The 57,671-nt window shown below is 48.6% G+C and carries 44 protein-coding genes, 3 pseudogenes and 1 riboswitch (2 of these 48 running past the window's edge); of the genes and pseudogenes, 35 read left to right on the top strand and 12 right to left on the bottom strand.

Annotated elements, in window-relative coordinates; all coding sequences use genetic code 11:
* The 4 genes in view from DXA55_RS07200 to DXA55_RS07215 are tightly spaced (at most 45 nt apart) and all read left to right on the top strand, a layout consistent with a single transcriptional unit that may run on beyond the window.
* Positions 1-271 carry the final stretch of an MATE family efflux transporter gene (locus DXA55_RS07200; RefSeq protein ID WP_117813571.1) on the top strand. 1,091 nt of this gene lie to the left of the window's left edge, so 271 of the gene's 1,362 nt are visible here — the last part of the coding sequence; its start codon lies beyond the left edge, outside the window; its stop codon occupies positions 269-271.
* Positions 268-1,050, top strand: coding sequence for a threonine/serine exporter family protein (locus DXA55_RS07205; RefSeq protein WP_055226708.1), 783 nt, complete (start codon positions 268-270; stop codon positions 1,048-1,050). Before DXA55_RS07200 ends, DXA55_RS07205 begins: the two co-directional genes overlap by 4 nt.
* Positions 1,047-1,502: a threonine/serine exporter family protein gene (locus tag DXA55_RS07210; RefSeq protein ID WP_022461450.1), complete on the top strand. Its 456-nt coding sequence runs from the start codon at positions 1,047-1,049 to the stop codon at positions 1,500-1,502. Before DXA55_RS07205 ends, DXA55_RS07210 begins: the two co-directional genes overlap by 4 nt.
* Before the next feature lie 45 nt (positions 1,503-1,547).
* Positions 1,548-2,327, top strand: a complete 780-nt coding sequence (locus tag DXA55_RS07215; RefSeq protein ID WP_055226710.1) for a tRNA threonylcarbamoyladenosine dehydratase — start codon at positions 1,548-1,550, stop codon at positions 2,325-2,327.
* Between the two features lie 89 nt (positions 2,328-2,416).
* Here the strand turns inward: DXA55_RS07215 and DXA55_RS07220 are convergent, their stop codons facing one another.
* The 5 genes and pseudogenes from DXA55_RS07220 to murC all read right to left on the bottom strand — a co-directional run bounded on the left by DXA55_RS07220 (position 2,417) and on the right by murC (position 10,369).
* Positions 2,417-4,849 carry a GH36-type glycosyl hydrolase domain-containing protein gene (locus DXA55_RS07220; protein WP_117813526.1) on the bottom strand — a complete coding sequence of 811 codons (2,433 nt, stop codon included), beginning with the start codon at positions 4,847-4,849 and terminating at the stop codon, positions 2,417-2,419.
* A 223-nt stretch (positions 4,850-5,072) separates the two neighbouring features.
* Complete coding sequence (locus DXA55_RS07225) at positions 5,073-6,263, bottom strand: ribose-phosphate pyrophosphokinase (RefSeq protein ID WP_022463223.1); 1,191 nt, start codon at positions 6,261-6,263, stop codon at positions 5,073-5,075.
* Positions 6,260-7,258, bottom strand: coding sequence for an ATP-binding protein (locus tag DXA55_RS07230; RefSeq protein WP_117813528.1), 999 nt, complete (start codon positions 7,256-7,258; stop codon positions 6,260-6,262). The genes DXA55_RS07225 and DXA55_RS07230 overlap by 4 nt, the downstream gene beginning before the upstream one ends.
* A gap of 21 nt (positions 7,259-7,279) precedes the next feature.
* Positions 7,280-8,443 (bottom strand): DnaD domain protein, encoded by a 1,164-nt coding sequence (locus tag DXA55_RS07235; RefSeq protein ID WP_117813530.1) that lies wholly within the window; start codon positions 8,441-8,443, stop codon positions 7,280-7,282.
* Positions 8,444-8,978: 535 nt separating this feature from the next.
* Positions 8,979-10,369, bottom strand: a pseudogene (murC, locus tag DXA55_RS07240) (UDP-N-acetylmuramate--L-alanine ligase).
* Between the two features lie 697 nt (positions 10,370-11,066).
* On the opposite strand from murC, the gene DXA55_RS07245 reads away from it, so the two are divergent.
* The 4 genes and pseudogenes from DXA55_RS07245 (at position 11,067) to DXA55_RS07260 (ending at position 15,221) form a co-directional block, all read left to right on the top strand.
* Positions 11,067-12,338, top strand: coding sequence for a glucose-1-phosphate adenylyltransferase (locus tag DXA55_RS07245; protein ID WP_117802608.1), 1,272 nt, complete (start codon positions 11,067-11,069; stop codon positions 12,336-12,338).
* Position 12,339: 1 nt separating this feature from the next.
* Entirely contained in the window at positions 12,340-13,455 is a 1,116-nt protein-coding gene (gene glgD / locus DXA55_RS07250; RefSeq protein ID WP_022463228.1) for a glucose-1-phosphate adenylyltransferase subunit GlgD, read from the top strand.
* A 28-nt stretch (positions 13,456-13,483) separates the two neighbouring features.
* Complete coding sequence (spoVG, locus tag DXA55_RS07255) at positions 13,484-13,774, top strand: septation regulator SpoVG (RefSeq protein WP_022463229.1); 291 nt, start codon at positions 13,484-13,486, stop codon at positions 13,772-13,774.
* A gap of 380 nt (positions 13,775-14,154) precedes the next feature.
* Positions 14,155-15,221 (top strand): annotated as a pseudogene (locus DXA55_RS07260) (P1 family peptidase).
* Position 15,222: 1 nt separating this feature from the next.
* On the opposite strand, the gene DXA55_RS07265 reads toward DXA55_RS07260, so the two are convergent.
* Positions 15,223-17,193, bottom strand: coding sequence for a sigma 54-interacting transcriptional regulator (locus DXA55_RS07265; protein ID WP_158565055.1), 1,971 nt, complete (start codon positions 17,191-17,193; stop codon positions 15,223-15,225).
* Positions 17,194-17,480: 287 nt separating this feature from the next.
* On the opposite strand from DXA55_RS07265, the gene DXA55_RS07270 reads away from it, so the two are divergent.
* From DXA55_RS07270 to DXA55_RS07350, 17 genes and pseudogenes are all read left to right on the top strand, one after another.
* A complete protein-coding gene (locus DXA55_RS07270) occupies positions 17,481-19,181 on the top strand; it encodes a glutathione ABC transporter substrate-binding protein (RefSeq protein WP_022463232.1) in 1,701 nt (566 codons plus the stop codon).
* 140 nt (positions 19,182-19,321) lie between these two features.
* Positions 19,322-20,242, top strand: a complete 921-nt coding sequence (locus DXA55_RS07275) for an ABC transporter permease (protein ID WP_022463233.1) — start codon at positions 19,322-19,324, stop codon at positions 20,240-20,242.
* Positions 20,243-20,254: 12 nt separating this feature from the next.
* Entirely contained in the window at positions 20,255-21,139 is an 885-nt protein-coding gene (locus DXA55_RS07280) for an ABC transporter permease subunit (protein WP_055265632.1), read from the top strand.
* 15 nt (positions 21,140-21,154) lie between these two features.
* A pseudogene (locus DXA55_RS19220) lies at positions 21,155-22,167 on the top strand (ABC transporter ATP-binding protein).
* 1 nt (position 22,168) lies between these two features.
* A complete protein-coding gene (locus DXA55_RS07290; protein WP_055219243.1) occupies positions 22,169-23,161 on the top strand; it encodes an ABC transporter ATP-binding protein in 993 nt (330 codons plus the stop codon).
* Positions 23,158-23,958, top strand: coding sequence for a M55 family metallopeptidase (locus DXA55_RS07295; protein ID WP_117802603.1), 801 nt, complete (start codon positions 23,158-23,160; stop codon positions 23,956-23,958). The genes DXA55_RS07290 and DXA55_RS07295 overlap by 4 nt, the downstream gene beginning before the upstream one ends.
* A gap of 43 nt (positions 23,959-24,001) precedes the next feature.
* A complete protein-coding gene (locus DXA55_RS07300) occupies positions 24,002-25,093 on the top strand; it encodes a M42 family metallopeptidase (RefSeq protein ID WP_117802602.1) in 1,092 nt (363 codons plus the stop codon).
* Positions 25,094-25,189: 96 nt separating this feature from the next.
* Entirely contained in the window at positions 25,190-25,930 is a 741-nt protein-coding gene (locus DXA55_RS07305) for a gamma-glutamyl-gamma-aminobutyrate hydrolase family protein (protein ID WP_055219249.1), read from the top strand.
* 129 nt (positions 25,931-26,059) lie between these two features.
* Positions 26,060-27,370 carry a CapA family protein gene (locus DXA55_RS07310; RefSeq protein WP_119188878.1) on the top strand — a complete coding sequence of 437 codons (1,311 nt, stop codon included), beginning with the start codon at positions 26,060-26,062 and terminating at the stop codon, positions 27,368-27,370.
* Positions 27,363-29,060 (top strand): M20/M25/M40 family metallo-hydrolase, encoded by a 1,698-nt coding sequence (locus DXA55_RS07315; RefSeq protein WP_158565056.1) that lies wholly within the window; start codon positions 27,363-27,365, stop codon positions 29,058-29,060. Before DXA55_RS07310 ends, DXA55_RS07315 begins: the two co-directional genes overlap by 8 nt.
* 72 nt (positions 29,061-29,132) lie before the next feature.
* Complete coding sequence (locus tag DXA55_RS07320; RefSeq protein ID WP_117813536.1) at positions 29,133-30,617, top strand: C69 family dipeptidase; 1,485 nt, start codon at positions 29,133-29,135, stop codon at positions 30,615-30,617.
* A 343-nt stretch (positions 30,618-30,960) separates the two neighbouring features.
* Positions 30,961-31,110 (top strand): 50S ribosomal protein L33, encoded by a 150-nt coding sequence (gene rpmG / locus DXA55_RS07325; protein ID WP_055219257.1) that lies wholly within the window; start codon positions 30,961-30,963, stop codon positions 31,108-31,110.
* A 21-nt stretch (positions 31,111-31,131) separates the two neighbouring features.
* On the top strand, positions 31,132-31,332 hold the full coding sequence (secE, locus tag DXA55_RS07330; protein ID WP_022463243.1) for a preprotein translocase subunit SecE: 201 nt from the start codon (positions 31,132-31,134) through the stop codon (positions 31,330-31,332).
* Positions 31,333-31,348: 16 nt separating this feature from the next.
* Positions 31,349-31,870, top strand: coding sequence for a transcription termination/antitermination protein NusG (nusG, locus tag DXA55_RS07335; RefSeq protein ID WP_022463244.1), 522 nt, complete (start codon positions 31,349-31,351; stop codon positions 31,868-31,870).
* A 72-nt stretch (positions 31,871-31,942) separates the two neighbouring features.
* Positions 31,943-32,368 (top strand): 50S ribosomal protein L11, encoded by a 426-nt coding sequence (gene rplK / locus DXA55_RS07340; protein ID WP_022463245.1) that lies wholly within the window; start codon positions 31,943-31,945, stop codon positions 32,366-32,368.
* A gap of 79 nt (positions 32,369-32,447) precedes the next feature.
* Positions 32,448-33,140: a 50S ribosomal protein L1 gene (gene rplA / locus DXA55_RS07345; RefSeq protein WP_022463246.1), complete on the top strand. Its 693-nt coding sequence runs from the start codon at positions 32,448-32,450 to the stop codon at positions 33,138-33,140.
* A 274-nt stretch (positions 33,141-33,414) separates the two neighbouring features.
* Positions 33,415-35,454: a glycoside hydrolase family 31 protein gene (locus DXA55_RS07350; RefSeq protein ID WP_330415154.1), complete on the top strand. Its 2,040-nt coding sequence runs from the start codon at positions 33,415-33,417 to the stop codon at positions 35,452-35,454.
* Positions 35,455-35,620: 166 nt separating this feature from the next.
* Here the strand turns inward: DXA55_RS07350 and DXA55_RS07355 are convergent, their stop codons facing one another.
* Entirely contained in the window at positions 35,621-36,541 is a 921-nt protein-coding gene (locus DXA55_RS07355) for an aldo/keto reductase (protein WP_117813538.1), read from the bottom strand.
* Positions 36,542-36,825: 284 nt separating this feature from the next.
* Between DXA55_RS07355 and DXA55_RS07360 the strand changes: the two genes are divergently transcribed.
* The gene (locus DXA55_RS07360) at positions 36,826-37,602 is read left to right on the top strand and encodes an SGNH/GDSL hydrolase family protein (protein ID WP_022463249.1); all 777 of its coding nucleotides are present in this window, start codon (positions 36,826-36,828) and stop codon (positions 37,600-37,602) included.
* Between the two features lie 60 nt (positions 37,603-37,662).
* Here DXA55_RS07360 and DXA55_RS07365 read toward each other — a convergent pair whose 3' ends face one another.
* A complete protein-coding gene (locus tag DXA55_RS07365) occupies positions 37,663-38,355 on the bottom strand; it encodes a TetR/AcrR family transcriptional regulator (RefSeq protein ID WP_022463250.1) in 693 nt (230 codons plus the stop codon).
* Positions 38,356-38,706: 351 nt separating this feature from the next.
* Between DXA55_RS07365 and DXA55_RS07370 the strand changes: the two genes are divergently transcribed.
* Complete coding sequence (locus DXA55_RS07370; RefSeq protein WP_117813540.1) at positions 38,707-41,805, top strand: hypothetical protein; 3,099 nt, start codon at positions 38,707-38,709, stop codon at positions 41,803-41,805.
* A gap of 362 nt (positions 41,806-42,167) precedes the next feature.
* Here DXA55_RS07370 and DXA55_RS07375 read toward each other — a convergent pair whose 3' ends face one another.
* Positions 42,168-43,100 carry an AraC family transcriptional regulator gene (locus DXA55_RS07375; protein ID WP_117813542.1) on the bottom strand — a complete coding sequence of 311 codons (933 nt, stop codon included), beginning with the start codon at positions 43,098-43,100 and terminating at the stop codon, positions 42,168-42,170.
* A 189-nt stretch (positions 43,101-43,289) separates the two neighbouring features.
* On the opposite strand from DXA55_RS07375, the gene DXA55_RS07380 reads away from it, so the two are divergent.
* Positions 43,290-45,299 (top strand): glycoside hydrolase family 127 protein, encoded by a 2,010-nt coding sequence (locus tag DXA55_RS07380; protein ID WP_055265696.1) that lies wholly within the window; start codon positions 43,290-43,292, stop codon positions 45,297-45,299.
* Between the two features lie 152 nt (positions 45,300-45,451).
* On the opposite strand, the gene DXA55_RS07385 is transcribed toward DXA55_RS07380, so the two are convergent.
* Entirely contained in the window at positions 45,452-46,063 is a 612-nt protein-coding gene (locus DXA55_RS07385) for an ECF transporter S component (protein ID WP_022463255.1), read from the bottom strand.
* Positions 46,060-47,106 (bottom strand): nucleoside hydrolase, encoded by a 1,047-nt coding sequence (locus DXA55_RS07390; RefSeq protein WP_055265648.1) that lies wholly within the window; start codon positions 47,104-47,106, stop codon positions 46,060-46,062. Before DXA55_RS07390 ends, DXA55_RS07385 begins: the two co-directional genes overlap by 4 nt.
* Before the next feature lie 28 nt (positions 47,107-47,134).
* A riboswitch (PreQ1 riboswitch) is annotated at positions 47,135-47,179 on the bottom strand.
* Positions 47,180-47,340: 161 nt separating this feature from the next.
* On the opposite strand from DXA55_RS07390, the gene DXA55_RS07395 reads away from it, so the two are divergent.
* The 7 genes from DXA55_RS07395 to DXA55_RS07425 all read left to right on the top strand — a co-directional run bounded on the left by DXA55_RS07395 (position 47,341) and on the right by DXA55_RS07425 (position 56,886).
* Positions 47,341-47,808: a hypothetical protein gene (locus tag DXA55_RS07395; RefSeq protein ID WP_147342001.1), complete on the top strand. Its 468-nt coding sequence runs from the start codon at positions 47,341-47,343 to the stop codon at positions 47,806-47,808.
* A gap of 286 nt (positions 47,809-48,094) precedes the next feature.
* Positions 48,095-48,511, top strand: coding sequence for a 30S ribosomal protein S12 (gene rpsL / locus DXA55_RS07400; RefSeq protein WP_022463258.1), 417 nt, complete (start codon positions 48,095-48,097; stop codon positions 48,509-48,511).
* Between the two features lie 174 nt (positions 48,512-48,685).
* A complete protein-coding gene (gene rpsG / locus DXA55_RS07405) occupies positions 48,686-49,156 on the top strand; it encodes a 30S ribosomal protein S7 (protein ID WP_022463259.1) in 471 nt (156 codons plus the stop codon).
* A gap of 15 nt (positions 49,157-49,171) precedes the next feature.
* Complete coding sequence (gene fusA / locus DXA55_RS07410; protein WP_117509903.1) at positions 49,172-51,289, top strand: elongation factor G; 2,118 nt, start codon at positions 49,172-49,174, stop codon at positions 51,287-51,289.
* A 197-nt stretch (positions 51,290-51,486) separates the two neighbouring features.
* Positions 51,487-52,680 carry an elongation factor Tu gene (tuf, locus tag DXA55_RS07415; protein ID WP_022463261.1) on the top strand — a complete coding sequence of 398 codons (1,194 nt, stop codon included), beginning with the start codon at positions 51,487-51,489 and terminating at the stop codon, positions 52,678-52,680.
* Positions 52,681-53,013: 333 nt separating this feature from the next.
* Positions 53,014-53,469 (top strand): DUF2399 domain-containing protein, encoded by a 456-nt coding sequence (locus DXA55_RS07420; protein ID WP_117813546.1) that lies wholly within the window; start codon positions 53,014-53,016, stop codon positions 53,467-53,469.
* 21 nt (positions 53,470-53,490) lie between these two features.
* Positions 53,491-56,886, top strand: a complete 3,396-nt coding sequence (locus DXA55_RS07425; protein ID WP_117813548.1) for a DEAD/DEAH box helicase — start codon at positions 53,491-53,493, stop codon at positions 56,884-56,886.
* A 150-nt stretch (positions 56,887-57,036) separates the two neighbouring features.
* On the opposite strand, the gene asnA is transcribed toward DXA55_RS07425, so the two are convergent.
* Positions 57,037-57,671: the 3' portion of an aspartate--ammonia ligase gene (gene asnA, locus DXA55_RS07430; protein WP_022463264.1), read on the bottom strand. Its footprint extends 379 nt past the window's final position; 635 of the gene's 1,014 nt are visible here — the last part of the coding sequence; its start codon lies off the right edge, out of view; it ends in the stop codon at positions 57,037-57,039.

The raw sequence follows: 57,671 nt of genomic DNA on the forward strand, positions 1-57,671 counted from the left end.
ACTGTTTTATTTTCTGCTGGCGTTTTCTCATTGCATCGCGGCTGTGCTCCGCGGTTCCGGGCACGCCGCGGTTCCCATGGTTGTCATGCTCTGCGTCTGGTGCCTGTTCCGCGTCAGCTACATTACCGTGACGGTCCGGCTGATCCCGGATATCCGCGTGATTTTCTGGGCTTACCCGCTGACCTGGAGTATCAGTTCTGTCATTTTCCTGTATCTGTTTTTGAAAGGAAAATGGGTATACGGTTTTGAAAAAGGAGGAAAACAAAGATGAACGCAGAATCGACGAGAGAAGCGCTTGATGTGGCATCGCTGGCGGGAGACATCCTGCTGGCGAGCGGCGCGGAAATCTTCCGTGTGGAGGAGACGATCGACCGCATTGCGCGGGCGTATGGCGTTGACTCCAGCGATGCGTTTGTGTTGAGCAGTGGTATTTTCCTGACAGCTGAGAGCGGAAAAAAGCAGGAATTTGCCCGCGTGCGTCACATTCCGCTGTCGGCGGCGCGGCTCGACAAGGTAACGGCAGTCAACCAGCTCTCCCGTGAAATCGAGGAGGGTCTGCACATGCCGAAGGAGGCGAAGGCCTGGCTGCTCGATATTCAGCGGATGCCGGACAAACCAAGATGGCACCAGGTGCTTGCATCCGGTGTCGGAAGCGCCTGCTTCTGTTTTCTGTTCGGCGGCGATGTGGTGGACAGCATGGTAGCGTTTCTGTCGGGCTTTGTTCTGTATTTCTATCTGCTGTACCTGCTGCGTGGCAGAATGTCAAAGATTGCGACGAATATTTCCGGCGGCGCGCTTGTCACGCTGATTGCCGTTTTTCTGTATCAGGCGGGGATCGGCCATCATCTGGACAAGGTTATCATCGGTTCGATTATTCCGCTGGTGCCCGGTGTCAATTTCACGAACGCCATCCGTGATATTGCGGATCAGGACTACATCGCTGGTTCCGTGCGGATGCTCGATGCGCTGCTTGTGACATTCTGTATTGCGCTTGGCGTCGGACTGATTATCACAGGATATCATCAACTGGCGGGAGGGCTGCAGCTATGAGTGATACCATTCGTTTAATTGCGGAATTTTTTGCAGCCTGCGTCGGAACGATTGCGTTTGCGCTGCTGTTCCAGGTGCCGCGGAAATACTACCTGTACTGCGGACTGGCAGGTGCCTGCGGCTGGATCTGCTATAAACTGATCCTCCCGCATACGACAGAGCCGGTGTCCATCTTTTTTGCAACGGTGCTCGTCATCCTTCTGTCGCGCAGCTTTGCGGTGTACAAGCGCTGCCCGGTAACGGTATTTCTGATTGCGGGTATTTTCCCGCTGGTGCCGGGAAGCGGCATCTACTGGACTGCTTTTTACGTGGTAACCAATGATCTGGAGCGCGCCGGTGCAAGAGGATTTCTGACACTGAAGGATGCAGTTGCGATTGTGCTTGGCATTCTCTTTGTTTTTGAGTTTCCGCAGAGCTGGTTCCGTAAGGTGTTGACAGACAAAAACAAATAACCTATTATTGTAGTAGAGATTATAAACAAGGAGGAAGGAAAACAAATGGCATTAAATCAGTTTTCCAGAACACAGCTTCTGCTCGGACAGGAGAGCATGGATCTTCTGGCGAATGCAACCGTTGCCGTTTTCGGTATCGGCGGCGTGGGCGGCTATACCGTGGAGGCACTGGCAAGAAGCGGTGTCGGCCATTTTGTGCTGGTAGACGATGATAAGGTCTGCCTCACCAACATCAACCGTCAGATTATTGCGACGAGAAGCAGTGTCGGAAAATATAAAGTAGACGTAATGAAAGAACGCATTCTGGATATCAATCCGAAAGCGGAGGTAGAGGTATACAAATGCTTTTATCTGCCGGAAAATGCGGACGATTTTGATTTTTCGAAGTATTCATACGTGGTGGATGCTGTTGATACCGTGACAGCGAAGATTGAGATTATCATGCGCGCCAAAGCGTGCAATGTGCCGGTCATCAGCTGCATGGGAGCTGGAAACAAGCTGGACCCGACGAAGTTCCGCGTGGCGGATATCTATAAAACGAACATGTGTCCGCTGGCAAAGGTCATGCGGCGTGAGATGAAAAAACGCGGCGTGAAGAAACTGAAAGTGGTCTATTCAGAGGAAAAATCCCTCCGTCCGCTTGAGGATATGAGCATCAGCTGCCGGACAAATTGTATTTGTCCTCCGGGAGCTGCAAGAAAATGCACGGAGCGGCGTGATATTCCGGGCAGCGTAGCGTTTGTGCCGTCCGTAGCAGGACTGATTCTGGCGGGAGAGGTCATCAAAGATCTTTCCGGTGTCAGAGAGAGACGGCAGCTGCAGTAAAAAATAAGAATAAAAGGGACGAGCCCCGGAAAAGCAGTTGTGCTTTCCGGGGCTCGCCTTGTGTTTATGGAGATTTGAAATTTGAAAAATTACATTACGGCAACAACATCATATTCGGTGCAGCCTTCGGTGAGCGGAATCAGATTTCCTTCTACTGCGGTTCCGTTTACCGTGAGGGAAGAAATACCTTTCTCCCTGTGCTCCGGATTCTGGAAGGTGATGTTATACCATGCACCGCGGAAGTATCTGCGGATCTTGAACTCTTCCATATCGGACGGAATACACGGATTTAAGGAAAGTCCGTCGTAATCCGGCTGAATGCCGAGTATGTATTGGGAAACATTGACAAAAGTCCATGCGGCAGTACCGGTCAGCCAGGAGTTCTTTGCCTCACCGAAGTGAGCAGCGTCTTTTCCGGCGATCATCTGGGAGTATACGTACGGCTCAGTACGATGGATTTCACTGATGTCCTCGATATAAGCCGGGCAGATCTTACGGTACAGGTCAAAGGCGCGGTTGCCGTGACCTACCACCGTTTCGGCGATGGAAATCCATGGGTTGTTGTGACAGAAGATACCGGCATTTTCTTTGTATCCCGGCGGATAGGAGGAAACTTCACCAAGATTCAGGTAATATTTGGTGTAAGCCGGCTGCAGAAGAACGACACCGTACTTGGTTTCCAGAATATTTTTTACGGAAGTCAGAGCCTTTTCGGCCAGACCCTCTTTTACGCCGATTTCGGCAAGAACGCAGAAGCCCTGTGGCTCGATGAAAATCTTGCCTTCCTCACACTCTTTTGATCCGACTTTTTCGCCGGCAGCGTCATACGCACGCAGGAACCATTCGCCGTCCCAGCCTGCATCAAGGACTGCCTGGTAAACTTTTTCGACTTCTTTTTCTGCGTAAACAGCTTCTTCCTCATTGCCTCTGCGGCGGCAGATGGCTGCGTACTCTTTGCCGTATTTTACGAACATAGCGGCGATGAAAATGGACTCAGCAACCGGTCCCTCGGAAGGTCCTGTCGTCTGGAACGGTTCGCCCGGCTCTGCAGAGAAGCAGTTCAGGTTCAGACAGTCATTCCAGTCAGCACGGCCGATGAGCGGCAGTTTGTGCGGTCCGAGATGGGTTACGGTAAAGTCGAAGGAACGTTTCAGGTGCTCCATCAGAGGCTGAGCCTTGGTGGAATCGTTGTCGAAATCAACCTGCTCATCGAGAATGGAGAAATCTCCGGTCTCTTTGAGGTAGGCGGCGCATCCGGCGATCAGCCAGAGCGGGTCATCGTTGAAGCCGCTTCCGATATCCATGTTTCCTTTCTTCGTCAGTGGCTGGTACTGATGGTATGCGCTTCCGTCTTCAAACTGGGTAGCGGCGATATCGAGCAGACGCTCTCTTGCGCGATCCGGGATCAGATGAACGAAGCCGAGCAGATCCTGGCAGGAGTCACGGAAGCCCATGCCGCGGCCGGTGCCGGACTCAAAGTAGGATGCGGAACGGGACATGTTGAAGGTAACCATACACTGATACTGGTTCCAGATGTTGACCATGCGTCCCAGTTTTTCATCTGCACAGGAGAGCGCATATTTTGCCAGCAGGCCTTCCCAGTAGGAAGCAAGCTCTGCAAGTGCTGCGTCAACCTGCTCGTCGGTCTGATAGTGGGAGAGCATCTCTTTTGCCGGCTTTTTGTTGATCACGCCAGGAGCTTCCCATTTGTCATCCGCTGCATTCTCACAGTAGCCGAGAACGAAGATAAAGGAGCGGGACTCGCCTGGTTTTAAGGTAACGTCGATGTGGTGGGAACCGATCACACCCCATCCGCTGGCAACGGTGTTGCCTGCAGTGCCGCGCAGAACGGTCTCCGGGCGGTCATTTCCGCGGTAAGCGCCAAGGAAAGCGTCGCGGTCGGTATCGTATCCGTCGATCGGGCAGTTGACTGCATAAACAGTGTAATGTCTGCGGCGCTCGCGGTACTCAGTTTTGTGGTAAATCTCAGAACCCTGGATCTCAACTTCGCCGATGCTGAAGTTTCTCTGGAAGTTGGTCATATCGTCCACGGCGTTCCAGAAGCAGAACTCTACAAAAGAAGTCAGAGTCAGTGTTTTTTCTTCGGTGCCGTTGTTGGTCAGCATGAGACGGTTTACTTCGCAGGAATCTGCCAGCGGAACAAAAGCGGTCAGTTCAGCGGCAACTAAGTTTTTGGAAGAAACAAAGCGGCTGTAGCCAAGGCCATGATGGCACTCGTAGGAATCGAGCGGCGTCTGGGTCGGCTGCCAGCCCGGGTTCCAGACGGTATCGCCGTCCTTGATGTAGTAGTAGCGTCCGTTCTGATCGAGCGGCGTATCGTTATAACGGTAACGGGTCAGACGCAGAAGTTTTGCGTCCTTGTAGAAGCTGTATCCGCCGCAGGTATTGGAAATCAGAGAAAAGAAGTTCTCAGATCCCAGATAGTTGATCCACGGAAGCGGAGTCTTCGGGCTTGTGATGACATACTCTTTTTTCACATCATCAAAATGTCCAAATTGCATGTGTGATACCTCCTTCGTCGTACAATGTAATTTCATTATACAGCCGAAAAAAGAAAAAACTAGCAAGAATTTGCTAAAAATATAAAAAAACGCCGAAACCGTTTTCGTGACAGTTTCGGCGTTTGTGGATATTCACGAATTGTTCCGCGATTCTGCAAATATTCGGAATCCGCTGGCGCTACTTCCTCATGTTTGGCGGGTTCCAAATTCGAACCCTGGAATATCAGATCTTCTCGTGATTCTTAAATTTCTTAATAACTTTCTGAATACGATCCGCCGGATCCAGCAGTCCGCTGATGGAGGCGTCGTGATTCAGCTTGTCGATGATGAGAGCGATATATTTGCTCAGGTCGCAGCTGATGTAGTACTCGCGGGAGAGAAGCTCCGGTGTCTGGTATACGACGTTGGTGGTCAGAACTTTTGTGAAGAGTCCTTCCTCATAAGCCTTGTCGAATTTCTCCAGTCCACTGGTGAACAGTCCGAAGGTCGAGCACATGTAGATGTTGCGTGCCTCACGATCCTTTAAGAGTTTGGCAACTTCCAGCATACTCTCGCCGGAGGAGATCATATCGTCGATGATGATCATATCCTTACCTTTGACATCAGCACCGAGAAACTCATGGGCAACGATCGGGTTGCGTCCGTCAATGATGGTAGAGTAGTCGCGGCGTTTGTAGAACATACCCATGTCAACACCGAGGTTGTTTGCCATGTAGATAGCACGGCCCATACCGCCCTCATCCGGGCTGATGACCATCAGATGATCCTTGTCGAGCTTCATATCCGGTGCATTGCGCAGGATGTTTTTGATGAACTGGTAAGCCGGCTGGATGGTTTCAAATCCATGCAGCGGAATCGCGTTCTGGACACGCGGGTCGTGAGCGTCGAAGGTGATGATGTTTTCTACGCCCATAGCAGTCAGCTCCTGCAGACCAAGTGCGCAGTCGAGAGACTCTCTTCCAGATCTCTTGTGCTGGCGGCTCTCATACAGGAATGGCATAATGACATTGATTCTGCGGGCTTTTCCACCGATGGCTGCGATGACACGCTTCAGATCCTGGAAGTGGTCGTCCGGAGACATGTGGTTGGTGTAGCCGCACAGAGAATAGGTCAGGCTGTAGTTGCAGACATCGAGCAGAATGTAGATATCGTCACCGCGGACAGATTCGTTGATGATACCCTTTGCCTCGCCTGAACCGAAACGCGGAACCTGAGACTGGATAATGTAGCTGTCACGCTCATATCCTTCATAGGCAGCGACATATTTTTCCGCAAATTCATTGCCGCGTCCCTTTCTCCAGCTGACCAGATAATCGTCGACCTTTTTTCCAAGTGCGGCGCTGCTGTTCAGCGGGATCAGTCCCAGTCTTCCGATTGGCAGTGTGTCAAAATGTCCTTCAGTTCCCTTACTCATGCTTTGGTTCCTCCCAAAAGTTTTTTCTGGATCCGAATATCGTTTCCAAAAAGTTTAATGATGGTGTAGTTACTTGAAATTCGTGAAAAGGTACGTTCCGAGTACGTCTCCATGAAGCGGTCAAGGGGCAGGTTCGTGGAGATGATCGTCGATTTCTTCCGCAGGATGCGTTCGTTGATGCAGAGAAAGAGCTGGGAAGAGACGAAGCTGTTGGTCAGTTCCGTACCTAAATCATCGATGATCAGAAGATCGCAGTCAAAGATATTGGCGTGAGCGTCTTTTGCTTCTTCTGAACTGGAAAAGGTGTAGCGTGCAAACAGGTCAAACAGATCAAATGCAGTAAAATAAATCACACAGAACGACTGCTCGATCAGCTCGCGGGCAATACAGTGCGAAAGAAACGTTTTTCCGACACCGGTGTCGCCGTAAAAGAAGAGATTTTCAAACGACGAGCCGAAATTGCGGACGAACGCCTGGCTTTTTTCGAGCGCGGCAGCAGCGGCCTCGCGGGAAGTGAGCGGTGTTCCGGTACTGGTCAGGCTGTCCGAGTAGTAATCCAGGGAGAACTGGCTGAAATTTTCGGTTTTCAGAAGCTCCTCCACGTTGGACTGCCGGTACAGAAGATCGACGGCAGCTTTTTTGAAGCAGGCGCATTTCTGCGTGCCGTCGATGTAGCCGGTGTCGCGGCAGAGCGGGCAGTCATACGTCAGCTCGAGATAGTCTGCCGGGTAGCCGTGCATGGAAAGAAGCGCCGCGCGTTCCTGGGAACGGTCACGGATGGCAGCATTCAGGTCGAGATCCATGGAAGCGTCTCCGTTCAGCATCGCTTTTGCTTTCCGAACCGAGAGGGATGCAATCTCGGCGTCGATTTCCGCAAGGCGCGGAATCTTTTCATAAGCAATGCGGATGTGCTCCTGCTGTTCTCTCTGGTGGCGGAGCTGCCGTTCGTTGTACATGCGCATAATCGCATCGTATTGCGGGTTTGTCAGTGCCATAGTTGTTTCGTCCTCCGGGCGTTATTTCAGAAGCTGTTCTTCTAACTTCTGGTAGTCGTATTCTCTCTGATGGAAATTGTTGAAGCGGTTACTTGAAGCAGCAGGAGCGGTTTTTCGTGCCGCATTCTGATCAGAAGCGGTTTTCTTCCTTTTCTGGTGCTCCGCATCGCGCTGTTCGACGTCTGCCATGGAGCGGACGCCCTGTTCCTTCCATTTGGAGAGAATGCCTTCCGCGTACTGGAAGCTCGGCTGGCCGATCTTGGAAACGGTGCGCTGACAGGCTTCGGTGATAAGATCAATCGTAAAACCGTAGGTATTCAGCCAGCGGTCCATCATCTCGGCTTCTTTTTCCACCGGTGCGCGGTTGCGGATGCCGAATGCTTTCAAAATTGTGTAGTAATGTTTGTTGAATGTCGTGGTCTCCTGTTTGGCAGAGGCAACATCGCGGATTCCGCTTTCCTGCCAGGCGAGTCCTACCTTTTTCAGGTAGTGGATGCTGGTGCTTCCCTTCGAAACACAGTATTCCACCAGGTATTCCAGAAGATCCGCGGAAAAGTGGAGATCATCATAGAAAAACATGATGCATTCGATTTCCGTTGGCGACAGAAGATGACCGAAATACGTCTGCGCAACGTAAAGAACGTGCTGCAGTTCTTCGCGGCTGCCGGGAGCGTGTTTTTTTTCTACTGACTGTCCGGAAATACCGGAACTGGAAAGATCATCTGCCGGAGAAGAGGCAGATGGGGCAGAAACGGCCGGCTGTGGTGATGGAGCCGGGGTCTGTTCCGTCTGCGGGATTTCAACGGATACAGCAGAAACAGCCGGTGCAGCCGCAATCGGGCCGGAAATCGAGGATTCCGGTGTTGGAAGGATTCCGCTTTCTTCCTTCCGGACAAGCGGCAGAAAGGCGATTCCGGTCGGAACGCTTTCCCCAGCGGTGTAGGAGAGCGAGAGGAGTCCCTGCTTCTCCCAGTATTTCAGCGCCCGGACGATATCGTTTTCCGTGCAGGAAAAAAAATCTGCCATCGATGACAGAGTGGAATCCTGCTGATGGTCTTTGACCAGCTTCAGCAGATAAAGGTACACTTTTACAAATTCTCCGTTGGCTGCGGGCATATATTGTTCCAGAAAAAGATCCGGCACAGCAGTCACACTGGCCAGGCAGTCATTGTTTAATGTCAGCATACTCAAAATTACACCATCCTGTTCTTATCGTGCGGCAGATTTTTACTTTTAGCGATCTGTTTTTTATTATACGTCTTGCCTTCTCATACACAACCAAGTATAACACAGTATTTTCGACAAGTGAATAGGTGTTTTGCGGAAAAAACATTCCGGGAAAAAGGCACGGTGGATGAAAAAGGACTGTGGACAATGTGGATAATGTGGAGAAATCCGTTTTGTGAAATATTATCATCTACCAAAAATGTTGAAAAATGGAGGAAAACAGGGAAGTATAGGGCTTTCTGGTGATATCGTTATGTAAACAAAGTTATACACAGGGAATCCACATTGTGTGGATCGTAAAAATGTGTATAAAATTGTGGACAATGTGGATAACTCTGAAAACAGGCGAAAATACAGGAAAATAGCTGTGAATAAAAATGTGCGTAACTATTTGGCGAAAAGACAGATTGTGTGGATTCGGAGCAAAAAAAGACCCTGTGGAAAAAAGGAAAACTCCATTTCCACAGGGAGCAGGTAAAGCGAAAGAATGATTTTATTTTTCGGAAGCAAGAAGTTCCTCACCGATTTTTACAACGTCTCCGGCACCCATGGTGATCAGCATGTCGCCCTCGGCAAGATTTTCGTTCAGATAGTTTTCGATTTCCGCAAAGGATGGGAAATATTCGCAGGCAGTGCCGAGTTTTACAATGCGCTCCTGGATATCTTTGGAGGAGATGCCGAGCGTATCGGTTTCTCTGGCTGCGTAAATATCGGCGAGAACCACATGGTCTGCCAGGGAAAGAGCGGCGGCGAAATCATCGAGCAGCGCTTTCGTTCTGGTGTAGGTATGCGGCTGGAAGACGCACCACAGTGTTCTGTGCGCACAGTTTTCAGCGGCTTCCATCGTTGCACGGATTTCGGTTGGATGATGCGCATAATCGTCGATCACCTTTGCTCCGTGGTATGTACCTTTATACTGGAAACGGCGGTCGGTTCCGCGGAAGGTGGCAAAGCCTTCGTGGATGGCGTTTTCCGGCAGCTGCAGTTCATCGGCCAGTGCAATGGCAGCCAGGGCGTTGGAAACGTTGTGAAGTCCCGGAACCATCAGCGTGTAGCGACCGCGCAGCTCGCCACGGCAGATGCAGTCGAAGGACGGGTGATCGAACTCATCGTAGGTGATGTTGGCAGCGGTATAATCAGCGACAGACTGATTCTCCAGCGCGTAGGTGACAATTTTGCAGCCAAGGCCTTCGGTTACGTAATCGTATTTCGGCGTATCGGCGTTGATAATCAGCATGCCGTCGGTTGGGAGCAGACGGGCAAACGCACGGAAGGAGTGGCGGATGTCATCGATATCCTTGAAGAAATCGAGATGGTCTGCATCCATGTTGAGGATAATGCCGATTTTCGGGAAGAAGCTTAAGAAACTGTTGGTATACTCGCATGCCTCGGTCAGGAAGGTTTCGGAATGGCCGACACGGATATTTCCGCCGATGGACGGAAGAATACCGCCGACAGAAATAGTCGGATCGCAGTCAGCGGCCATCAGAATGTGGGAGAGCATAGAAGTTGTTGTCGTCTTTCCGTGTGTACCGGAAACGGCGATCGGTGTATCGTAGTTGCGCATGATCTGTCCGAGCAGCTCGGCACGGGTCAGCATCGGAACACCGGCAGCTTTTGCAGCGGCAAATTCCGGATTGTCCGGATGGATGGCTGCGGTATAAACAACAAGGTCGGTTCCCGGAAGAATGTTTTCTGCCTTCTGACCGTAGAAAACCTGTGCGCCAAGAGAAGTCAGGTGGCGGGTCAGGTCACTTTCTTTTGCATCGGAACCGGAAATTGTAAAGCTTTCTTTTAAAAGAATCTCGCAAGGCCGCTCATGCTGATGCCGCCGATGCCAATAAAATGTATATGGATTGGTTTACTGAAATCTACTTCGTACATGGTATCTCCTTCAATGTGTCTTTTCACTGAAAATGGGGAAATTTTCTCAATACATATTTTTCGATTAATATAGGAAAGAACAGAACGAAATGCAGCGCCGGTTCCCCGGAATCCGGCTGGAACTGTTCTGGCTAATAGTATACACGTATTTGCCGGAAAAGTAAAAGAAAAAAAGCGGATGAATTCGAAAATGAAATAAAAAACAATGGATAAGTATTATAAACCAGATCATATGCAAAAAGAAATATTGCAAACTAAAATGAACGAAATGTAACAAAAACTGGTAAAAATAAATGAATACGCTGTCGAAAATTGTAGAAAATCATGATACGATTTTTGACACAAATAAAATGCATAGTCAAAATCAATAAAATATAAGATAAAATAAAAGAAAAATTATAAAAAATGTTCACAATGAGACGGAAGTGTGATATAATTTTAATTGTAGTTATCAAAGAAGTGCGTGGATATGAAAAACCAGAACCGACAGCATGGTGGCTGTTTCATACACAGGGAGGCAGGTGCTGTTTCGCTGCGTGCGAAAGTGATTCAGGTGTAAGCAGCCCCTTCTTGCAAGGCAAAGCCTGAAATGGGGGCAGTGAAGGTTACCGCTCGCGGAAAACCGGTGAACGGTAAGCGTAGAACCGTACATTCTTACAGTTACTGCAAATCTTTAGATACGACAAGAGGTGATTGCATGATTAAGAAAGAGATGATAGCAATGCTGCTGGCAGGCGGTCAGGGAAGCCGTCTCGGTGTGCTCACGGAGAAAGTGGCAAAACCGGCAGTAGCATTTGGCGGAAAGTATCGAATCATCGACTTCCCGCTCAGTAATTGTATCAATTCAGGAATTGATACGGTAGGCGTACTGACCCAGTATCAGCCGCTGCGGCTGAATACCCATATCGGAATCGGTATTCCGTGGGATCTCGATAAAAACGAAGGCGGCGTAACCGTTCTGCCGCCATATGAAAAAAGTACAAACAGCGAATGGTATACAGGAACTGCAAATGCAATTTACCAGAACATGGCTTATATGGAAACATACAATCCAGAATATGTTCTGATTCTTTCCGGCGACCACATTTACAAAATGGATTACGAGGTGATGCTTGACTATCACAAAGCAAACCACGCAGATGTGACCATCGCATGTATGCCGGTACCGATCGAAGAAGCAAGCCGTTTCGGTGTCATGATCACAGACGGAAACGGAAGAATTACCGAATTTGAAGAAAAACCGGAGCACCCGAGAAGCAACCTCGCTTCTATGGGCATCTATATTTTCAGCTGGAAAGCATTAAAGGAATCTCTGACAGCCCTGAAGGATCAGCCGAGCTGTGACTTCGGAAAACACATTCTGCCGTACTGCCGCGACAACGGAAAACGTCTGTTTGCGTATGAGTTCAACGGCTACTGGAAAGATGTCGGAACGCTTGGCTCATACTGGGAAGCAAATATGGAGCTGATCGATATTATTCCGGAATTCAATTTATATGAGGAGTTCTGGAAGATCTATACCAAAGGTGATATCATCCGTCCGCAGTATGTTTCAGGGGACGCTGTCGTCGACCGCTGTATTATCGGCGAGGGCGCTGAAATCTACGGAGAGGTACATAATTCCGTCATCGGTGCGGATGTGCGCATTGAAAAGGGTGTTGTTGTAAGAGATTCTATTATTATGCGCCACAGCACAATCGGCGAGGGAACCCAGGTCAATAAGGCCATTATTGCAGAAAACGTACATGTCGGCAGGCATGTTGTGATGGGCGTTGGCGAGGAAGCGCCGAACGTCTTAAAACCGAATATTTACGGATTCGGACTTGTGACCGTTGGAGAAAAGGCAGTCATTCCGGATGGCGTAACCATTGGAAAGAATGTCTGCATTTCCGGCGAAACTTCCCTTGAGGATTACCCGGATGGCACACTTCCGTCCGGCGGAGCAATTGTAGAAAAGGACGGTGAGTAATATGAGAGCATTGGGAATTATTCTTGCAGGCGGTAACAACAACAAAATGAGAGAGCTGTCCAATAAAAGAGCCGTTGCAGCTATGCCGGTCGCAGGCAGCTTCCGCAGCATCGATTTTGCGCTGTCAAGCATGGCAAACTCTCATATTCAGAAGGTGGCTGTCCTGACACAGTACAACGCCAGATCCTTAAATGAACATTTGAGCTCTTCCAAATGGTGGGATTTCGGAAGAAAACATGGCGGTCTGTTTGTATTTTCTCCAACCGTTACATCAGATAACAGCTGGTGGTACCGTGGAACGGCAGACGCGATCAGTCAGAACCTGACATGGCTGAAAAACAGCCATGAACCGTACGTAGTCATCGCATCGGGAGATGGCGTATACAAACTGGATTTCAATAAGGTACTGGAATACCATATTGCAAAACGTGCGGATGTTACCGTGGTATGCACGGATTCCAAGGAAGCAGATACCAGCCGCTTCGGCGTCCTGAAGATGAATGAGGACTGCCGCATCGAGGAGTTCGAGGAAAAACCGATGGTTTCGAGCTCCAACGTGATCTCTACCGGTATCTATGTCATCCGCCGTCGCCAGCTGATCGAAATGATTGAGCGCAGCGCACAGGAAGACCGCTACGACTTTGTAAAGGATATTTTAATCCGTTACAAAAACCTGAAACGGATTTACGGATACAAGATCAATACCTACTGGAGCAACATTGCTACCGTAGATTCCTATTACAGAACCAACATGGATTTCCTCAAACCGGAGGTAAGAGATTACTTCTTCGGACAGTATCCGGGCATCTACTCCAAGATCGACGATCTTCCGCCGGCAAAATACAATCCTGGCTGCACAGTGAAAAATTCTCTTGTATCCAGCGGCTGTATCATCAACGGACAGGTTGAGAACTCTGTTTTGTTCAAGAAGGTATATGTTGGAAACAACTGTGTGATTAAAAATTCTATCATCTTAAATGATGTATATCTCGGAGACAACACTCACATTGAAAACTGTATTGTGGAGAGCAGGGACACCATCCGTGCAAACTCCTATCACTGTGGGGAGGACGGCATCAAAATTGTTGTCGAAAAAAACGAAAGATACGCCATCTGATTATGGGGTGAAAGGGGCATAAAAGTTTATGAACATTACAGACGTGAGAGTACGCAAGGTAACAAAAGAAGGAAAAATGAAGGCGGTTGTGTCTATCACAATCGATGACGAATTTGTTGTACATGATATCAAGGTGATTGAAGGAGAAAAAGGACTGTTCATCGCAATGCCGAGCCGTAAGGCTACGGACGGGGAGTACCGCGATATCGCACATCCGATCAACTCCGGAACCAGAGAAAAAATTCAGACCATTATCCTGAAACAGTACGAACAGGCGATGGCAGAAGCGGAAGCAGAGGAAGCTGCTGCAGAGGCCTGAGCAAAAAGGAAGAAAGAATGCCCCCGGGCGGAAAACGGAAGTGGTTACGTTTTCTGCCCGGGGGCGTTTTTGTCAGTAAAAATAAAGATGACGATATATAAAAGTATATCGCCATCTTTTTATGAGGGGGGAGATAGTGAGTGGTTTATCAACTATCCGAGATTTATTATAAAAGGAATATGTGAGCAAAGTGTGTCCAAATTCTAAAAGAAATGGAAAAAATATAAAGAAAAGAGGAAAAATTGTGGGAAGAGGTATGGACAGAAAAGAGAAGAGAGCGTAAAGTGAGAGAAAAATGTATCTGCGGAGTCTTTTTTGTGCCCGTATTTGCGTGAGCTGAAAAATTCCGGGAGCACATCAGAAAAAGAGGAGGAAACAGGATGAGACAGAAGAGAATCAGCGATTATGGATATCGGATAGGACATCATGAAAGCGGACCGCGAAACAAAATTACAGATGTGCCTGGTGTGCGGGTAGGCCATGCGACGGTGGAAAGTGGCAATCAGCATACCGGAGTGACGGTGATTGTGCCGGGAGAAGGCAATCCGTTTCTGAAAAAGTACCTGGCGTCTGCCTACGTGCATAACGGTTTTGGGAAAACGTGCGGTCTTGTGCAGGTACAGGAGCTTGGAACTCTTGAAACGCCTATTGCCCTGACCAATACACTGAATGTTGGAAAAGTGGCGGATGCATGATTTCATGGATGATACAGCAGACCCAAAAAGAAGGGGAAGATGTTTTTTCCATCAATCCGGTTGTCGGAGAATGTAATGATTCAAGGATCAATGAGATTTGTAACCGGGTAGTGGGGGAAAAAGAGCTGTATCAGGCACTGGAGCAGGCGGATACAGACTTTGCGGAAGGTGATATCGGCGCCGGAACAGGAACGATCTGCTATGGGCTGAAAGGGGGAATCGGCTCGGCATCCCGCACGCTGGTGCTGGATGGAAAAACATATACCATTGGCGTTCTGGTACAGTCAAATTTCGGGGCAACCAGAGATTTGAAAATCAGTGGAAAACCGGCAGGAGAGAAGATTCTGGAGCGGATCCGGAAGGAAGAATGCGGAAGCAGCGCCGAAGACCGGGGATCTATTATGACGGTTCTGGCAACAGACCTTCCGGTATCGGAGCGGCAGCTGTACCGGATTATCCGCCGCTGTGGAGTTGGAATCGCCAGAACAGGAGCCTACACCGGCCACGGAAGCGGTGAAATCATGATCGGATTTACAACGGCAAACCGCGTGGACACAAAGAGTACATGTGAGGTGGAAGCGTGCGCCCGGATAAAAGAAGAAAAAATCAACGAGGCATTTGAAGCAGCGGCAGAGGCTGTGGAGGAAGCGATCCTGAACTCTATGGTAACCGCAAAGGAAAAAAGAGGCCTGGACGGAGCCAGATACCGCAGCCTTGCAGAATTTCTGGAAATACCGGGATTTCTGAAATAAATTATTTTTCCAGAACCATACGCCCCAGCTCGGAAATTTCACATCCGCCTTTTGTCCGGTGCACGATGAGATAACCGGCGGAAGAAAGCTCTCCGAGTACGGTGCGCAGAGCCGCTTCGGATACAAAGGTTTCTCCGTCGGCCAGTCCGTTTTTGATTGCCAGGCGGCCTGCTTTCGGATGCGTCGATACGAAAGAAAGAACCTGATATTGAAGGTCGGTGAGGGAAACGTCAGCCATCTGGCGGGAGCGGAGGTACGTTGGCAGATCGGAAAGCTGCAGCTTATGGCTGCTGTACCGGGTAAACAGGCTGCAGGACAGATTGTACAGCTCATGAATATTTCCGGGGTACGCATATTCCTTCAGAAAGCGCAGAAGCCCTTCCGAAAAGATCCGGTCGCAGGTCATATCGGTGTTGTGGAAAAACTGAAGCAGAAAGTAATTGAGAAGATCGGGAATATCCTCCCTGCGTCTGCGGAGCGGGACTGTCTGAAGCTCTGAAGCACTTAAAAGGTGAAAAAGTTCCCGCAGGAAGGTTCCTTTTTCTACTTTTTTGTAAAGGTTATCATCCGCAATAGCAATGATCCGCACATCGAAACGGCGGGTTTCCGGTGCGGAAAAGAAGTTACCATGAACATTGGTAAGAACATTGACCAGCAGATCCTGAATGGAAAGCGGAAAACGGTCCACCTGGGAAAGGACGAGTGTGCCATGGTTGGTTTCGGCAAGAAGCCGGAGCAGGGAGGCTTCGGTCAGATCATTTCCGGGAGAATGAAGAACGGAAAACGGATAATGGTGGCGGCGCGAAAAATTGTGGATCGCACGTGCGAGTGTCCGGCGCTGTGTACCGCTTTCTCCCTGGATCAGAATCGGAAAATCAAAAAGTGCAAGATGTCTGGCCTGCGCCATCAGATTCTGGACGGAATCTGCGTGGGACAGGGAAAGGGAAAAGGTACGGGAGGAAGCAAAAAAAGTGCTTTCTTCCGTTTTTTCGTCTTTCGATACCGACATTTCCGTGGATCTGCCATCGGGAAGAAACGCAAGAAAAACAGGTTCTGTATCCGGAAAAACCATAGAGAGAACGCTTAACGTGATCTGTGTTTTCTGATCCGAAAGGAGAATGGTCCAGTCACCGTTGCGGTCGAAAGCAGTGTCCGCGTAGGCAGACGGAAGACATTCCGAAAAAGGCTGTCCTTCAAAGTTGGAGGAGGGAAGCGAGAAGGCATGTGCAAATTTAGCGTTCATGAACTGAATGAGGCCATCCGCACCAAACAGACAGATGCCAATGGGAAGAGAGAACAGGATAACCTGCATGAGCTGTTCGGTCTGTACATAATTTGTATAGTAAGTTTCTGAGGTCTTGACGGTGTGAAGAATCTGATTGACATAATTGCGCGATACACGGTTTACGGTCTGCAGAGGAATGTTGAAATATTCGCAGAGCTGTAAAATAGTGGAAATATCGATGATGCGGTTGCCGATATCCAGCACATTGGGAATGCGGGAAGGAACGAGCTGCGGCTCGCCGGCGGTGATGGCAAACTGAATGTCAGACTCGGTATCCTTGCATCCGGGATAAAACGGAACAAAGTCATATTGTGTGATGCCGCATTCCTCAAACTGGGAAATGATAGCGAGCGTGGAATATTTATCATCGTTTACCAGATAGACACGTTCGTGCGGCGGAATCTGAATGATTTTATCCAGGAACATATGGTTGAAAACGCGGTCGCAGGGGAGCTGCAAAATGGAGGAGTCAAGGGTAAGCGGAAAGGTTTCCATGGCGCGGGCGGTTGGAAAAAGGACGCACTGGTATCCCCGGAAGAGAGAGGGGTCTGTGGCCTGCTCTCTCAAAAGGGTATTGAAGGTGAGATATTCACCGAGCACGGAGTGAAGATAAGACTGAAATTCGGAAAGCATTCGTTTCCGGGAAGAAATGATCAATACGTTGCCAAGCTTTTGTGTTCTGTTCATAAAGGGACCTCTTTTCCTGCTAAAAAGTGATAATGGGTTAAAAATTAGGATAATTATATCATTTTTGACGAAAATAAACAACCTAAATGCAAAAAGACAAAAAAGAAAAGAAAAAATCAGGAAGAATGCTTTGACATAGTGACGCATTACATCTATAATACCGATTAAGCAAAGGGGCTGTAAAAAAAGGTAAGGCATCTTTGCTCTTTTTTATATCATGGTTCTGTTATCTGTGAAAAGAAAGAACAAAGAAAACAGCAACACTTGCAGAAAAGGAGGAGACAACAATGAAAAAAAGACATGTAATGCGTGCTCTGGTTGCAGCAGCAACGGCACTGGCACTGACAGCATGTGGATCGACAGGTTCTTCTGACACAAGTAAGAGCACATCAACAGCATCTGCTGCATCGACCTCATCCAGTTCGGAAGCAGATACGAAGAATACCATCTCGATTCCGGCAGGCGAGTCGGTATCCCAGGATTCTGATGTTACGGCAATGGTAGCTGTAGACTTTACCACCATGGATCCGATGGATACTTCCGATACACTTTCCGGTGGTGTACAGCGAATGATGATGGACGGTCTGTTTGGATTCGATGAGAATATGCAGATCATTCCGATGCTGGCAACCAGCTACGAAGCAAACGATGAAGCAACCGAGTATACGATCCATCTTCGTGAGGGCGTAAGCTTTACCGATGGAACTCCGTGGAATGCAGATGCCCTGATTGCAAACGTAAATAAATGGGCAGACAAGAGCCTTGGACTGAAACGTACTACATTCCTCTGCAATGTTCTGGATCATGCAGAGAAGATAGATGATTATACCGTTAAAATTTATTTATCACAGTCATTCGGTGCTTTCATCAGCAACCTGGCACATCCGGCTACGCTGATCATGAGCCCGAAACAGATTGAAGCAGGAGAAGATGCCTGTGCACAGGCACCGGTAGGAACCGGCCAGTACAAATTTGTTGAGTGGGTTGCCGGTGACCATATGAAGGTAGAGCTGAACAAAGACTGGTGGGGATATGACGCAGACGTCTGCGGCGGAACTGCTCTGGCAGATGCAGATGCAGGATTTAAGAGCATCACATTCAAACCGGTTGCAGAAAGTGCTACCCGTGTATCTGCAATTCAGGCAGGTGACGCACAGATTATGTGGTCTGTACCGACAGAAAGTGTTGACACCTTAAAAGGTGACAGCAACGTATCCGTTGGAATGGGCGACAGCATCGCCGTATGGTACTTCTTCATGAATACACAGAAAGCACCGTTCAACGATGTGAAGGTTCGTGAGGCAATGGCTTATGCAATCAACAAAGAGGCATATATCCAGGTCGTTATGAACGGTTACGGTTCTGTGGCAACTTCTATGGTAGGAGAAGAAGTACAGCACTACAAAGGAAATGATCCGTATTCCTACGATCCGGAAAAAGCAAAAGAGCTGTTAAAGGAAGCAGGATATCCGGATGGATTTACCACAACACTGATGTACAGCAACACGACAGCAAATCAGAAAAAAGCAGAGTTCTACAAACAGCAGCTTTCTGAGGTTGGTATTGATCTGGAATTGAACGGAATGGAAAATGCCGTTCTGAATGAAAAGGTTCAGGGAGCTGACTGCGCAGGAGCAGATGCCGAGGTAGACTGCTACTTAAGCGGATGGTCTACTTCCACCGGTGATGCTGACTGGGGACTTCGCCCGATGCTGGCAACCGAGTCTGAGCCGCCGATGAGCTTCAATATCAGCTACTATGAGAATGAAAAAGTAGATCAGCTTCTCAAAGATGGTCTTGCAACAGCAGATGAAGACAAACGTGGTGAGATCTATGCAGAAGTACAGGATACTGTATGGAAGGATCTTCCGCTGCTCTGCATCGCAAGTGATAAAAACATCTGGGCAACCAGCAACAACATTACCGGAGTATATCTGTTAGGCGATGGAAGCATCGGCATGAGAAATGCCAGAATGGCAGCCGAATAACGGCAGACTGAAATAAGGATATGAAAAAGACCCCGGCGTCCTTCCATCAAAAGAGGGCGCCGGTTTCTTACAAACAGGAAAGCAGGCAGTGATCCGTGGGATTGTACCTGTAGGATAAGCATGAAAGTAGGAGATACAATATGCCAAAATATATACTGAAGCGTATTGTGGGTACGATCCCCACACTGATTATTGTTGTTACATTTGTATTTTTCTTTGTCCGCCTGATTCCGGGAGATCCGGCGAGACTCGTTGCAGGAGAGCAGGCAACACAGGATGACGTAGAGGCAGTAAGAGAAGAGCTTGGCCTCAATAAATCCATTCCGACACAGTATGTTACCTACGTGACAGGACTTTTAAAAGGAAATCTCGGAACCTCCCTTCGAACAAAGCAGCCGGTTACAAAGGAAATTGCGGGAAGATTCGGAAATACCGTCCGTCTGGCATTTGTCACATTGCTGTGGAGCTCGGTTGTTGGTGTGCTCTTTGGTGTGTGGTCCGGAACACACCGGGGAAAATGGCAGGATTATACCGGAATGACGATTGCGGTCTCGGGTATTTCACTCCCCTCGTTCTGGATCGGCTTTCTGCTGATTATGCTGTTTGCGGTAAAACTGCGAATTCTGCCGACAACAAGCGGAACAAGCCTGAAAAGTCTGATTATGCCGTCGATCACGCTCGGCGTCGGAATTGCAGCCGTGATCGCACGATTTACAAGATCCTCCATTATTGAGGTTTTAAAAGAAGATTACGTCAGAACAGCAAGAGCAAAAGGAATCAAAGAAAAGGTTGTGATCTGGAAGCATGTTTTCCGCAACTCCATGATCTCCGTCGTGACGGTTGTGGGTCTGCAGTTCGGCTTTCTGCTGGGAGGTTCTGTTGTCACAGAAACGGTATTTGCCTATCCTGGCCTTGGCTCCCTTCTGATTGAATCGGTCAATTACAGAGATTATCCGGCAATCCAGTCCCTGATTCTGATCTTTTCGCTGCAGTTTATCGTCATCAACCTGATTGTCGATATCCTCTATGCGGTTCTGAATCCGGAAATTAAACTTCAGTAGGAGATGAGTGGAATGAAAGAAAAGAAAAAAGTACAGACCGAGAACCAGGAGAGAATTAAAACTCCGTTTTCTGAGATGGTTCGAAAATTTAAAAAACAGAAAAATGCAGTAGTTGCGCTTTGTTTTATCATTTTTCTCATTTTCCTTGCGTTTTTCGGAAGCAAAATTGTGCCGTACGGAATCAATGAGTATGATTACAATGCGATTCTGCAGGGACCAAGTATGAAGCACCTGTTTGGAACGGATGAGTTTGGACGGGATCTGTTTTCCCGTATCGTCTGTGGAACCCGGATTTCACTTGCAGTCGGATTCGGCGCTGTTACGGTCGGTGCAGTCTGTGGTACCATTCTCGGACTTCTGGCCGGATATTACGGCGGATGGATTGATTCTATTATTATGAGAATCTGCGATGTCCTGTTCGCTTTTCCGGGACTGATTCTTGCAATCGCCATCGTGGCAATCCTCGGAAGCGGCATGACAAACGTTGTGATTGCGGTCGCTGTCTTTTCTACACCGACCTTTGCGCGGCTTGTCCGAAGCAAAACGCTGAGCCTGAAAAATTCCGTCTTTGTCCTGGCGGCACGGAACATCGGTGTTTCCGATGCAAGAATTCTGTTTCACCATATTCTGCCGGGAGCCATTCCGGACATCATTGTACAGTATTCCATGTCATTTGGATCTTCCATTCTGACAGCATCAAGCCTTTCCTTCCTGGGAATGGGCGCACAGCCGCCGACACCGGAATGGGGACTGCTTCTTTCCAACGGAAGAAACTATATGGCAAGTGCAATGTATGTGACGATTTTCCCGGGTCTTGCGATTTTCCTTACCGTACTGAGCTTTAACCTGTTAGGCGACGGACTTCGCGATGCACTCGATCCGAAACTTTCCGATTGATAAGGAGGAGCAGAAGTGGCTACTGATAACGTACTTGAGATAAAAAATTTACATACGTATTTCTATACCGATGGCGGCGTGATCAAAGCAGTAGACGGTGTCGATGTGGAGCTTCGACGCGGCGCAACGCTTGGTATCGTAGGCGAGTCGGGAAGTGGAAAGAGCGTGACATCCCTCTCTGTGATGGGATTACTGACCGGAACGAAAGGAAAAATTGCTGATGGCGAAATCCTGCTGGATGGCGATGACATTGTAAAGCTGACGAAGGAACAGCAGAGAAAGCTGCGCGGAAGCAAGATTTCCATGATTTTCCAGGAACCGATGACCAGTCTGAACCCGGTCATGAAGATTGGAGACCAGGTGCAGAATGCGTTCTGCAGCACGAAAAAATATCAAAAAAAGAGGCACTGAAAAAGGCAGAGGACATGCTCCGGAAAACGGGTGTTCCGCGTGTGGAGCATATGATGAAGGAGTATCCGTTCCAGCTTTCCGGCGGACAGAGACAGAGGGTCATGATTGCCATGGCGCTTGTATGCAAGCCGGAAATCCTGATTGCGGATGAGCCGACGACTGCGCTGGATGTAACGATTCAGGCACAGATTCTGGATCTGATGAATCAGCTGAAAAAAGAGACAGGTACATCCATCCTGTTTATTACACATGATCTTGGCGTCGTTGCAGAGGTCTGCGATGATGTTGCCGTTATGTACTGCGGCCGCGTGGTAGAGCGCGGAGATGTAAAAACAATTTTCGCCAATCCGTCCCACCCGTATACGAAGGGACTGCTGGGATCGATTCCGAGACTGGGAGACGCCGGAAAAGAACTGAAGTCGATTCCGGGTAACGTTCCAAACCCGAAATATATGCCGAAAGGCTGCAAATTTGAGCCGCGATGTCCATACGCTTCGGAAAAATGCCGCGAGGAAGAACCGGGATTTTTCCAGATCGAGGAAGGCCATATCAGCAGATGCTGGCTCTGCGAAAGCGGACAGCTCAAAACAGATCACGTAGAGAAGGCAGGTGACTAGGATGTCAGATACATTACTTAGAGTAGAGGATTTGAAAATTTATTATCCGGTTGCCGGAAGCGGATTTGGGAAAAAGGAATTCGTCAAAGCGGTAGACGGAGTTACCTTTGAGGTGAAAAAAGGCGAGGTATTCGGAATTGTAGGCGAGTCCGGCTGCGGAAAATCCACACTGGGAAGAGGCGTCTGCAAACTGGAAAATCTGACATCGGGCCATGTGTATCTGGATGGCGAAGATATTACAGAGTACAATGACCGGAGAATGCGTTCCATCCGGAAAAAAGTACAGATGGTTTTTCAGGACCCGTATGCGTCCCTGAATCCACGAATGTCCGTTTTTGATATCATTGCAGAGCCGCTGCTGGTGCATCATCTGTATCAGGATAAAGCGGATCTGGAAAAGAAAGTGCTGGATCTTTTGCACCGGGTAGGACTGGATGACTACCATGCAAACCGTTATCCACATGAATTTTCCGGCGGTCAGCGTCAGAGAATCGGAATTGCCCGTGCACTTGCGGTAGAACCGTCTCTGATCATCGCAGACGAACCGGTTTCGGCACTGGATGTGTCTATTCAGGCGCAGGTTCTGAATCTTTTAAATGAACTGAAGCATGACCTGGATCTGACCTATATTTTTGTTGCACATGACCTGAGCGTTGTGGAATACATCAGTGACCGTGTCGGCGTTATGTATCTCGGCAATTTCGTGGAGGTCGGAGAAAAAGAGAAAATTTACAGCAATCCGATGCATCCGTATACGCAGGCACTGCTTTCTGCAGTTCCGGTTCCGGATCCGACGGCAAAAAGAGAAAGAATTCTGCTTGAGGGAAGCATCCCATCCGCCCACAAGCCGCCGACAGGCTGCAAATTCCATACCAGATGTCCAAAATGCATGGAATGCTGCAAAACACAGGCGCCGGAGCGGTATGAAGTGGATGACGGACATTACGTATATTGTCATCTTTATGATAAAGAAAGAAGGGAACAGCAGAAATGAAGCTTTTTATCAGTGCAGATATCGAGGGCTGTGCCGGAGTGGCACTGACCGATGAAACACATAAGAAGGAAAGCGTATACCAGAGATTTGCAGAGGAGATGACCGAAGAGGTCGTTGCGGCATGCGAAGCAGCACATGAAGCGGGCGCGGATGAGATTGTCGTAAAGGACGGTCACGGAGATGCATCCAACATTGACCCGCTGAAAATGCCGGAGTATGTCACCCTGATCCGGGGAAAGAGTGGTCATCCGTATAATATGATGTATGGTATCGACGACAGCTATGACGGCGTACTGTATCTTGGATACCATGCACCGGCAGGAGATCCCAATTTTTCGATCAGCCACACATCGACAGGAAACAGCCTGTATATTCATCTGAATGGAAAAGTGATGAGTGAGTGCATGCTGAACAGCTATACAGCAGCATCACATCACGTACCGGTGCTGTTTCTTTCCGGAGATGAGGAGATCTGCCGTCAGGCCAAAGAACTGATTCCGGGCATTACGACAGTGGAAACGAAGCATGGTGTCGGTGCGGCAACGTGGTGCAAAGCGAAAGGAAAAGTGATATCCGAAATCCGGGAAGGGGTAAAAAAGGCAGTTGCCGGACAGAAAAAAGAGTGTCAGGTGGCTCTTCCGGAGCACTTTACATATGAGGTAACCTATAAAGACTGGAAAAAAGCGTACACGATGTCGTTTTATCCGGGAATGCAGAGGGTAGATACCTTCACAAATAAGCTGGAGACAGATCGCTGGATGGATATTGTCACAGCACACTGCTTTGTTGTATATTAAGAATATAAATCTGATAGAAACCCAAAGAAAAGAGGATAAAACAATGGATATAGAAATGTTTGGTAAGCTTTCCGATGCATTTGGACCAAGTGGATTTGAGGAGGATGTCATCCGTACCATAGCAGATTACTGCAAAGAATTTGATGTAGAAAATGACGCAATGAATAACCTGTATGTGCGGATGCCGGGAACAAAGCAGGATTCCCGTCCGGTCATCCAGCTGGATGCCCATCTGGACGCATGCGGTTTCATGGTACAGAATATCCAGGACAACGGATGCCTTGGCATTATCATGCTTGGCGGCTTTCATCTGACCAGCCTTCCGGCACATGCGGTATGGATCCGCACCAGATCCGGAAAAATGGTACATGGTATTATCTGCGCAAAACCGGTTCATTTCATGACAACAGCGGAACGCAGCAGTCAGACTCTGGAAATTGAAAAAATGTATGTGGATGTCGGAGCAACCAGCCGCGAGGAGGTTGAAAACGTTTTCGGAATCCATATCGGTGATCCGATGATGCCGGATGTAACCTTTGAATACGATGCAGAGCATGAAATCTGCTTCGGAAAAGCATTTGACAACCGTGCCGGTTGCGCGTGCATCGTAGATACGATGAAACAGCTGGAAAAGGAGCAGGCTTCTCTTGCAGTTAATGTTGTCGGTGCCTTTGCGGCGCAGGAGGAGGTCGGAACCCGCGGTGCTGTGGTAACGAGCCAGATTGTAAAACCGGATCTTGCCATTGTATTTGAAGGATCTCCTTCCGATGACTTTTTCATCAGCGCAGGACAGGCACAGGGCTGCATGAAGAAGGGTGTTCAGATTCGTATCCTGGACAACAGCTATATTTCCAATACGCAGTTTATTTCACTGGCCGAGGAAGTGGCAGCAAAATGCGGAATCAAATACCAGGAGAGTGTAAGAAGAGGCGGAAGTACAAACGCAGCAAAAATCAGCGTGACAGGAAAAGCAGTTCCGTGTCTGGTGCTTGGTGTTCCATCCCGCTATGCGCACAGCCATTACAATTTCTGCGCAAAAGAAGACCTGGAGGCAGCAAGCGCAATGGCAGCCAATGTCATTCGTGCTTTAGATGAGGAAAAGATCCGTCATATCTGCCATCAGGATGTACTGTAAAATATTCGATAACGAAAGAAAAAGCATGCCGGAAGCGGGTTCACAGGAAAGGTGAAGCCGTTTTCGGCATATCTGGTAAAAAAGGAGAGTTTACAAGTGAGAAAACCGATCATTGGAATCTTGGGAAATACGTATAAAACACAGCCGGGACTTTTTTCAAGTGCGGAGAGAATGTATGTCAACAGCGATTATATCGAATCAGTTCTGAATAACGGCGGAATTCCTATGGCAATTCCGGCAGTTGCCATGAAAGCGGATCCAGAAGGCATACTTGCTGTGTGCGACGGAATTCTGGTTCCCGGCGGAGAGGACTTAAATCCGTGGTATTATGGGGAAGAGCCAAAACCGCAGATCCAGACCATCCGCCCGGAGATCGACGAGGCATGGTTTGCACTTGGACGGGCAGCAAAAGAGATGGGAATGCCTATGCTTGGCATCTGCAAAGGAATTCAGTTTTTAAATGTCCTGTGCGGCGGTGATCTGTACCAGGATATCTATACACAGAAGGAAACTACAATTCTGCATCTGCAGTCCCTGGAGCGGTCGTATCTGCATCACCATGTAGAAATTAAAGAGGGAACCCATCTGGCAGAAATCCTTGGGGCGGGAACCCATGCGGTAAACTCCATGCATCATCAGGCAGTGCGTACGCCGGGAGAGGACATCGTGGTTTCAGCAACGGCGCCGGATGGAACCATCGAGGCGATAGAAAGCCGCAACGGACAGATTGTGGCCGTACAGTGGCATCCGGAAGGGCTGATCCACTCAGCGCCGGAGATGAACCGCCTTTTTGCGGATCTGGTAGAAAGAAGCAGCAGATACAGAGAGAAAAAGTAACGATTTGGAACCATGTAAAAGGAAAGAAAAACCGGGATGGGACTTTTGAACCGTTACGAAAAAATAAGAATGGATAAAGATGCGATTCTAAAAGCAGAGAGCAGGAATCGTTCGGGAGGCAAAAAAAGAATGAACAGAACAATAAGAGTATCGGCGGCGGGTGATATTCTGATTATGAAACGGCTTCTGCCGGGATATCAGGATGTTTTGCCGATTCGCGAATTTCTGATGCAGGGAGAGGTTCGGATGGCGAATCTGGAAACAACGATATCGGACGGCAGCTGTTACGCATCGGCGTATTCCGGCGGAACATGGCTGACGGCAGATGCGAAGTGTCTGGAAGATACCCTGCGTTACGGTTTTAATTTTCTTGGGATTTCGAATAATCATACGATGGATTATTCCTACGAAGGACTTGCATCTACGATCAGCGAACTGAAAAAAAAGGATGTGGCATATGCCGGAGCAGGCAAAAATCTTTACGAAGCATCGCGTCCTGCCATTCTGGACACAACAGCGGGACAGATTGCGGTGATTGATATCTGTTCTACCTTTGAAAATGCAGCCAGGGCGGGAAGCCAGACGGAACGGCAGCCTGGCAGGCCGGGCTTAAATCCGCTGCGCTTTTCGGAAAAATATACCATTACGGAGAAACATGCGCAGGATCTTGCAAAGATTGCAGAGGTGACCGGAATCAACGGACTGCGGGATCTGCACCGGCAGGAGGGATTTATCGCTCCGCTTCCCGAGGGTATCATGGAATTTGGCGGGAAAATGTTTGAAATCAGCAAGGACGGAACAGAGGGAAGAAGCTCCAGCCCGAATCCGATCGATGTGAAACGCACCGTCGATGCAATCCGGGAAGCGAAGATGACATGTGAGGCAGTCCTGGTTATGGTACATTCCCATGAAATCCGTAAGGACAATGACGAGGAAGCGGATTATTTTCTGGAGGAATTTGCACACGCCTGTATCGATGCGGGCGCCAGCGCGGTGATCGGGGGCGGAACGCATCAGCTGAAGGGAATCGAACTGTATCATGACTGTCCGATTTTCTATTGCCTCGGAAATTTTATTTTTGAAAATCAGTATGTACGCCTTCTGCCTGCGGACTACATGGAAAAATATGGTCTGAATATTCACACGGCAGCATCCATCGGAATCGCCAGGCGGCAGGAGCAGTCCTCACATTCCCTCTACGAAATTCCGGAGGTCTATCGGAGTGTGCTGCCGTATTTCGAGATCTGTCAGGGGAAATGCACACATTTGGAGCTTCTGCCGGTCGAGCTTGGTATGGACAGGGAAAACGCAGAAAAAAATATTCCGTACGTAGCAGACGAAAAAACAGCAGAAAAAATTGCAGAATATCTCACCCGCGTGAGCAAGAGATATGGAACAGAATGGGAATACAAAGAAGGAAGGATTGTACTTCATGCGTAAAAAATGGGAAATAGAAGAGGAATACCGAAACTTTTGCCGGAACAACAAAGAACTTGCGCTGCAGACGCTGCGGGAGCTGACACTGACCCCGACGGAAACGGGAAAAGAGGATCAGAGAATCGCATATTGCATGGAATGGATGAAACAGCAGGGCATGGAGTCGGTTCATACGGATGAGCTTGGAAATGTAATCTGGGAGTATCGGCCGGAACAGGAAAAGAAGGTTCTGTATACGGCGCATCTGGACACTGTGTTTTCGCTGGAGGAGCCGCTGGAGATTAAAGAAGACGGAATGATCTGGCGTTGTCCCGGCATCACAGACGATACCGTGAATGTCGTGATGCTTCTGATGGCGGCAAAATACGTTCATGAGACAGAGCCGGAGCTTCCATGCGGTCTGATTTTTGCAGCGGATCTGGGAGAAGAAGGGCTTGGCAATCTGTGCGGAGTTCGCGCGCTTGTCGACCATTATGAAAAAAATCTGTGTGGAATGGCAGCCTTTGACCTGTATCGGGATAAAATGTATCCCATCTGCATCGGGTCTGTCCGGTATCGGATTTCGGCAAAAACAAAGGGCGGTCATTCTTTCCTGAATTTCGGAAGAAAAAATGCCATTGCAGAGCTTGCGGGTCTGATCGGAGAGCTTTACCGTTTTCAGACGGATGCAGCATCTCATACAACATACAATGTGGGAAAAATAGAGGGAGGAACCTCTGTTAATACGATTGCGCAGGATGCCTCCATGCTGTTTGAATTCCGTTCGGAGGATTACCGGAGTCTGGAAGCCTGCGAAACATATCTGGAGCAGACCATAGCAGCACGCCAGAGTGAGGAGGTACAGTATTCCTGTGAGCTCGTCGGAAAGCGGCCGTGCGCAAGAGAAACCGATCCTGTCCAGATGGCACGTATGACGCGGTGTGCGCAGAAAACGCTGAAGGCAGCCGACGGGGAAGAGCCGGTATGCTCTGAGGCATCTACAGACTGTAATATCCCATTGTCGCGGCATATTCCTGCCATCTGTGTCGGTTTCTGCCGGGGCGGGGGAGCACATACCAGAGAAGAATGGCTTGATGCCGCCAGTGTAGAAGATGGCATGTGTGCAGCCGCAGCACTCGTATGCCGGCTTCCGTGGATGTGCTGCGAGAGCAGAGTCGTTGTAAGGGACGGGATAGAGGACCGAAAAGAGAGAGAGGAAATCCGGCGGCTGCTGGAGCTGTGCGATCAGGACTTCGTTCCGCCGCTTTCCCACCGCAACAGTACATCCCAGACGAACTGGGCCGAGACAGAAGAAAAGACGGATGGAATTGCAGAATATCTGGAAAATATCTGCAGTCAGCATGTGGTGCTGTGGAAGGAAGAGGGAGTCGTGCGGGCCTTTATGACCTGGAAGGATCATTTTAACTGTGAAAATCTGGAAGCATATCCGGATTCCTGCTATCTGACCACCCTCTGCGTCTGGCCGGATTACCGCGGACAGGGAATTTCGGAGGTAATGTATGCAGAAGCAGAAAAGGACATCGCGGCAAAATTTCCGGGAAGCCGGATTACTCTCCGTACCTGGTCCACGAACGGGGCCCAGGAGCATATCCTGGACAAGCTGGGATATAGTCTTGTCAGGCGGCTGAAGGATGACAGGGGAGAAGGAATTGATACGGTTTATTTTGTAAAAAAGGAAGAAAACGACAGATAACATGGTGCTTGCAAATCGCAGTTGAAAGTGTCATAATCGGAAGCATAAGACAGCAAAAGGAGGGCTATAGCTATGCCTTGTACAACTATTTTAGTTGGAAAGAAAGCATCATATGACGGTTCCACCATGATCGCGCGAAATGACGATTCCGGTGCAGGCCATTATACATCGAAAAAATTTGTGGTTATTCACCCGGAGGAGCAGCCGAGAACCTATAAAACCGAGATTTCACATCTGACCATTGAGCTTCCGGACAATCCGATGCGGTACACTGCAGTGCCAAACGCAGAAAAAGGCGAGGGGGTCTGGGCGGCAAGCGGCGTGAATGCAGCGCAGGTCGGTATGACTGCGACCGAGACAATCACATCGAATCCGCGTGTGCTGGGTGCTGATCCGCTTGTCGTTTATCAGCCGGCGGAAGACGGAAAAGAAGAGGTTCCGGGCGGAATCGGCGAGGAGGATCTCGTTTATATTGTTCTTCCTTATATTAAAAGCGCCAGAGAAGGTGTCAAAAGACTGGGCAGCCTGCTGGAGCAGTACGGTACATACGAGATGAACGGCATTGCATTTCAGGACCACGATGAGATCTGGTGGCTGGAGACGATCGGCGGCCATCACTGGATGGCAGTGAAAGTGCCGGATGACCATTATGTGGCCATGCCGAACCAGCTTGGCATCGACCATTTTGATCTGGAGGATGCACTCGGCGAACAGAAGGAATATATGTGCTCAGCAGACTTGAAAGAATTTATTGAAACATATCATCTGGATCTTTCTATGGATGGAAATTTTAATCCTCGCGATGCTTTCGGAAGCCACGATGATTCCGATCACGTTTACAATACACCGCGTGCCTGGTTCATGGAGCGCTGTCTGAACCCGCACACGAAAAAATGGGACGGACCGGATGCCGATTACACACCGGTATCTGACGATATTCCGTGGATGATGGTTCCGGAGAAGAAGATCACCGTAGAGGATGTGAAATACGTACTGTCTTCCCACTATCAGGGAACACCGTACGACCCGTATGCCGCATACGGCGAGAAATCGTGGAAGGGGGCATACCGCTCCATCGGTGTCAACCGGACCGATTTCCTTTCTGTCATCCAGATGCGCCCGGATCACAAAGGAGACAACGGCATTCTGCAGTGGATCGCATTTGCGTCGAATGCGTTCAATGTGCTGGTTCCGTTCTACACCGATGTGACGACAACACCGGAGTATCTTTCCAACACAACGGGAGAGGTTTCCACAGATAATTTCTACTGGGCAAGCCGCATGATAGCAGCAATGGCAGATGCGTCCTATAAGTCTTCTATCTTCCACATTGAACGGTATCAGGAAAAGGTGATGGCAAAAGGCCATGCACTGATCCATCAGTACGATGCGCTGCTTGCAGGGGAGACAGACGAAACAAAACAGACACAATTGAGAGAAGAAGCAAACAACAAAATGGCTGAAATGCTGAAAAAAGAGACGGGTGCAACACTGCACAAGGTACTCTTTGAACTCAGCAACCAGATGAAAAACGCGTATTCCAGATCGGATGCGTAAGGCTTTTTAAGGGAAAGAATAAGAGAATGGTTCTGCGCGCAGGAAAAATTGCGCGCAGAATCATTTCCTGTCCGGAACCGCCTCGAACAAACAGGGTGTTACAGTTCGCCGGACACCGGTGAACGATACGATCCTGATAAAAAATCTCAGCGTACTTTGGTGAATTTTGTTGACAACAGGCAGTTCCTGTGCTACAATAAACCAGCGACATGGAAGAAGGTCTTTTTTTTATGCCTGAAATTGCTGAAGTACGAGCAGCAAAAACAGGGCAGAAATGAAGAGACCGCCGCTGATCCGCAAGGATCACAAGCGATAACGCAAATACACAGTGGAGGTGGAAGTCGTGCGCGTAAAAATCACATTGGCATGTACTGAATGCAAACAGCGTAATTACAACATGACAAAAGAGAAAAAGAACCATCCTGAGAGAATGGAGACAAAGAAGTACTGCAGATTCTGCAAAAAGCACACAATGCACAAAGAAACCAAATAATCTTTGGTAAGAGGTGATCCAATGGCAGAAACTGAAAAAAAAGCATCCAAAAAGAGCTGGTTCAAGGGCTTGAAAGCAGAGTTCAGAAAAATCATCTGGGTTGACAACAAAACGCTGGGCAAGCAGACCGTTGCAGTCGTAGCGATCTCTGCAGTAACCTGCGGGTTAATCACCCTGGTTGACAGCGCTGTAATCGAGTTCGTCAATTTATTGATCAAATAAGGATAAAGGTGTCAGAATGTCAGAAGTAAACTGGTATGTAGTCCACACCTATTCGGGCTATGAAAACAAAGTAAAAGCCAATATTGAGAAAACAATTGAGAACCGTCATCTTGAGGATCAGATTTTGGAAGTACGTGTTCCTATGGAAGAAGTTGTTGAAGTCAAGAACGGAACCAAGAAACAGGTACTCCGGAAATTGTTTCCGGGCTACGTTCTGATCAACATGATCATGAACGACGATACCTGGTATGTTGTCCGCAATACCAGAGGTGTTACGGGCTTCGTAGGACCGGGATCCAAGCCGGTACCGCTTACGGATGAGGAAATGGTGAACCTTGGAATCACCGGTGGTGAGGAAAAGGTTGAGCTTGACCTTGAAGTCGGCGATGCAGTCGTTGTAACAGGCGGCGCATGGAAGGATACAACCGGACTGATTCAGAGTATCAACGATACAAAACAGATGGTTACCATCAATGTTGAGCTGTTCGGCCGCGAAACGCCGGTAGAAATAAGTTTCGCAGAAGTCAAGAAGATGTAAGAAATGCCCCAGGGGCGTTTCGTGGGAGGGAAATTCCCGCAATTACCACATTTATTTAGGAGGTGCCGTAAAATGGCAAAGAAAGTTACAGGATATATCAAATTACAGATTCCTGCTGGTAAAGCAACACCAGCACCACCGGTTGGACCTGCACTTGGACAGCACGGAGTAAACATCGTACAGTTTACCAAAGAGTTCAACGCAAGAACAGCAGATAAGGGAGACCTGATCATCCCTGTAGTTATCACTGTATATGCAGACAGAAGTTTCAGCTTCATAACCAAAACTCCTCCGGCAGCAGTTCTGCTTAAGAAAGCCTGCAACCTGAAATCTGGTTCCGGCGTTCCGAACAAAACGAAAGTTGCTACTATCTCTAAGGACAAAGTTCGTGAGATCGCAGAGATGAAGATGCCAGACCTGAATGCAGCAACTGTTGAGGCAGCTATGAGCATGATCGCAGGTACCGCAAGAAGTATGGGTATCGTTGTAGAGGACTAATTTAGAAGAAGAGTTTACATCTTCTCGTATTGACGTGGGAGGGAGATTCCCGCAACTACCACCAGGAGGTTATTAGACAATGAAACATGGTAAGAAATATTTAGAGGCTGCAAAAGCAGTTGATCGTAGCATTCAGTACGATCCGGCAGATGCTATTTCCACAGTTAAGAAATTAGCTACTGCTAAATTTGACGAGACAATCGAAGTTCACATCAAAACTGGTTGTGACGGACGTCACGCAGACCAGCAGATCCGTGGAGCAGTTGTTCTGCCGCACGGTACCGGAAAACAGGTTCGTGTCCTTGTTTTCGCCAAAGGCGCAAAAGCTGATGAGGCTGTTGCAGCAGGTGCAGAGTTCGTTGGAGCTGAGGAGCTGATCCCGAGAATCCAGAACGATGGCTGGTTTGATTACGACGTTGTTGTTGCCACACCGGATATGATGGGTGTTGTTGGTCGTCTGGGCCGTGTACTTGGACCGAAAGGTTTAATGCCAAACCCGAAGGCTGGTACCGTAACTATGGATGTTACCAAAGCCGTTAAAGAGATCAAAGCAGGTAAGATTGAGTATCGTCTTGACAAAACAAACATTATCCACGTGCCAATCGGAAAAGCTTCTTTTACTGAGGAGCAGTTAAGCGACAACTTCCAGACGCTGATCGGTGCAATCAACAAAGCAAAACCGGCTACTCTGAAGGGACAGTACCTGAAGAGCGTTACTCTGGCTCCTACTATGGGACCTGGAGTTAAGGTTAATACTTTGAAGCTTGCATAATAAATGAAATACTGAGAACCCCCGGGGCTGTAATGGCTCCGGGGGTTCTTTGCGTTGAAAAACGGACGCAGGGGAAAGGCGAATTCCGATTCCTTAAGAAAGAGCTTTATTTCAATGGGAAATAATTGAAAAAGATCAAAATAGTGTTAGAACATGAAAATTAAGATCAAGTATTCTGCCGGAAATGTTAGTATAATGCTAAGTAGAAAATAAACGAAAAGAGCAGAGCCCATGCATGCGTTTGGAACGGCGGGTTCTGGAAAGGGAGGTTTTTATGCAGTATTTTGAAAAACAGGGAAATGCGCTGATTTTCCGGCAGGATGGGGAGACGGTCCGGGTGGAGCCGTGGCAGAAGGACAGTCTTCGGGTGAGAGGTACGCTTCTTTCGGAGATAGAAGAGGGAAGCATTGCACTGCTTGATCCGGAACCGGTGGAAGCGGAAATTGAGCTGGTGGATGAACTGAAAGCGACGATTAAAAACGGTAAAATCCAGGCGATTCTCGAGCTTCAGCCGTGGGGACAGAAGCTTCGGATTACGTTCCTGAATCAGAAGGGCGAGGTGCTGCTCTCCGAGATCGCGAACGGCGGAGCACTCTGCCTGCGCGCACACGATTACCGTGCATTGAAGGGCGGCGCTTATCAGCTGAAAGTATCCTTCGATTCCAACCCGGATGAGAAGATTTACGGTATGGGACAGTATCAGCAGGAGCGAATGAACCTGAAGGGATGCAACCTGGAACTGGCGCACCGCAATTCGCAGGCGAGCATTCCGTTTTATGTATCGAGCCTTGGCTACGGCTTCCTGTGGCACAATGCAGCAGTCGGTGAGGTTCATTTCGGAACAAACACAACGGAATGGCTGGCACGCACCACAAAGCAGCTCGACTACTGGGTAACCGCAGGCGATACCCCGGCGGAAATTGAAGAGCACTTTGCAGACGCCATTGGTAAGGTTCCGATGATGCCGGAGTACGGCCTTGGCTTCTGGCAGTGCAAGCTGCGCTACTACAACCAGGAGCAGGTACTGAATGTGGCACGCGAGTACAAAAAACGCGGCATTCCGCTGGATGTCTTTGTCATCGACTACTATCACTGGCCAAGATGCGGTGATTATCGTTTTGATGAAGAATATTTCCCGGATCCGAAAGCAATGATCGACGAGCTGCATGAGATGGGCATCGAGACGATGGTTTCCATCTGGCCGCAGATCGACTGGAGAAGCGAGAATTACGAAGAAATGAAACAGCAGGGACTCCTCGTGAAGAGCAACGCAGGTGTTGATGTACAGATGCTGTTCCATGGAAATAATGTCTTCCTGGATGCAACAAATCCGAGAACAAGAAAGTATGTATGGGAGAAAGTAAAGAAAAATTATGCAGATCTCGGCATCCGCACCTTCTGGCTCGATGAGGCTGAACCGGAGTTTTCAACCTATGAGTACGAGTGCTACCGCTACGCCGCAGGCCCGGTGGAAGAGATCGGAAATATTTATCCAAGAGAGTATTCCCGTATGTTCTACGAGGGCCAGAAAGAGAGCGGCCAGGAGGATATCGTCAACCTCGTCCGCTGCGCATGGCTCGGAAGCCAGAAATACGGAGCCCTTGTGTGGTCCGGCGATATTTTCTCAACCTACGAGGACTTCCGCAAACAGATCTGCGCAGGCCTTCATATGGGATTGTGCGGCATTCCGTGGTGGACAACCGATATCGGCGGATTCCACGGCGGTGTGACTGAAGATCCGGACTTCCAGGAGCTGCTTGTGCGTTGGTTCCAGTTTGGCACCTTCTGCCCGGTTATGCGTATTCACGGAAACCGGGGACCAAGAGAAGAGATCATCAACAAGGCTGGCGAAGTGCGTGAGGGAACCGGAGCTGACAACGAGGTATGGAGCTTCGGAGAGAAAAATTATGAAATCCTGACAAAATTCATTGGTGTCCGCGAAAAAATGCGCGATTACACGAGAAGCCTGATGGCAGAAGCACACGAAAAAGGAACACCGGTCATGAGAACGATGTTCTATGAGTTCCCGGAAGATGCAGCATGCTGGGACATCTCCGATGCTTACATGTTCGGCTCCGACATCCTTGTAGCACCGATTGTCCGGGCAAAAGCAACGAGCCGTACCGTTTATCTGCCGGCCGGTGCGTCCTGGACGCTGGCAAATACCGGTGATGTTTATGAGGCGGAAAAGCCTACGAAATCGAGGCGCCGATCGAAACACTGCCGATCTTCCTGCGCGACGGAAAACAGGGATATCTGGTGGGAGAGATCTGATAAATCACAGAGCAGTTGTTTGGTTATGGGCAGGCAGTAAATGCGGATTGCAGATAGCTGCATGAAAAAAGAAAAGGAAAAAGGGAAAAGCATTCCGGGAGATCGATAAGATCCAAAGGAATGCTTTTCCGATGTTATAAATCAATCACGGATCCGAAAAACGGATTTTAGCTTTGTTCCGCATACGGGCAGGCGGACAGAAAAACTTACGGAAGCGGATGGCCTGCCGCCAGATACAGCTCATACCATTCTTCCCGCGTCAGCGTAATATTGCATGCCGCGATAATCTCTTTCAGGCGGTTTTCGCTTGCCGTACCGGTGACGAGCTGCATATTCGCCGGATGGCGCAGAATCCACGCCGCTGCAATCGTGGTATCACTGACACCGTATTTTTCGGCCAGCACGCGGATTTTCTGGTTCAGCTCCGGATACTCGTCACTTCCAAGGAAGCATCCCTTCCATGACGGCATCTGGAATGGCGACCACGCCTGAAGCGTAATATCATGGAGCCGGCAGTAGTCGAGCAGACTTCCGTCGTGGTCAACCGAGCCCGGTGTCTCCATATTAACTTCCATGCCATTTGCAACAAGATTGGAAACCGGAATGCTGAACTGTACCTGATTGACAACGAGCGGCTGGCGGACATACTTCTGCAGAAGCGCAATCTGCATCGGCTTGTGGTTGGAAACACCGAAATGGCGGACCTTTCCGCTCTCAAACAGAACATCAAACGCTGCTGCAACTTCTTCTGGCTCTACGAGGGCGTCCGGGCGGTGGAGCAGCAGAAGATCGAGATAATCGGTCTGTAGCCGTTTTAAAATACCGTCCACCGATTCCAGAATGTGCTCTTTCGACAGATCATAGCAGCCCTGGCGGATGCCGCATTTGGACTGGATCAGAACATCCTCGCGGTGCAGGGAAGGATCGGAGGCAAATGCATCACCGAAAACTGTTTCACTCATACCGCTGCCGTAAATATCAGCATGATCAAAGAAATATGCGCCCTGTTCCAGCGCGGAATGGATGAAATGATTCATCTCGTCTTTCGATTTTTCGGAAAGCCGCATGCATCCGACTGCAATCGAAGGAACTTTTCTCAGATGACTGCCTAAAACCGTTTCTTTCATGACAGAATTCTCCTTTGTGATAAAATAAAATCTTACTCTCACTATACCACTCAAGTACACTTGAGAGTCAATCTTTTTTGGGAAAAAGTGGTGAAAGCTTTCGCCAGAACCGCTGCGGATTCGACCAAAACACAGAAAAGCCGAACTTTGTTAACAAAATCGGAACAAAATCGACAACAAAGTTTACTTGCATTTTCGAAAAAATGATGTAAGATAGGGGTATTCGAAAAAAGATCCGAAAGGATCTGTAAATCTGTACTGACTCAGATAATGGAGGTTTACCCATGGATGCAAAAATCATAGCCGGAATCCTGGCAGCAGGAGGCGCAGCCTTAGCTGCCGGCGGCGTATATAGAATGAATAAGAAAACTGGTTACTTCAAAAAAGGAAACTCCGTCCGGTACGATGTTTCCCGGATCCCGTTTAAAAAGACGAGTCCGTTAAAAGGAAAGACGGTTGTCTTCTTGGGATCTTCCGTGACGAAGGGATTTGCGGCCCACAACAATGCGTTCGCGGAGTACATAGCGAAAAAAGACAGCTGTATCTGCATCAAAGAAGCGGTCAATGGAACAACACTGATTGATAACTGTGAGGATTCCTACATCGAGCGCATGCGCGACAATCTCGACCCGGAGCGTCAGGTGGATCTGTTTATCTGCCAGCTTTCCACGAACGATGCAACGCGCAACAGCCCGCTCGGCGAAATTTCGGAATCCCGTGATCTGGACAGCTTCGATGTCAAAACCGTCTGCGGTGCGATCGAGTACATCATTGCGTATGCAAAAGAAACGTGGCACTGCCGGGTCATGTTCTACACTAACCCACAGTATGATTCCGATACGTACGCAAAGATGGTGGAAGCACTTCTGAAAATTCAGGAAAAATGGCAGATCGGCGTGATTGATTTCTGGAATGACGAACGGATCAACAGCATTTCGCCGGAAAAACGGAAACTGTATCTCCAGGATCCGATCCATCCGATGAAGGCCGGCTACGCTGAGTGGCTCGTCCCGGTGATGGAGCAGCGGATTGCCGAATATCTGGAAACGCAGGTATCATAAAAAAGACAAAAAAATACTTTCGTGGTTTCTTTGGTTGGAAGATTCCGCGAAAGTATTTTTTTATTGCGCTGCCCTTAATGGAGCCGGATGATCAGGCTGCTGTGCTGACGAAATTGTTTTTTCCGTACTTTCTGTTACGTTCCGTTTTTTACGGATCCGGAACTGTTTGAAAATGCCGCGGATGGCGTCGTAGAGCTCCGGCTTTAAGTCCTCAAGCGGGATTGGCTGCTGATACAGGATGGCATTGTAGCTTGTGCCGCTTACGAGTTCCAGAATCATATAGAACATCAGCTCCGGTGAGCGGTACGTATATGCCGCGTGAGAGAGCAGCGATTCGTAAATTGTGTAGATAGCAGGTGCGTCACTGAACGGAGAAAATGTAAGCGAATTTTTGAAGAACCCCCAGCTTAAGTGCTTGGAGATCAGCGTCACAAGGCTGTGGTTGGCAGCAAACTGATCGAGGATATTGTCGGTGATGAAAAGCACCTGCTCCTCAAAATCCTGGATGTCCGGATGGCGCAGCAGATCCGCATAGGCTGCCTGGAATATCTGGCTTGCCTTGTGCGCAATCAGATGATTTCGAATATCGTATTTATCTTTGAAATAAAGATAGAAAGTGCCCTTTGCAACGCCGGCGTTGTTCACGATGTCCGAAATAGAGGTTTTATTAAAGCCGTTGTCGATAAAGAGCGAGAAAGCAGAGTCCAGAAGGGACTCACGTTTCATTTGTTTGTTATTATCAATTTTTCCCACAGAGAGTCTCCTTTCCTGAAAGATATCAAAAGCGTGTGTCATTATCCTGTCTATAATTATAGGTATCATACATGGAAACTGTCAAAGGGAAAATGACTAATTTTCTCATTTTTGTGACTATGCACGAAGAAAAAAATGACCGATCGTCAATTTTGTGCAGTATTTAATGTTGACTAAGAGTCATTTTTGCGTTATAACATTAGATGATTGAAAGGCATAGGAAAAACATCCTCGATCTGAGGGAAACAGTATCCCGCAGTATCTTACTCCGAGCGGGTTTTACTTCTCTTATGATCCTGGATTTCATCATAAAAAACCATTATAAAAACCACAGAAAGGAAGTTTATCACAATGAATAGAAACAGAAAACTGAGAAAACAGATGATGTCTGGTCTTGCTGTTGGTATGGCTGCTGTTATGGGAGCTGCTCCGGTTTATGCAGCGACAGGAGAGGACGCAGCGGTTTCCAAAGAAGAAACCGTATATGTAAATGCAAATGCAGACGGATCGGAAGATCAGATTACCGTATCCAACTGGCTGAAGAACGCAGGAACGGAAAAGAACCTGCAAGATGAGAGTGAACTGAAGGACATCAAAAACGTAAAGGGCGACGAGGAGTTCACCCAGAGCGGAAACAAGCTGACCTGGCAGACAGACGGCGAGGATATCTATTATCAGGGAACAACCACAAAAGAGCCTCCGGTTTCCGTGAAGTTCACCTATTATCTGGACGGCAAGGAAATCAAACCGGATGACCTGGCCGGAAAGAGCGGAAAACTGAAAATCAAAGTTGACTATACAAACAACACAAAGACAACGGTTGACATCAACGGCAAGAAAGAGACGATGTACACCCCATTCGTCCTGATGACCGGAATGATTCTTCCGCAGGATACTTTCTCCAATGTCAAGATCGACAATGGTAAAGTCATTTCCGATGGAAGCAGAAACATCGTAATCGGATTTGGTATGCCGGGCCTGCAGGAAAGCCTGGGATTAAATTCCGATTCCCTTGAAGATCTGGTATCCGGTGACAGCGATTTCGAACTGCCGGAAAGCCTGGAGATCACTGCAGATGTGGAGAACTTCTCTCTGGATTCTACCTTCACCGTTGCACTTGACGATGTTCTCGACACCATCGATACCGACAACATCACCGGATACGATGACCTGAAGGATGCACTGAGTGATCTTGAGGATGCTGCAATGGAACTGGTTGACGGTTCCAAGGCACTCTCCGATGGTGTGGATACTTTAAAAGACAGCTACAAAGAGCTGGATGACGGTATCGGAACGTTAAAAGGCGGCGCTGACGAGCTGAACAGCGGAGCCGGCACACTGGCAGGCGGAGCCGGCACACTGGCAAGCGGAGCATCGACTCTGGCAAACGGAACTTCTACTCTGAACAGCGGAGCTTCTACCTTAAACAGCGGAGCAGCTACCCTGTCCAACGGAGCATCCACCTTAAGCAGCGGAGCTTCTTCCCTGGCAAGCGGCGTAAACTCCTACACCGAGGGCGCTGATGCCTTGAATAAAGCAATCCAGACGTATCTTGGAAAGAACGGTGTGCTGACTGGAAGCGTAACCGAGTATGTAAACGGTGTGAATAAAGTCGTTGCAGGCGTAAAACAGTACACCGACGGAACAACACAGCTGTCCGACGGCGTTGCTTCTTATGTAGCAGGTGAGAAACAGCTTGCAGCAGGCGCTGAGAAGCTTCAGCCTCTGGCAGACGGCCTGACCGAGGTAAACAGTGCAATCGCAACACTGAACGCAGCACTCGACGGAAAAGATGAGAATGATATTTTAGCAGGAGCAAAACAGCTCTCCGAAGGACTGACCAGTTTGAACGAGCAGCTGCAGAGCACCGATGTACAGAGCCTTCTGACGATGGTAGACGGCATGACCAGCACCGGTTCTACCCTGATCTCCGAGACCGAGGCACTCTCCGAGGTTCTGAACACCACAATCGCAGGATCTGTCAACAGCATGATGACAAACGGCAACGAGCTGATGAGCCAGATGGATACGCTGTCCAAAGGACTTGAGAGCTACTTAAGCGGTCTGGAGGCACAGATCACGAATCAGGCAACGCAGATGGGAACCCAGATGGCAGCACAGGTTCAGGCATGGGCAGACGGAGCAGCAGCACAGCTGAACCAGGAAGCAACAGCAGCAGCACAGAGCGCAGCTGATGCAGCAGCAAGCCAGGCATCCGCCGATGCAGCAAAACAGGCAAATGATCAGCTCTCCGCAGCAGCGGCTACACTGGATGCACAGATTTCCGCAGCTAAGAGCGCCGGAAATACAGAGCTTGCCGATTCCTTAAGTAAAGCAAGAAATCAGATCGGAAGTGTCAGCGTTTCCGCTTCAGCAGGAACCGTTTCGGTTACTCCGGTTACAGCTCCGCAGATTACTCTTCCGGAACTGAACTTCGAAATCGAGCGCCCGGATCTCTCCGGTCTTGCAGCAATGCAGCAGAAGATGAGCGACATCAAGAGCCAGTACAGTGATCTGCAGAAGACGGTTGCAGCTCTGATGCCGCAGCTTGAGACCATGCAGAAACAGATGCAGACCATCACCGATAATAAAGCAGTTGTTGAGCAGAATCTTGGTGCAATGCAGAAACTGACCGCAGGTGTGGCACAGCTTGATGCAGGCGGAAGCGCTCTGTACAAGGGCATCGGTACTCTGTCCGCAGGTGTGAGCCAGCTGTACAGTAGCACAAATGAGAGTTTTGCAAAAGCAACAGCAGGCATCAATGCACTGAACGCAGGATTCACTCAGCTGAGTGCTTACAATGATACGCTGCTTTCCGGCGCAAGCCAGCTGAAAGCAAATGCACCGGCTCTGGTTGAGGGTGTTACGACTCTGCAGGGCGGCACGACACAGCTGACCGCAGGTCTTGGACAGCTGGGAAGCCAGTTAAGCGATGGATCTGCAAAACTTTCTGCAAACAGCGGAAGCTTAAGAAGCGGTGCTTCTCAGGTAGCAAGCGGAGCATCCCAGCTGGCAAGCGGAGCCTCCACACTGGCAAACGGAACTTCTTCCCTGGCAAGCGGAGCTTCTGAACTGAACAGCGGAGCTTCTACGCTGGCAAGCGGAGCATCTACGCTGGCGAGCGGAGCTTCTACACTGGCAAATGGAACTTCTTCTCTGGCAAGCGGAGCTTCTGATCTGAAATCGGGAAGCAGCAAGGTTGTTGATGGTATTGACGAGCTGTCCGATGGGGCGAAAGAACTGGCTGACGGTACGAAGAAGTTTGAAGAAGAGGGTACCAGCAAGCTGAAGAGTACCTTTGAGGATGATCTGGGAGATGTACTGGATCGGATTCAGGCGCTGAATTCGGATAAATGCGCTTATACTTCTTACAGTGGTAAGGCAAATGGAATGGATGGAAGCGTGAAATTTATTATCGAGACTGCAGCAATTGAAGCTGCGGAAGAGTAATGTGATTCCACGGTAGATTGTGAGGCCGCCTGCGGTCGGGATGTTTTCCCCGACCGCAGGCGGCATTTACGTTACGTGGGGTGCAAAAAGACAAAAAATAAGAACAGCCCGCGGATATGCGGGCTGCTCTTTCATAATGAGGGGGGAGATAGTTTTGAGTGGTTCATCAACTATCTAAGTTATAGTATAGGGAAGAAATGTGAGCAAAGTATGTCTATTTTCTAAAAGAAACAGTAAATTTCTAAAGAATAAGTGAATCCATCCATTGAGTAAATCACTTCCGTTCGCCAAAACGTAGATGGGTCCCCAGGCGCAGCGGAGCGTCCGCCCCCCGCGGTGCCTGGGGGTCGTATCCTCCCGTCCTATTCAAAAGAAAGTTTCCGGTTCCCATAACTCTTCCGGTACTGTCCCGGCGTCATCCCGGTGAGTTTTCGGAAAGCCGTGGAAAAATTATGCGCATCCTGAAATCCAACGTTATAGGCAATCTGAGAGACCGTGTGATTTGTGTCCGTCAGCTCGGCCATAGCGCTGTCCATTTTGGATTTCAGGATGAATTGTTTTAACGTCATCCCGGTGCCCTCGTGGAAGAGGGAGGAGAGGTATTTGTCGTTGTAGCCGAAATAACGGGCGAGTTCGGTGACTTTGAGGGACTCGCTGCTGTGGTACTGGATGTAGCTGATGATGTCCTGCAGGATCTGCGTCCGCTGCGTTTCGGAAGTGTAGGTGCGGTAGAAGGGACTCTGACAGTTGATTTCGCCGAGAACAGCGGCAGTCAGGCTGTTGTTGAGGAACGTGTTGTGGAAACGCAGGGAAGTGTCCTGGAGCTGCTTCATGAGGATGATGACGCGGTTCGGGGACGAAAGCGTTCCCTGGCGCGGGATGCATAACGTTTCGGGGTAGTTGGATGGAAGCTGGGCGGGAGCGAGGTCCTCAAGGCGGTAGGAGGATGGCGGTGCAGCATGAAACTCATCCAGAACCGATCCGGCGGTCGGGTCAGAAGGAGCGATGATCGGTGCGGAGGGGATACCAGGGATAAAATGGAGCCAGTAGAAAGCGCAGCTTCCTTTTTTCGAGCCGTGCTGATGGACGGTCGGCGGCAAAAGAAGATATTCGCCGGGGTGAACCTCGTAAGAGCGGCGTTCGTCCGCGATAAAAAGCGTTCCTTCCGTCACAACCATCAGTTCAAAATTGACGAGATTCCGTGTCAGGTGCATCCACTCCGGGGACGGGGACTGGAATTTGCCGCAGAGGTCGTAGGTAAAACAGGCGGCATCTGGAAATAAAACAGAGATCATATGACTTTTTCAAACCTTTTCAAACATTCTTGTATTTTAAACGGCGGTCCGTTTTGCTAAAATAAAACTATAGAAAAACAGAAAAACAGCCGTCAAAAGAAGTGTAACGCTTCCCATATCTGAAAGCAAGGAAAATATCTTTTTCAAACCAGGAGGCGGCGGAAGACAACGAAAAAGGAGACCGAAAAAATGGATCAGAAAAACTTCAGCAAACCATTATCCCTGGCAAAAGTCCAGGTTACCGATGCATTCTGGAAAAAAGAGATGGAGCTTGTCCGCACCGAAGTAATTCCGTATCAGTGGAATGCCTTAAATGACAATGTTCCGGGAGCAGCACCGAGCTTCTGTATGCGGAACTACCGCCGCGCCGGTGAAGTTGAAAAAGAGCGGAAAGCAAAAGGAGACAAATTTGTTCAGATCAAATATCCGCTGGATACTTTTGAGACACTGCCGAAGGATGGCAAAATGGACGGAAGATTTTATGGCTTCCTGTTCCAGGATACCGATTTTACCAAATGGGTGGAGGCAGTTGCGTACTCCCTGACACAGCATCCCGATCCGGAGCTGGAAAAAACGGCAGATGAAGCAATTGAAGCTGTCTGCGCAGCACAGAGAGAAGACGGATACCTCGATACCTACTATCTGATCAACGATCAGGATATGATTTTTACAAACCTTAAGGACAACCATGAGCTGTACTGCTTCGGTCATCTGACGGAAGGCGCCGTGGCCTATTATCAGGCGACCGGAAAAGACCGTCTCTTAAAAGCAGCGGAGCGTTTCGCGGATTTTATTGCCAGCAAACTCGGTCACGGCGAGGGTAAAAAAGCAGGTTATCCGGGTCACGAAATTGCAGAGATGGCTCTGATGCGTCTCTATGATCTGACCGGCGAGCAGAAGTATCTTGATCTTGCAAAATACTTCATCGATGAACGCGGAACAAAACCATACTATTACGATATCGAGCGCGGTCTGACCTGCCCGGAGGGCGAGGAACGATATAGCTACAATCAGGCAAACCGCCCGGTGCGTCAGCAGGATGAGGTGCAGGGGCACTCCGTACGCGCCGTATATCTCTATTCCGGCATGGCGGATGTGGCAAGGGCAACGCAGGATGAGAGCCTGCTGAAAGCCTGTGAAACTCTCTGGAACAACATGGTGCATCAGAAAATGTACGTCACCGGCGGAATCGGTGCCACTCATATAGGAGAGGCATTCTCTTTCAACTATGACCTGCCAAACGATACCGCTTACGCAGAGACCTGTGCATCCATCGGTCTTGTGTTCTTTGCTCGCCGCATGCTGGAGATTCAGGCAAAAGCAGAGTACGCGGATGTGATGGAATTAGCCCTCTACAATGGCGTTCTCTCCGGAATGGCGCTCGACGGAAAGAGCTTCTTCTATGTCAATCCGCTGGAGGTACTGCCGGAGGCATGTCACAAGGATGAGCGGAAATTCCATGTAAAACCGATCCGTCAGAAATGGTTCGGCTGTGCCTGCTGCCCTCCGAACCTGGCAAGAACGGTAAGCTCAGTTGCATCTTACGCATACACGGAAAACGACACAACCCTGTTTGTCCACTTGTACATGGGTGGAACAGCGGAAGGAGAAAAAGTAAAAGCATCCATCACTTCCGAATTCCCGTGGGACGGCCATGTTTCCGTGACCTGCGAGAGCGATACCAAAGAGCCGTACACCTTTGCATTCCGCATCCCGGGATGGTGTGCTTCTTATGAAAAAGAGATTCCAAAAGGCGCAGAAGTGGAAGAAAAAGACGGGTATCTGTATGTGACAAAAGTATGGGCGAAGGGTGAGACGATCCGCCTGAACTTCCCGATGGAAATCCAGTTTTTGGCATCCAATCCGCTTGTACGCGAGGACGCCGGCCGTGTTGCCGTAAAACGAGGACCGGTTGTTTACTGTATGGAAGAAGCAGACAACGGAAAGAATCTGCATTTGACAAAACTCTGTGTGAATGGTGAAAAAACCGCAGAAGCAGCCGATGAGCTGGGCGAGCACTTTGTGCGCGTAACGGCCGAGGGACGTCGCATGAAGCTGGGCGATGCGGAAAAACAGCCGTTGTATCATCTGTATCAGAAAGAGGAAGAGGAAAAGACGAAACTGAAGCTGATTCCATATTATATGTGGAACAACCGAGGTGAGGGTGAAATGCAGGTATGGATCCGCGCATGTGAATGATTTTATTAAAGAAGAAATAAAAAATTCCGGAAAAGGGATGGCTCCTGATGTAGCCTCCCCTTTTTTCCGGAGTTCTTGTTATGTCAAAATATGAGAATCCTGCAAAAAAGAAAGTGAATTTTTTGCAGGATTCTTTGTGCTATTGGTACAGATTATTTTCTGCTTCTCATAGAAAGACTGCCGAAAGCAGAAGAAACGGCGGGCAGAATCACGAGGACGACCGCAAGGACAATCATTCGATCCACAAAGTCTGTCATGGCCTGTACAACGCAGACAGAGAGAGTCAGATTCATACCGAGGCTGTGAAGCAGCTGCACCAGCACAGTGGAGCCGGAGGAAGTAATTCCACCGAAAACAACCGCGGTGATTGTGGAACTTACCACAGTACCCGGAAGTGAGATTACAAGCGCTGCCGGAAACAGCTTCCAGCCCATGGAGCGGAGAGAAAGACTCTCGCTGCGGGATCCTGCCGTATGGGACGGGCGGAGTCTGCGGAATACAAGGCCGGCAACGAGACCGATGACAAGCTGCACCGGAATATAGTAAAACGCATAGACATCACTCGTCATGCCGGAAATGAGTCCGGAGATCAGTCCCGGAACGAGGCCTGCAGCAGGTCCGAACAGAGCGGCTGCCAGAACTGTTCCGATGGAGTCCAGATAAACCGGAAGACGCAGCAGCAGAGCAATGGTACCGCCGAGAATATTGATGACACCGCAGAGCGCGAGTGTCGTGAGTTTTAACGTACGGTTAGTATTCATCATGCCTCGCCTCCTTTCTGAAACATCGTCTCATGTGGGAAGACCGGCGGTGCGGTGAGAATCTGGTCGAGAACCGGTGCGGATTCCTCCTGCGGCACGCCGAGAACGCGCTCAAAGAACATCAGGAAGAAACGGCGCACATCGACCTGCGTCAGAATGTGGCTGTTCGGTGCTTTCTGATAAAAATTCATGGCATCCACAACCGTCTGTCCGATGCAGAGGCCTCCGGTTTCTACCTGCGTATACGCATCAAAACCGCTGCAGAGCGACGGATCCACAAGATAAGCGGCCGCAAGCGGATCGTTGATCACGCATCCGATGACCTTTTCCTGTTTCCAGTGGAAATCAAAGTAGAAGCGCGTCAGCTCCTCAATGCGGGTTCCGACTCCTGGATTTACGCATTTCATATATTCCACAAGATTCGGCGTCAGGACAATTTTTCGTGTGACATCCAGCCCGATCATATGAAGCTTTTTGCCTGCAAGCTGCGGCAGCTCGGAAAACGCGCGGAATACTTCGGCTGCGGCATCCGGGTCGCACCAGTAATTGTACTCGGCAACCGGGGAGCAGTTTCCATGGCTCTTATAGCTTCCGCCCATGGAGACAAGAGCCGTCAGGTTTGTCAGGCACTCCGGTGCGCGGGAGATGACTTTTGCAAGGTTCGTCATCGGTCCGAGGGCAAGAATGGTAACATCAGGGGTTGCTTTTAAGGTTTCGATCAGGAAAGAAACAGCGTCCTTGTTTGGCGTAAGGCCTTCGGCATCCGGCCAGCCCGATTCGCCGAGACCGTCCATGCCGTGGGTGTCCATCGCGTCCACGTAGTCGCGGACCAGAGGCGTCTCCTCGCCGACATAAACCGGGACATCTGGTTTTCCAATCATAGAAAGAATTTTGAGGGCATTTTTAGCGCCCATAGAAGCGGGTACATTTCCGCTGACTGTGGTGATGCCGACAAGATCCAGCTCTTTCGAAGCCGCGGCAAGCATCAGGGCGAGAGAATCGTCGATGCCCGGATCACAGTCGATGATCAGTTTTCTTGCATTCATTTTCCAATCTCCTTTGATGAAAATTTTGAGATACTTGGTTTTTTATACTGGGAAGTTCACGAACCAGTCCGGACACCCGCAAAAAAGACGGGAAAATCCGATTGCATAAATGCACGGGCAAGAGTATAGCACAGATAAAAAAAAAAATCCAGTAAAACAAACCTTGCCTGTTTTGAAAAAATCGGTTATGGTATAGAAAAGCATACAGCAAATGAGAACATGGGAGAAAAGAAAATGGCAGATGGATTTTTAGCACCAACTGGGAAATTCTATCCCAAAACAGAAAATTTTCATGCGCAGACCGCGCGGGCGATTTTAGGTCCGGACGGCCAGACGGACGAGCCGATCCAGGAGCTTTTGCGCAGCGGTTATATTTTATTTGTAGGATTCCACAAACCAGGCGAACCGGAAAATCTCCATGCCGATATGGATTACGTCCTCGGCGGACCGGGGTATCCGGCAACCGAAGGGCAGAAGGCCTGGATTGCAGAACATACGGAAGAGCTGTCGAGAAAGCAGCAGTTTGACATCAACAACGACGAGACAAACTTTGAGAACTTTTACATCAGCAATGTCCGCATGTTTCCCTGGTGCAAAGGGTGTGCCGAAGAGAAAGCGCGTGACCTCTGGGGCAATGCACAGAGCGAGGAGAAGCCGAAGCGGTGTGATGCGTGTCCGGCCTTCAGGAACCGTCCGCTTTAACGAAAAACAGAAAATGTCAGAAAATAATCTGGTGAGATTATAATAGGAAGAAAAAATACTTTTGCACAGTAATGCATCAATGGGGGAAATCCGCAGAAGCCGCGTAAATACGCGATTTTTTGCGAATTTCCCCCTTGACTTTTGAAAGGACAGACGCTATAATAAACGAGCGTGCGTAAAAGACTGTTTTTTGCGCGCAAAAGCTGCAAAGCAATTATGTTGAACTAAAGCAGCCGTATGAAACCCCGTGGGACACACGGAGAAATCTATCAGGAGGTGAAATGGAATGCCAACATTCAACCAGTTAGTAAGAAAAGGCCGTGAGACTTCCGTAAAGAAATCTACCGCGCCGGCACTGCAGAAAAGCTACAATTCTCTGAGAAAGAAATCCACAGATATGTCTTCTCCTCAGAAGAGAGGTGTGTGCACAGCTGTTAAAACTGCTACACCGAAAAAACCTAACTCAGCTCTTCGTAAAATCGCCAGAGTTCGTCTTTCCAACGGAATCGAAGTAACAAGTTACATCCCAGGAGAAGGTCACAACCTTCAGGAGCACAGCGTTGTTCTGATCCGTGGAGGAAGAGTTAAGGACCTGCCAGGTACCAGATACCACATCATCCGTGGTACACTTGATACTGCAGGTGTTGCTAACAGAAAACAGGCCCGTTCTAAATACGGTGCTAAGAGACCGAAAAAGAAATAATTAAGTAAAACGAGTTCGAGATATATCTAGTATCACAAAAAAAGCGAAATGTTGTGCGTTATTCCATAAATCCCCACGGCTGCGGATTTATAGAGAATTTACACGCGCGGACATACTGCAAATAAGTGTGAGTACCGATGATTTAATCGAATGATGGTTAAGGAGGGAAGTAACGTGCCACGTAAAGGACATACTCAGAAAAGAGATGTTTTAGCAGATCCGTTATACAATAACAAAGTGGTAACCAAGCTGATCAACAACATCATGCTGGATGGTAAGAGAGGCGTTGCCCAGAAAATCGTATACGGCGCATTTGCTAAAGTAGAAGAAAAAGCTGGAAAACCAGCAATCGAAGTATTTGAAGAAGCAATGAACAATATCATGCCGGTTCTTGAAGTAAAAGCAAGACGTATCGGTGGTGCTACTTATCAGGTACCGATCGAGGTAAGACCGGACAGACGTCAGGCTCTTGGCCTTCGTTGGCTGACCGCTTATTCTCGCAAGAGAGGCGAGCGTACCATGGAAGACAGACTGGCAAACGAGATTCTGGATGCATCTAACAACACAGGTGCTTCTGTGAAGAAGAAAGAAGAAGTTCATAAGATGGCAGAGGCTAACAAGGCATTTGCTCACTACAGATTCTAAGAGGAGGAAAATCCGTTGGCTGGAAGAGAATATCCATTAGAGAGAACCAGAAACATTGGTATTATGGCTCACATCGATGCAGGTAAAACAACCCTGACCGAGCGTATCCTGTACTATACCGGTGTTAACTACAAGATTGGTGATACTCACGAAGGAACTGCTACCATGGACTGGATGGAACAGGAGCAGGAGCGTGGTATCACAATTACTTCAGCTGCTACAACCTGCCACTGGACTCTGGAAGAGAACTGCAAGCCGAAACCGGGCGCTCTTGAGCACCGTATCAACATCATTGATACCCCAGGCCACGTTGACTTTACCGTAGAGGTAGAGCGTTCTCTTCGTGTACTGGACGGCGCTGTCGGCGTGTTCTGTGCAAAAGGTGGTGTGGAGCCTCAGTCTGAGAACGTATGGCGTCAGGCTGATACCTACAACGTACCGCGTATGGCATTCATCAACAAGATGGACATCCTTGGTGCTGACTTCTACAATGCTGTAGATCAGATCAAGACCAGACTTGGTAAAAATGCTATCTGCCTTCAGCTTCCAATTGGTAAGGAAGATGAGTTCAAGGGAATTATCGATCTGTTCGAGATGAAAGCTTACATCTACAACGACGATAAGGGTGATGATATCTCCATCACTGATATCCCGGAAGATATGAAAGACGACGCTGAGCTGTATCATACAGAACTGATCGAAAAGATCTGCGAGCTGGATGATGAGCTGATGATGCGTTATCTGGATGATGATATCCCGTCTGTTGACGAGATGAAAGCAGTTCTGCGTAAAGCTACCTGCGAGTGTACAGCTGTACCGGTATGCTGCGGTTCTGCATACAGAAACAAAGGTGTTCAGAAACTTCTGGACGCTATCCTTGAGTACATGCCGGCTCCGACCGATATCCCGCCAATCGAGGGTACCGATCTGGACGGAAACCCGATCGTAAGACATTCTTCCGATGACGAGCCGTTCTCCGCACTGGCATTCAAGATTATGACAGACCCATTCGTTGGTAAGCTGGCATACTTCCGTGTGTACTCCGGTACGATGAACTCCGGTTCTTACGTACTGAATGCAACAAAAGATAAAAAAGAGCGTGTTGGACGTATCCTTCAGATGCATGCAAACAAACGTATGGAGCTGGATAAAGTTTACTCCGGTGACATCGCAGCTGCAATCGGATTCAAGTTCACCACCACAGGTGATACCATCTGCGACGAGCAGCATCCGGTAATCCTTGAGTCTATGGAGTTCCCGGAGCCGGTTATCGAGCTGGCTATCGAGCCTAAGACAAAAGCAGGCCAGGGCAAACTGGGCGAGTCCCTTGCAAAACTGGCTGAGGAGGATCCGACCTTCCGTGCACACACCAATCAGGAAACTGGCCAGACCATCATCGCTGGTATGGGTGAGCTGCATCTGGAAATCATCGTTGACCGTCTGCTTCGTGAGTTCAAAGTAGAGGCTAACGTAGGTGCTCCGCAGGTTGCATACAAAGAGACCATTACCAAACCGGCAGACATCGACAGCAAATATGCAAAACAGTCTGGTGGACGTGGACAGTATGGTCACTGTAAAGTTAAATTCGAGCCTATGGATGCAAACGGCGAAGAGATTTACAAATTCGAGTCTACCGTTGTCGGTGGAGCTATTCCGAAAGAGTATATCCCGGCTGTAGGCGAAGGTATCGAAGAGGCTATGAAAGCCGGTATCCTGGGAGGCTTCCCGGTAGTCGGTGTTCATGCAAATGTATACGACGGATCTTATCATGAGGTCGACTCTTCTGAGATGGCATTCCATATTGCCGGTTCTCTGGCGTTCAAGGAAGCTATGCAGAAGGGTGCTCCGGTTCTTCTTGAGCCTATCATGAAAGTCGAAGTTTCCACTCCGGAAGATTACATGGGTGATGTTATCGGTGATATCAACTCCCGTCGTGGTCGTATCGAGGGTATGGATGACATCGGCGGCGGAAAGATGATCCGTGGATTCGTACCGCTGGCTGAAATGTTCGGTTACGCAACAGACCTTCGTTCTAAAACTCAGGGACGTGGTAACTACTCCATGTTCTTTGATAAATACGAGCAGGTTCCGAAAAACGTACAGGAAAAAGTTCTGTCTGCAAAAGCAAAATAATGTAAGAAAAATAATCGGGTGTGCAGCTGTCAAAGGCTGCACAGCCTAAAAGTATTATTTTTCTGAGATTTCCCTTGCAAATAAGACGGAAATGCAATATAATCAGACTTAGCAGGTTTACGATTCAGGTGGGTTCCTGCCACCAATTTAGTCTCAAAAAAGCCCACTGGGCGCAATTTTAAGGAGGACATTTTAAAATGGCTAAAGCTAAATTTGAAAGAACAAAACCGCATTGTAACATTGGTACCATCGGCCACGTTGACCATGGTAAAACAACTCTGACCGCAGCTATCACAAAAGTACTTTCTACCAGAGTAGAAGGAAACACTGCTGAGAACTTCGAAGATATCGATAAAGCTCCGGAAGAGAGAGAGCGTGGTATCACAATCTCTACTGCACACGTTGAGTATCAGACAGAGAAAAGACACTATGCACACGTTGACTGCCCAGGCCATGCTGACTATGTAAAGAACATGATCACTGGTGCTGCACAGATGGACGGAGCTATCCTTGTAGTAGCTGCTACAGACGGTGTTATGGCTCAGACAAAAGAGCACATCCTTCTGTCCCGTCAGGTAGGTGTACCTTACATCGTTGTATTCATGAACAAATGCGATATGGTAGACGACGAAGAGCTGCTTGAGCTGGTAGACATGGAGATCCGTGAGCTGCTGAACGAGTATGACTTCCCGGGAGATGACACTCCGATCATCCAGGGTTCTGCTCTGAAAGCTCTGGAAGACCCGGCTGGCCCATGGGGAGATAAAATCATGGAGCTTATGGATGCAGTAGATAGCTGGATCCCGGATCCGCAGCGTGACACTGATAAAGACTTCATCATGCCTGTAGAGGACGTATTCACCATCACTGGTCGTGGTACTGTTGCTACTGGCCGTGTTGAGGCTGGTGTTCTTCATCTGAATGAGGAAGTTGAAATCGCAGGTCTGAAAGAAGAGACCAAGAAAACTGTTGTAACTGGTATCGAGATGTTCCGTAAACTCCTCGATGAGGCTCAGGCTGGTGATAACATCGGTGCTCTGCTTCGTGGTGTTCAGAGAACAGAGATCGAAAGAGGACAGGTTCTGGCTAAACCAGGTACCGTTCACTGCCATACCAAATTTACCGCTCAGGTATACGTTCTGACAAAAGACGAGGGTGGCCGTCATACTCCATTCTTCAACAACTATCGTCCGCAGTTCTACTTCCGTACAACTGACGTAACAGGTGTTATCACTCTTCCGGAAGGAACTGAGATGTGCATGCCTGGCGATAACGTAGAGATGACCATCGAACTGATCCACCCGATCGCTATGGATCAGGGTCTTACCTTCGCTATCCGTGAGGGTGGCCGTACCGTTGGATCAGGCCGTGTTGCTACTCTGATCGACTAATTTCGGTTATCTATGAGCAGTGCAAATTCGGAGAGTAATGACCGGTGGGAGCTTGCTCACACAAGGGCATTAGTCGGAGAATTTATAGGGCGACAGCCCGACCGAGATGGAGCGAAGCGAAATCGAGGAAAGCACTGCGGGAAATAAAATATAATTGTATCGAAAGATACTTGTGCTCAAACGTAAGAGACCCCGGCGCCGTAAGGCGGCCGGGGTTTTTCTGTTTTTAACCAAAAGAAACTTATCATATATAGCAGGATATGATATAATTTTTATTAGTTGAAATAAAAGAGAATAAGAAAGGAAAAAAGATGGACTACTTGGAGGCAATTGATGAAACCTCTTATTTATCAGTACCGAATGCAATGGAGAGAACTGCTACAGTGCGTGGGAGTTGTGCCGGATAATATTTCTTCCCTGGTACATGCGTTTGGAATTCGTTTGAAAAAACAGGAGATATGGCATCCAGCATATGAAGCCTTTTGCCGATGCGGGGAACCGTATGTGCTTACCATGGAAAATCTGAAGGGTATTACAGAAGTACAGCCTGTCGGAACGTGTGTATACATTGTGGAAAACGAAATGGTATTCAGCTATCTTATGGAACAGGTGCAGGGAAAGAATGTGTCGCTGCTGTGTACGTCGGGACAGCCGCGGTATGCAGCATTAAAACTGATTTCGTTGATCGTACAGAGTGGGATTCCCATTTACTACAGTGGAGATCTTGACCCGGATGTGATCAAAACCAGAATCTGTAAAATACGAATTGTGAATGATGGGAAAAGATAGAACAGAAAGGATTTTACCAGCATGATTACAAAGGCGGACATCAAACAGGAGACGAATTCCGTATCATATAACCGTGGAAAAAAGATCTATGAAGAACAGAAAGTGCATGCTTTTCAGGTACAGGAAATGGAGGATATTTTCGGATATCAACTGCATAAAATTACAGCTGTCGTAGACGGAAGCGGAAAAAATATGTATTGTGTCAGCGTTTCTGTAGATGAAGAAATGTCTGAAATTATGGAAGATGATTGTGATTGTCCGGCACATGAGCAGTACTGGGGATTGTGCAAACATTGTGTCGCTGTTTTGCTGTACTATCTTGAATGGCGGAAAAAAGAGAGAAAAAAACTGGAAGAAAAAGTGAGAAATGACGAAGAACATCAGGAACTGGAGCAGCTTCTTCGTGCTGTCGGCGTGAAAAAAGGAATGAAAGAATTCCAGGGAGAACATAAAATTGTCAGAAAAGTAGTAAAACCAACACCAAAAGCAGAGACAAGCCCCGGTTTTTCTGAACTGCTTTCACATTATGTGATGCGGGATCAGGTTGCTTTTCTGCCGAAAGCAAAAGCAGGTCAGGTTAAACTGGAAATTCATCTGGAGAGCCAGTTTGACGATTCCTTTCGGGCAGAATTTAAAATCGGAAGCAAAAGGATGTATGTATTAAAAAGTGTTTCCAAAATGACAGCAGCTGTAAAAAATATGGAAACGGTCAGCTACGGTGCGCAGCTTTCTTTTTTGCACTGTATGGATGCTTTTGAAGAAGAAAGCCGTCCGATGGTAGAATTTCTGAGCGCATATACCATGGAACGCGGCTCATGCTATCAGATAGGTACCGGCAGCTATGCGTCCTGCTTTGATGACCGTTATGTGATGATTTCTGTGCAGAATATGGATGAATTTTTTGAGGCTGTTGGCAGCCAGGAGTTCTTTTGTCGTACGAACTGGAGAGAAGAAAAACTGTGGCACTGCCAGGAGGGGATGCCGCAGTATGAAATGAAGCTTTTACGGAAAGCGGATGGCCTAAAGGTACAGATGTACGCGGATCCCATTTTTTATGGCAGAAAATATTTGTATTTTCTTTCAGAAAAAAATACAATTTACCGAATCCCAAGGGAAGAGATAGCAGAAGTCTGCGACTTCCTGGAATATATGGAGCGATGTCCGGACGGAGTCTGTGAAATTGCAAAAGAAGATATCCCGACCTTCTGCCAGGGACTTCTTCCGGTGTTGGAGGAACATTTTAAGGTAAAAAAAGAAGAAAAGCTGGAATTACAGCAGTATCTTCCGCCGCAGGTGGAATTTCAGATTTATCTGGATGCGCCGCAGCATGATATGATTATCTGCGAACTTCTGGCTGTCTATGGCGAGAAAAAATACAATGTTTTTGCAGATGCAAACGATATCCATCAGCTTTCCCATGGCCGTGATGTACGGAAAGAAGCAGCGGCAAACCAGCTCGTTCGATCCTGTTTCAGCGCCTATGATGCGCGGAAACATCAGATGCTTCTCCAGGGAGCCGATGAGATGTATGAGTTTTTAAGCAGCGGTATGGAAGATCTGCAGAAACTGGGCGAAATTTTTGTTTCTGACCGGTTAAAAGCGATCCGTGTCATCCCGTCCCCGAAAGTTTCTGTCGGTGTATCCCTCGCAGAAAATGTACTGGAACTTCATTTGAATCCGGGCAATTTTGGCATGGAGGAACTGGCAGAGATTCTTTCAAAATATGACCGGAAAAAGAAATTTTACCGCCTGAGGACTGGTGAATTTATGGATATGGACGAGGACGGTATCCGCGTTCTCTCGGAACTGCGGGAAAATCTGCAGATCTCCGAGGCAAAGCTGAAGAGCGGCGAGATCACAATTCCGAAATACCGAGCACTCTACCTCGATACCCGTTTAAAAGAGCAGGATGATCTTCAGGTTGAGAAAAACCGCGAGTTCCGTATGCTGATCCGAAATATGAAAACTGCAGAGGAGAACGATTTTGAACTTCCGGACAATCTGCAGGCACAGCTCCGTGAATATCAGAAAACAGGATTCTGGTGGCTGAAAACCTTATGCCAGAACGGCTTTGGCGGTATTCTGGCGGATGATATGGGACTTGGAAAGACGCTGCAGACCATCGCCTTTCTCTTATCTGAAATGCAGGAAGCACCCGAAGATGCAAATCGTCGTTCTTTGATCGTTGCACCGGCATCTCTCGTCTATAACTGGGAGAGCGAATGTGCCCGCTTTGCTCCGGAGCTGCAGACGAGACTCGTCGCCGGCACACAGGAACAGAGGAAAGAGATGATCCAAAATGCCGGTATGCAGGATATTTTGATTACCTCGTACGATTTGCTCCGCCGCGATATCGAACTGTATCAGGATCTCCCGTTCTTCTGCGAGATCATTGATGAGGCGCAGTTCATCAAAAATCACGCAACGCAGGGAGCAAAAGCCGTGAAAACGATCCATGCATCGTTCCGCCTGGCATTAACCGGAACACCAGTAGAAAACCAGTTAAGTGAACTATGGAGCATATTTGATTATCTGATGCCGGGATTCCTCTATGGATATCAGAAATTCCGCGAGCAGTTTGAACTTCCGATTGTGCGGAATGGCGACGAAGAAAGATTAGAACGTCTGCAAAAGATGATCCGTCCGTTTATTCTGCGCCGTCTGAAGAAGGAAGTGCTGAAGGATCTGCCGGATAAAATTGAGAAAAATATGGCTGCCTGCATGGAACAGAAGCAGAAGGAGCTGTATCATGCACATGCCCAGCGGCTGGCGCTTATGCTGCAGAACCAGACAGAGGAAGAATTTGCCGATTCCAGGTTCCAGGTGCTCTCTGAACTGACGCGGCTGCGTCAGCTCTGCTGTGATCCTGCGCTTGTTTACGAAAATTACGAAGGCGGTTCGGCAAAACTCGATCTCTGCATCGAGCTGATTCAGAGTGCCGTGGAATCCGGCCACAAAATCCTGCTGTTCTCCCAGTTCACTTCGATGATCGAGATCCTGACCGCGCGTCTGCAGGAAGAAAGCATCAGCTACTTTGTCCTGCAGGGAAGCACGAAAAAAGAGCAGCGTGCACAAATGGTGGAACAGTTCAACCGGGATGACACGTCTGTATTCTGTATTTCCCTAAAAGCAGGCGGAACCGGCCTGAACCTGACCGGCGCGGATATCGTCATCCATTACGATCCATGGTGGAATGTTGCAGTTGAAAATCAGGCGACAGACCGTGCACATCGTATTGGGCAGAAAAATGTTGTGACGGTATACAAATTGATTGCAAAAGGAACCATCGAGGAAAAAATCATCAAGCTTCAGCAGAGGAAAAAAGAGCTGGCGGAAGAGATCCTTTCCGGTGATGAAATTAAGACAGCATCCTTTCAGAGAGAGGAACTGCTTGAGCTTTTGGAAGAACGGTTCTGAAACCGCAAAAAGCAGAAAAAGATTTGATGTAAGGACGAAATGCAGCAGCAATGCAGGAAAATATAAAAGGGATACGTTTCTGTCATACCCTGAAAACGGGCGGACAGGAAACGTATCCCTTTTACAGTAATAGTCTATTCAAAACCAATCTTACAGAAGCTGAATATTCATCACATCCATCACCTCTCGTGTCTCCATCGGCCATACCGAGCACTGTACCTCTCCGATGTGCGCTTTGCGCAGGAAAAACATACAGATACGGGACTGTCCGATACCGCCGCCGATTGTCTGCGGGAGAGTGCCGTTCAGAATAGATTTCTGGAAGGGAAGCTTCGCGCGGGACTGGCATCCGCACTCCTTTAACTGGGCGCGGAGAGCATCTGCGTTGACGCGGATACCCATGGAGGAGAGCTCAAGGGCGATGTCAAGCACTGGATAATAAACGATCAGATCGCCGTTTAAGGACCAGTCGTCGTAGTCCGGGGAACGTCCGTCCTGACGCTCTCCGGAAGCAAGCACGCCGCCGATCTGCATAATAAAGACAGCACCTTTTTCTTTGGTGATTGTATACTCTCTTTCCTTTGGAGTCAGATCCGGATAGCGATCCTCAAGTTCCTGGGAAGTGATAAAGAAAATTTCATCCGGCAGAATGGTTTCGATGTAGTCGTACTGGTCTGCCATATGTTTTTCCGTGTTTTTCAGTGCCTCATAGATATCTTTTACGGTACTCTTTAAGAAATCAAGATTGCGTTCTTCCGGGGACATGATTTTTTCCCAGTCCCACT

It is taken from the genome of Blautia sp. OF03-13, assembly GCF_003460685.1.
GTDB classification, from domain to species: domain Bacteria; phylum Bacillota; class Clostridia; order Lachnospirales; family Lachnospiraceae; genus Fusicatenibacter; species Fusicatenibacter saccharivorans.

Excerpts from the sequence above, each read along its gene's own strand:
- DXA55_RS07205 (WP_055226708.1), top strand. The coding sequence starts at position 268 with ATGAACGCAGAATCGACGAGAGAAGCGCTTGATGTGGCATCGCTGGCG.
- DXA55_RS07210 (WP_022461450.1), top strand. The coding sequence starts at position 1,047 with ATGAGTGATACCATTCGTTTAATTGCGGAATTTTTTGCAGCCTGCGTC.
- DXA55_RS07215 (WP_055226710.1), top strand. The coding sequence starts at position 1,548 with ATGGCATTAAATCAGTTTTCCAGAACACAGCTTCTGCTCGGACAGGAG.
- DXA55_RS07220 (WP_117813526.1), bottom strand. The coding sequence starts at position 4,849 with ATGCAATTTGGACATTTTGATGATGTGAAAAAAGAGTATGTCATCACA.
- DXA55_RS07225 (WP_022463223.1), bottom strand. The coding sequence starts at position 6,263 with ATGAGTAAGGGAACTGAAGGACATTTTGACACACTGCCAATCGGAAGA.
- DXA55_RS07230 (WP_117813528.1), bottom strand. The coding sequence starts at position 7,258 with ATGGCACTGACAAACCCGCAATACGATGCGATTATGCGCATGTACAAC.
- DXA55_RS07235 (WP_117813530.1), bottom strand. The coding sequence starts at position 8,443 with ATGCTGACATTAAACAATGACTGCCTGGCCAGTGTGACTGCTGTGCCG.
- DXA55_RS07245 (WP_117802608.1), top strand. The coding sequence starts at position 11,067 with ATGATTAAGAAAGAGATGATAGCAATGCTGCTGGCAGGCGGTCAGGGA.
- glgD (WP_022463228.1), top strand. The coding sequence starts at position 12,340 with ATGAGAGCATTGGGAATTATTCTTGCAGGCGGTAACAACAACAAAATG.
- spoVG (WP_022463229.1), top strand. The coding sequence starts at position 13,484 with ATGAACATTACAGACGTGAGAGTACGCAAGGTAACAAAAGAAGGAAAA.
- DXA55_RS07265 (WP_158565055.1), bottom strand. The coding sequence starts at position 17,193 with ATGAACAGAACACAAAAGCTTGGCAACGTATTGATCATTTCTTCCCGG.
- DXA55_RS07270 (WP_022463232.1), top strand. The coding sequence starts at position 17,481 with ATGAAAAAAAGACATGTAATGCGTGCTCTGGTTGCAGCAGCAACGGCA.
- DXA55_RS07275 (WP_022463233.1), top strand. The coding sequence starts at position 19,322 with ATGCCAAAATATATACTGAAGCGTATTGTGGGTACGATCCCCACACTG.
- DXA55_RS07280 (WP_055265632.1), top strand. The coding sequence starts at position 20,255 with ATGAAAGAAAAGAAAAAAGTACAGACCGAGAACCAGGAGAGAATTAAA.
- DXA55_RS07290 (WP_055219243.1), top strand. The coding sequence starts at position 22,169 with ATGTCAGATACATTACTTAGAGTAGAGGATTTGAAAATTTATTATCCG.
- DXA55_RS07295 (WP_117802603.1), top strand. The coding sequence starts at position 23,158 with ATGAAGCTTTTTATCAGTGCAGATATCGAGGGCTGTGCCGGAGTGGCA.
- DXA55_RS07300 (WP_117802602.1), top strand. The coding sequence starts at position 24,002 with ATGGATATAGAAATGTTTGGTAAGCTTTCCGATGCATTTGGACCAAGT.
- DXA55_RS07310 (WP_119188878.1), top strand. The coding sequence starts at position 26,060 with ATGAACAGAACAATAAGAGTATCGGCGGCGGGTGATATTCTGATTATG.
- DXA55_RS07315 (WP_158565056.1), top strand. The coding sequence starts at position 27,363 with ATGCGTAAAAAATGGGAAATAGAAGAGGAATACCGAAACTTTTGCCGG.
- DXA55_RS07320 (WP_117813536.1), top strand. The coding sequence starts at position 29,133 with ATGCCTTGTACAACTATTTTAGTTGGAAAGAAAGCATCATATGACGGT.
- secE (WP_022463243.1), top strand. The coding sequence starts at position 31,132 with ATGGCAGAAACTGAAAAAAAAGCATCCAAAAAGAGCTGGTTCAAGGGC.
- nusG (WP_022463244.1), top strand. The coding sequence starts at position 31,349 with ATGTCAGAAGTAAACTGGTATGTAGTCCACACCTATTCGGGCTATGAA.
- rplK (WP_022463245.1), top strand. The coding sequence starts at position 31,943 with ATGGCAAAGAAAGTTACAGGATATATCAAATTACAGATTCCTGCTGGT.
- rplA (WP_022463246.1), top strand. The coding sequence starts at position 32,448 with ATGAAACATGGTAAGAAATATTTAGAGGCTGCAAAAGCAGTTGATCGT.
- DXA55_RS07350 (WP_330415154.1), top strand. The coding sequence starts at position 33,415 with ATGCAGTATTTTGAAAAACAGGGAAATGCGCTGATTTTCCGGCAGGAT.
- DXA55_RS07355 (WP_117813538.1), bottom strand. The coding sequence starts at position 36,541 with ATGAAAGAAACGGTTTTAGGCAGTCATCTGAGAAAAGTTCCTTCGATT.
- DXA55_RS07360 (WP_022463249.1), top strand. The coding sequence starts at position 36,826 with ATGGATGCAAAAATCATAGCCGGAATCCTGGCAGCAGGAGGCGCAGCC.
- DXA55_RS07370 (WP_117813540.1), top strand. The coding sequence starts at position 38,707 with ATGAATAGAAACAGAAAACTGAGAAAACAGATGATGTCTGGTCTTGCT.
- DXA55_RS07375 (WP_117813542.1), bottom strand. The coding sequence starts at position 43,100 with ATGATCTCTGTTTTATTTCCAGATGCCGCCTGTTTTACCTACGACCTC.
- DXA55_RS07380 (WP_055265696.1), top strand. The coding sequence starts at position 43,290 with ATGGATCAGAAAAACTTCAGCAAACCATTATCCCTGGCAAAAGTCCAG.
- DXA55_RS07385 (WP_022463255.1), bottom strand. The coding sequence starts at position 46,063 with ATGATGAATACTAACCGTACGTTAAAACTCACGACACTCGCGCTCTGC.
- DXA55_RS07390 (WP_055265648.1), bottom strand. The coding sequence starts at position 47,106 with ATGAATGCAAGAAAACTGATCATCGACTGTGATCCGGGCATCGACGAT.
- DXA55_RS07395 (WP_147342001.1), top strand. The coding sequence starts at position 47,341 with ATGGCAGATGGATTTTTAGCACCAACTGGGAAATTCTATCCCAAAACA.
- rpsL (WP_022463258.1), top strand. The coding sequence starts at position 48,095 with ATGCCAACATTCAACCAGTTAGTAAGAAAAGGCCGTGAGACTTCCGTA.
- tuf (WP_022463261.1), top strand. The coding sequence starts at position 51,487 with ATGGCTAAAGCTAAATTTGAAAGAACAAAACCGCATTGTAACATTGGT.
- DXA55_RS07420 (WP_117813546.1), top strand. The coding sequence starts at position 53,014 with ATGAAACCTCTTATTTATCAGTACCGAATGCAATGGAGAGAACTGCTA.
- DXA55_RS07425 (WP_117813548.1), top strand. The coding sequence starts at position 53,491 with ATGATTACAAAGGCGGACATCAAACAGGAGACGAATTCCGTATCATAT.